At 70.0% G+C, this 57,671-nt stretch carries 42 protein-coding genes, 1 tRNA gene and 1 pseudogene (2 of these 44 cut by a window edge); 21 read left to right on the forward strand and 23 right to left on the reverse strand.

Features of this window, described 5'->3' with window-relative positions:
* On the forward strand, positions 1 to 550 hold the 3' portion of the coding sequence (locus tag ACFY2B_RS27105; RefSeq protein WP_390765675.1) for a Ku protein. 539 nt of this gene lie to the left of the window's left edge; the window shows 550 of its 1,089 coding nt (coding positions 540-1,089); its start codon lies beyond the left edge, outside the window; its stop codon occupies positions 548 to 550.
* Positions 551 to 637: 87 nt separating this feature from the next.
* On the opposite strand, the gene ACFY2B_RS27110 is transcribed toward ACFY2B_RS27105, so the two are convergent.
* The 8 genes from ACFY2B_RS27110 to ACFY2B_RS27145 form a co-directional block, all read right to left on the reverse strand.
* Positions 638 to 2,818, reverse strand: a complete 2,181-nt coding sequence (locus ACFY2B_RS27110; protein ID WP_390765780.1) for a bifunctional serine/threonine-protein kinase/ABC transporter substrate-binding protein — start codon at positions 2,816 to 2,818, stop codon at positions 638 to 640.
* A gap of 28 nt (positions 2,819 to 2,846) precedes the next feature.
* Positions 2,847 to 4,973: a bifunctional serine/threonine-protein kinase/ABC transporter substrate-binding protein gene (locus ACFY2B_RS27115; protein WP_390765781.1), complete on the reverse strand. Its 2,127-nt coding sequence runs from the start codon at positions 4,971 to 4,973 to the stop codon at positions 2,847 to 2,849.
* Positions 4,973 to 5,848, reverse strand: a complete 876-nt coding sequence (locus tag ACFY2B_RS27120) for a hypothetical protein (RefSeq protein ID WP_390765676.1) — start codon at positions 5,846 to 5,848, stop codon at positions 4,973 to 4,975. The genes ACFY2B_RS27115 and ACFY2B_RS27120 overlap by 1 nt, the downstream gene beginning before the upstream one ends.
* 228 nt (positions 5,849 to 6,076) lie before the next feature.
* Positions 6,077 to 6,979, reverse strand: a complete 903-nt coding sequence (locus tag ACFY2B_RS27125; RefSeq protein WP_390765677.1) for a class I SAM-dependent methyltransferase — start codon at positions 6,977 to 6,979, stop codon at positions 6,077 to 6,079.
* Between the two features lie 157 nt (positions 6,980 to 7,136).
* The gene (locus ACFY2B_RS27130; RefSeq protein ID WP_390765678.1) at positions 7,137 to 8,990 is read right to left on the reverse strand and encodes a phospholipase C; all 1,854 of its coding nucleotides are present in this window, start codon (positions 8,988 to 8,990) and stop codon (positions 7,137 to 7,139) included.
* Positions 8,991 to 9,165: 175 nt separating this feature from the next.
* Positions 9,166 to 10,410: an iron uptake transporter deferrochelatase/peroxidase subunit gene (gene efeB, locus ACFY2B_RS27135; RefSeq protein WP_390765679.1), complete on the reverse strand. Its 1,245-nt coding sequence runs from the start codon at positions 10,408 to 10,410 to the stop codon at positions 9,166 to 9,168.
* On the reverse strand, positions 10,407 to 11,603 hold the full coding sequence (locus tag ACFY2B_RS27140) for an EfeM/EfeO family lipoprotein (protein WP_390765680.1): 1,197 nt from the start codon (positions 11,601 to 11,603) through the stop codon (positions 10,407 to 10,409). The genes efeB and ACFY2B_RS27140 overlap by 4 nt, the downstream gene beginning before the upstream one ends.
* A gap of 284 nt (positions 11,604 to 11,887) precedes the next feature.
* Positions 11,888 to 12,898, reverse strand: a complete 1,011-nt coding sequence (locus ACFY2B_RS27145; RefSeq protein ID WP_390765681.1) for a LysR family transcriptional regulator — start codon at positions 12,896 to 12,898, stop codon at positions 11,888 to 11,890.
* A 150-nt stretch (positions 12,899 to 13,048) separates the two neighbouring features.
* Between ACFY2B_RS27145 and ACFY2B_RS27150 the strand changes: the two genes are divergently transcribed.
* From ACFY2B_RS27150 to ACFY2B_RS27170, 5 genes are all read left to right on the forward strand, one after another.
* Positions 13,049 to 14,002 (forward strand): NADP-dependent oxidoreductase, encoded by a 954-nt coding sequence (locus tag ACFY2B_RS27150; protein WP_390765682.1) that lies wholly within the window; start codon positions 13,049 to 13,051, stop codon positions 14,000 to 14,002.
* A gap of 44 nt (positions 14,003 to 14,046) precedes the next feature.
* Positions 14,047 to 15,096, forward strand: a complete 1,050-nt coding sequence (locus ACFY2B_RS27155) for an aldo/keto reductase (protein WP_390765683.1) — start codon at positions 14,047 to 14,049, stop codon at positions 15,094 to 15,096.
* Between the two features lie 346 nt (positions 15,097 to 15,442).
* Positions 15,443 to 16,096 (forward strand): TOPRIM nucleotidyl transferase/hydrolase domain-containing protein, encoded by a 654-nt coding sequence (locus ACFY2B_RS27160; protein ID WP_390765684.1) that lies wholly within the window; start codon positions 15,443 to 15,445, stop codon positions 16,094 to 16,096.
* A 137-nt stretch (positions 16,097 to 16,233) separates the two neighbouring features.
* Positions 16,234 to 16,626 carry a BlaI/MecI/CopY family transcriptional regulator gene (locus ACFY2B_RS27165; RefSeq protein WP_390765685.1) on the forward strand — a complete coding sequence of 131 codons (393 nt, stop codon included), beginning with the start codon at positions 16,234 to 16,236 and terminating at the stop codon, positions 16,624 to 16,626.
* A 4-nt stretch (positions 16,627 to 16,630) separates the two neighbouring features.
* The gene (locus ACFY2B_RS27170; RefSeq protein ID WP_390765686.1) at positions 16,631 to 17,566 is read left to right on the forward strand and encodes a M56 family metallopeptidase; all 936 of its coding nucleotides are present in this window, start codon (positions 16,631 to 16,633) and stop codon (positions 17,564 to 17,566) included.
* A 130-nt stretch (positions 17,567 to 17,696) separates the two neighbouring features.
* Here the strand turns inward: ACFY2B_RS27170 and ACFY2B_RS27175 are convergent, their stop codons facing one another.
* Positions 17,697 to 18,371, reverse strand: coding sequence for a DedA family protein (locus ACFY2B_RS27175; RefSeq protein ID WP_390765687.1), 675 nt, complete (start codon positions 18,369 to 18,371; stop codon positions 17,697 to 17,699).
* A gap of 479 nt (positions 18,372 to 18,850) precedes the next feature.
* Here ACFY2B_RS27175 and ACFY2B_RS27180 point away from each other — a divergent pair, with 479 nt between their 5' ends.
* A complete protein-coding gene (locus tag ACFY2B_RS27180) occupies positions 18,851 to 20,338 on the forward strand; it encodes a glycosyltransferase (protein WP_390765688.1) in 1,488 nt (495 codons plus the stop codon).
* On the forward strand, positions 20,335 to 21,123 hold the full coding sequence (locus ACFY2B_RS27185; protein WP_390765689.1) for a polysaccharide deacetylase family protein: 789 nt from the start codon (positions 20,335 to 20,337) through the stop codon (positions 21,121 to 21,123). Before ACFY2B_RS27180 ends, ACFY2B_RS27185 begins: the two co-directional genes overlap by 4 nt.
* Positions 21,124 to 21,187: 64 nt before the next feature.
* Here ACFY2B_RS27185 and ACFY2B_RS27190 read toward each other — a convergent pair whose 3' ends face one another.
* From ACFY2B_RS27190 to ACFY2B_RS27215, 6 genes are all read right to left on the reverse strand, one after another.
* The gene (locus tag ACFY2B_RS27190; RefSeq protein ID WP_390765690.1) at positions 21,188 to 22,057 is read right to left on the reverse strand and encodes a YoaK family protein; all 870 of its coding nucleotides are present in this window, start codon (positions 22,055 to 22,057) and stop codon (positions 21,188 to 21,190) included.
* A gap of 445 nt (positions 22,058 to 22,502) precedes the next feature.
* Positions 22,503 to 22,811 (reverse strand): hypothetical protein, encoded by a 309-nt coding sequence (locus tag ACFY2B_RS27195; protein ID WP_390765691.1) that lies wholly within the window; start codon positions 22,809 to 22,811, stop codon positions 22,503 to 22,505.
* Positions 22,808 to 24,043, reverse strand: a complete 1,236-nt coding sequence (locus tag ACFY2B_RS27200) for a hypothetical protein (protein WP_390765692.1) — start codon at positions 24,041 to 24,043, stop codon at positions 22,808 to 22,810. The genes ACFY2B_RS27195 and ACFY2B_RS27200 overlap by 4 nt, the downstream gene beginning before the upstream one ends.
* A 12-nt stretch (positions 24,044 to 24,055) precedes the next feature.
* On the reverse strand, positions 24,056 to 24,721 hold the full coding sequence (locus tag ACFY2B_RS27205; protein WP_390765693.1) for a hypothetical protein: 666 nt from the start codon (positions 24,719 to 24,721) through the stop codon (positions 24,056 to 24,058).
* A gap of 229 nt (positions 24,722 to 24,950) precedes the next feature.
* Positions 24,951 to 26,018, reverse strand: a complete 1,068-nt coding sequence (locus ACFY2B_RS27210) for a hypothetical protein (RefSeq protein WP_390765694.1) — start codon at positions 26,016 to 26,018, stop codon at positions 24,951 to 24,953.
* On the reverse strand, positions 26,006 to 26,671 hold the full coding sequence (locus ACFY2B_RS27215; protein ID WP_390765695.1) for a hypothetical protein: 666 nt from the start codon (positions 26,669 to 26,671) through the stop codon (positions 26,006 to 26,008). Before ACFY2B_RS27215 ends, ACFY2B_RS27210 begins: the two co-directional genes overlap by 13 nt.
* Before the next feature lie 516 nt (positions 26,672 to 27,187).
* Here ACFY2B_RS27215 and ACFY2B_RS27220 point away from each other — a divergent pair.
* From ACFY2B_RS27220 to ACFY2B_RS27240, 5 genes are all read left to right on the forward strand, one after another.
* Positions 27,188 to 27,499: a hypothetical protein gene (locus ACFY2B_RS27220; RefSeq protein ID WP_390765696.1), complete on the forward strand. Its 312-nt coding sequence runs from the start codon at positions 27,188 to 27,190 to the stop codon at positions 27,497 to 27,499.
* 7 nt (positions 27,500 to 27,506) lie between these two features.
* Positions 27,507 to 31,967 (forward strand): RHS repeat-associated core domain-containing protein, encoded by a 4,461-nt coding sequence (locus ACFY2B_RS27225; protein WP_390765697.1) that lies wholly within the window; start codon positions 27,507 to 27,509, stop codon positions 31,965 to 31,967.
* A complete protein-coding gene (locus ACFY2B_RS27230) occupies positions 31,960 to 32,283 on the forward strand; it encodes a hypothetical protein (protein WP_390765698.1) in 324 nt (107 codons plus the stop codon). The genes ACFY2B_RS27225 and ACFY2B_RS27230 overlap by 8 nt, the downstream gene beginning before the upstream one ends.
* A gap of 507 nt (positions 32,284 to 32,790) precedes the next feature.
* Positions 32,791 to 34,155 carry a hypothetical protein gene (locus ACFY2B_RS27235; protein ID WP_390765699.1) on the forward strand — a complete coding sequence of 455 codons (1,365 nt, stop codon included), beginning with the start codon at positions 32,791 to 32,793 and terminating at the stop codon, positions 34,153 to 34,155.
* 68 nt (positions 34,156 to 34,223) lie between these two features.
* Entirely contained in the window at positions 34,224 to 36,299 is a 2,076-nt protein-coding gene (locus ACFY2B_RS27240) for an AIPR family protein (RefSeq protein ID WP_390765700.1), read from the forward strand.
* Between the two features lie 27 nt (positions 36,300 to 36,326).
* Here ACFY2B_RS27240 and ACFY2B_RS27245 read toward each other — a convergent pair whose 3' ends face one another.
* The 3 genes and pseudogenes from ACFY2B_RS27245 to ACFY2B_RS27255 form a co-directional block, all read right to left on the reverse strand.
* Entirely contained in the window at positions 36,327 to 37,943 is a 1,617-nt protein-coding gene (locus ACFY2B_RS27245) for a protein kinase (RefSeq protein ID WP_390765701.1), read from the reverse strand.
* Between the two features lie 82 nt (positions 37,944 to 38,025).
* Positions 38,026 to 38,217, reverse strand: coding sequence for a hypothetical protein (locus ACFY2B_RS27250; protein WP_390765702.1), 192 nt, complete (start codon positions 38,215 to 38,217; stop codon positions 38,026 to 38,028).
* Between the two features lie 11 nt (positions 38,218 to 38,228).
* A pseudogene (locus ACFY2B_RS27255) lies at positions 38,229 to 39,080 on the reverse strand (helix-turn-helix domain-containing protein).
* A 241-nt stretch (positions 39,081 to 39,321) separates the two neighbouring features.
* On the opposite strand from ACFY2B_RS27255, the gene ACFY2B_RS27260 reads away from it, so the two are divergent.
* Positions 39,322 to 39,732: an ATP-binding protein gene (locus ACFY2B_RS27260; protein WP_390765703.1), complete on the forward strand. Its 411-nt coding sequence runs from the start codon at positions 39,322 to 39,324 to the stop codon at positions 39,730 to 39,732.
* A 51-nt stretch (positions 39,733 to 39,783) separates the two neighbouring features.
* Here ACFY2B_RS27260 and ACFY2B_RS27265 read toward each other — a convergent pair whose 3' ends face one another.
* From ACFY2B_RS27265 to ACFY2B_RS27280, 4 genes are all read right to left on the reverse strand, one after another.
* Positions 39,784 to 42,984 carry a type I restriction endonuclease subunit R gene (locus tag ACFY2B_RS27265; protein ID WP_390765704.1) on the reverse strand — a complete coding sequence of 1,067 codons (3,201 nt, stop codon included), beginning with the start codon at positions 42,982 to 42,984 and terminating at the stop codon, positions 39,784 to 39,786.
* 113 nt (positions 42,985 to 43,097) lie between these two features.
* Positions 43,098 to 44,360 (reverse strand): restriction endonuclease subunit S, encoded by a 1,263-nt coding sequence (locus ACFY2B_RS27270; protein ID WP_390765705.1) that lies wholly within the window; start codon positions 44,358 to 44,360, stop codon positions 43,098 to 43,100.
* Positions 44,361 to 44,365: 5 nt separating this feature from the next.
* Positions 44,366 to 46,432 carry an N-6 DNA methylase gene (locus tag ACFY2B_RS27275; RefSeq protein ID WP_390765706.1) on the reverse strand — a complete coding sequence of 689 codons (2,067 nt, stop codon included), beginning with the start codon at positions 46,430 to 46,432 and terminating at the stop codon, positions 44,366 to 44,368.
* A gap of 78 nt (positions 46,433 to 46,510) precedes the next feature.
* A complete protein-coding gene (locus ACFY2B_RS27280; protein WP_390765707.1) occupies positions 46,511 to 48,637 on the reverse strand; it encodes an N-6 DNA methylase in 2,127 nt (708 codons plus the stop codon).
* A 205-nt stretch (positions 48,638 to 48,842) separates the two neighbouring features.
* Here ACFY2B_RS27280 and ACFY2B_RS27285 point away from each other — a divergent pair, with 205 nt between their 5' ends.
* Positions 48,843 to 50,537 (forward strand): TIGR04141 family sporadically distributed protein, encoded by a 1,695-nt coding sequence (locus ACFY2B_RS27285; RefSeq protein ID WP_390765708.1) that lies wholly within the window; start codon positions 48,843 to 48,845, stop codon positions 50,535 to 50,537.
* Between the two features lie 186 nt (positions 50,538 to 50,723).
* Here the strand turns inward: ACFY2B_RS27285 and ACFY2B_RS27290 are convergent.
* Positions 50,724 to 50,795: transfer RNA gene (locus ACFY2B_RS27290), tRNA-Arg, on the reverse strand.
* Between the two features lie 167 nt (positions 50,796 to 50,962).
* Between ACFY2B_RS27290 and ACFY2B_RS27295 the strand changes: the two genes are divergently transcribed.
* The 6 genes from ACFY2B_RS27295 to thrB all read left to right on the forward strand — a co-directional run.
* Positions 50,963 to 51,538, forward strand: a complete 576-nt coding sequence (locus ACFY2B_RS27295) for a response regulator (protein WP_390765709.1) — start codon at positions 50,963 to 50,965, stop codon at positions 51,536 to 51,538.
* 195 nt (positions 51,539 to 51,733) lie between these two features.
* Positions 51,734 to 52,828 carry an ArgS-related anticodon-binding protein NrtL gene (nrtL, locus tag ACFY2B_RS27300; RefSeq protein WP_390765710.1) on the forward strand — a complete coding sequence of 365 codons (1,095 nt, stop codon included), beginning with the start codon at positions 51,734 to 51,736 and terminating at the stop codon, positions 52,826 to 52,828.
* Positions 52,829 to 52,897: 69 nt separating this feature from the next.
* Positions 52,898 to 54,289 carry a diaminopimelate decarboxylase gene (lysA, locus tag ACFY2B_RS27305; RefSeq protein ID WP_376530392.1) on the forward strand — a complete coding sequence of 464 codons (1,392 nt, stop codon included), beginning with the start codon at positions 52,898 to 52,900 and terminating at the stop codon, positions 54,287 to 54,289.
* Positions 54,290 to 54,641: 352 nt separating this feature from the next.
* Complete coding sequence (locus tag ACFY2B_RS27310; RefSeq protein WP_390765711.1) at positions 54,642 to 55,988, forward strand: homoserine dehydrogenase; 1,347 nt, start codon at positions 54,642 to 54,644, stop codon at positions 55,986 to 55,988.
* Positions 55,989 to 55,994: 6 nt separating this feature from the next.
* Complete coding sequence (thrC, locus tag ACFY2B_RS27315; protein WP_376530387.1) at positions 55,995 to 57,053, forward strand: threonine synthase; 1,059 nt, start codon at positions 55,995 to 55,997, stop codon at positions 57,051 to 57,053.
* 456 nt (positions 57,054 to 57,509) lie between these two features.
* A protein-coding gene (gene thrB / locus ACFY2B_RS27320; protein ID WP_390765712.1) for a homoserine kinase crosses the window boundary here: on the forward strand, positions 57,510 to 57,671 show its beginning. Its footprint extends 756 nt past the window's final position; the window shows 162 of its 918 coding nt (coding positions 1-162); it begins with the start codon at positions 57,510 to 57,512; its stop codon lies off the right edge, out of view.

Consider the following 57,671-nt stretch of genomic DNA (forward strand, 5'->3'; position numbering starts at 1 on the left):
GGACGTCACGGTCCGCGACAAGGAACTCGACCTCGCGGACGCCCTGATGGACACCCTCGGTGAGGTCGACCTGGCCGATCTCCACGACGAGTACCGGGAGGCCCTGGAGGAGGTCGTCGCCGCGAAGGCGGCCGGTGAATCACCCCCCGAGACGCCCGTTCCGGCCACCGGCGGCAAGGTGCTCGACCTGATGGCCGCGCTGGAGAACAGCGTCCGGGCGGCCAAGGAGTCGCGGGGCGAGGAGGCGGCGGAGCCGGCGGCGCGGGCGGCGGCCGGCGGGCCGGAGGAGCACGCCGAGGTCACCTCGCTGCCACGGCGCCGCACCGGCCGCGCGGCCCCGAAGGAGACGGGCGCCCGGAAGACGACGGCCGCCGCGAAGAAGACGGCGGCGAAGAAGACCGCCTCCGCCGGGAAGAAAACGGCGGCCAAGTCCGCCCGGACCAAGAAGACGACGGAGAAGGCGACCGCCAAGACCGCGTCCGCGGACGCGACGGCGGGCAAGAAGACGGCGGCGAAGAAGACCGCCGCGACCCGCAGGCGCACCGCCTGAGCCGGGCCGCGACCCGCGGGCACGTCCTCCGAGCCGCCCCGTGCCCGGAGTCCCTGCCGGTGCGCCTCTCGGGCCGGACGCCCGCCGTCAGGACCCGTCCCCCGTGTCCGCCTGCACCTCCTCGTACTGCCCGAGGAACCGCGGCGCGCCGTTCGTCACCCGCCACAGGAACAGGCCCGGGGTCACCTGCACCGCGCCGGTGTCCGAGCTGAAGGCGAAGGCCCTGGTGACGCCGTGGTATTTCAGCGCGCGCAGCCGGTGGGCCAGGCTGCCGGTGTCCAGCTGACCCGTGCCCATCGCGGTCAGCGCCGCCACGAGGAGACCGGCCACGTCGTACGCCTCCGCTGCGCCCCGCCCGACCTCCTGGACGCCGTACCGCCGCCGGAACGAACTGACGAAACCTGCCGCTGACTTCATCCGCGCCGGGTCCACGAACGTCGTGGCGACGACCCAGCCCTCCGCCGCCGCGCCCGCCGCGTCCAGGAAGCCGGGGTCGCCGGCGCCGAGGACCGGTTCGGTCGCCGCGGGCGTGCCGGTGAACCCGGCCGCCCGCAGCGCGCGGGCGCAGGTGGCGGCCCGCCGCGGCGAACTGCCGCAGTAGACGACGGCCTGCGACCGGGCCGCCTGGGCGGCCACCGGACCGAAGTCGTCGGTGTCCGCGGCCACCGGATACGTGCTGACCGAACCGGCGGACGACAGCGGCGGCGTCAGTGCCTGGACGATCTGCCAGCTGTACTCGGCCGTGGCCCGGTCGTCGATCAGCGCGGTACGGGTGGCCCGGCTGACGGTGCTGAGGTAGTGGACGAGCGGGGGGCCCATCGCGTAGTCGGGCGCCCTGACCTGGAACACGGCCGGCTCGGTGACCGAGTTCATGCCGTACAGGGTGTAGGCGCCCGCCCACGCGGTCAGCATCGGCACGAGGGCGCCGTTGTAGGTGTCCCGGACCGCGAGCGCGGTGGCGTCGGACGTCGGCCCGACCACCGCGCCCGTCTCGCCCGCCGCGACCAGCCGCTTGGCCAGCTCCTTGGCCCGGTCCGTCTCGCCGCGGTCGTCGAGGGCGGTGACGGCCAGGTCGTAGCGGCGGTCCGCGCGTGCGTTGTGCTGCTCGGCGGCGAGCCGCACACCCCGCTCGACCGCGCTGCCGAGCGCCTTGCCGGGGCCCGTCAGGTCGGCGTGCACGGCGACGGTGCGGGTGGGCCGGGGACCGTCCGCGCCCGCCCCGGCCCGCCGGCCGGCCAGCCAGGCGGCGCCGCCGCCCACGGCCAGCACACCCGCCGTCGAGGCGCCCAGCAGCAGGAGACGCCGCCGTCCGCAGGCGGGTCGCTCCTGAGCTGCGGGCTCCCGCGGTGCGACCTCCGGTGGTGCGGGCCGCTCCGGCTCCGGCAGGTTCAGGACCTGCGCCGAACGTTCGGCGATCACCGCGGGCAGACCGGGCGGCAGCCAGTCGTCGGCGTCGGACCCGGACCCGCCCAGGTCCGCGCGCAGCCGAGGCACCGTCGGCCGGTCGGCCGGGGCCTTGGCGAGGCAGCGGGCGATCAGCGTGCGCAGCGCGTCGTCCGGGACGTCGTCGAGATCGGGTGGCTCGTGGATGGTGCGGTACAGCGCGCCCGCCGCGCCGCCACCGCCGAACGGCGGCCGCCCGCTCGCCGCGTAGGCGAGCAGGCAGCCCAGCGAGAACACGTCGCTGGGCGCGCCCACCTCCTCCTCGCGGGCCCGGGCCTGCTCGGGCGAGAGATAGCCGGGGGTGCCGACGATCACGTCCGACGCGGTCAGCGCGGTGGCGCCGCTCGCCCGGGCGATGCCGAAGTCGATCAGGCGGGGGCCGTCGAGGGCGAGCAGGACGTTCCCGGGTTTGACGTCACGGTGCACGAGCCCGGCCGCGTGCACGGCGGCGAGCGCGTCCGCGAGCCGGGCACCGAGTGCCCGCACGGTGTCCGGGGGCAGCGGCCCGTACCCGCCGACCGTCTCGGCGAGCGAGGGCCCGGGGACGAAGGCGGTGGCGATCCAGGGCGCGGGGGCCTCCGGGTCGGCGGCCGTGACGGGCGTCGTCCAGCGGTCGTCGACCCGGGCGGCGGCAGCGGCCTCGCGGCGGAACCGGGCCCGGAAGCCGGGGTCGGCGGCGTGCTCGGCGCGGATCACCTTGACGGCGGCCAGCGCGCCGCCGGCGGAACGGCCGAGGTAGACGACGCCCATGCCGCCCATTCCGATCCGGGCCAGCAGGCGGTACCCGCCGACCGACTCCGGGTCGGCGGCGGTCAGCGGCCGCATCGCCACCGGGCCCCCGCCCGCGACGCCGTCACGCCGTCCTCGGCTGTGGTGCCTGGTCCGGGGCCGGGCCCAGATAGTGGAAGGTGCCGTCGAGGACCTGGTGCACGAAGCTGGCCGGCGTCTTCAGCGTCGGCGGGCTCCCGTCCGCGGCGGCGAACGCGAAGTCGCGGGTGATGCCCTGGTACTGGGCCTTCCCCAGCGGGCCGATGAGCGCCTTGCGGGCAGGGCGCTTGCCCGCCGTCGCGGTGAGCTGCCGGATCAGCAGGTTCGCCGCGTCGTAGCCCTCGGCGGCCCAGAAGCCGGGGCCGCGTCCGTACCGTTCGCGGAAGGTCTGGGCGAAGGAGCGGACGTCCGTCGCGCCCGGCCCGATCGCGCTCGCCACCACCGTCCACCCGGCGGCGGCCGGTTCGGCGGCGAACCGGGCGTCGAGGGCGGGTTCGGCCGCGTACTTCGGCCCGTCGAACCCGGCCATGCCCCGCGCCGCCCGGATCGCCCCGTCGACCGGACCCGCGTACACGAACGCCTCGATGCCCGCGGACCGCATGTCGGCCAGTACGCCGGTGAGATCGGTGGTGCCGGCCGGCACCACCCGCGGATACGTCGTGCCGCGGTACTGCCGGACGAGGAAGTTGACCATCTGGATGGTCATCCAGGAGACGTCGGCGCCGCCGCGGTCCAGCAGCACACCGACCGGACTGGCCGCGCTGGTCGTCTCCAGGTGGAAGGCGAGCTTCATGGCGACCACGCTGTGCAGCGGCCGGCCGCGCACGAAGGAACGGATGTTCTGTACGAGGTTCAGTCCGGCGGACATGCCGAGCACGGGCAGCAGGGCCGCGTCGTAGACGGGCAGGGCGGCCTGGGTGGTCGCGTCGGTGCCCGACCCGATCACCGCCAGGACGTCGGTGTCGTCGACGAGCCGCTGGGCCGCCGCCGCGGCACGATCGGCCCGGCCCTCGTCGTCGGACGACGTCAACCGCAGGGTGAACGGCCGGTCGGCGCGGGCGTTGAACTCCTCCACCGCGATCCGGGCGCCCTCCTGCTGTGCCTGCCCGGCCGCCTTGCCGGGGCCGCTGAGGTCGGCCTGCATCCCGATCGCCCAGCCGGGCCCGGCCGCCGCCTGCCGCCCGCCGCCGCGCAGCGCGGCCCAGGCCGCGGCACCGCCGCCGAGCGCGAGGACGGCCACGCCCCCGGAGACGACGGCGAGGAACCGGCGCCGGGACGGGTCGCCCTCGCGCACCGGTCCCTCGATGATCGTGGCCCCGATCTCGGGCAGCGACAGCATCTCCGCGGACCGGTCGGCGACCATGCGGACGACGCCGGCCGGCAGCCAGTCCGCGGTCCCGGACGGCACGTCCTCCACCAGGGCGGCGTCGAGACCGTCCGGCGTGGGCCGCTCGGCCGGGTCCTTGGCGAGGCAGCGCCGCAGGACGGCGGCCAACTCCTCGTCCAGGCCCTCGAGATCGGGCTCGTCGTGGACGGTCCGGTAGAGCAGCGCGTCCACCGCGCCGGCGCCGAACGGCGGCCGGCCCGTCGCCGCGTACGCCAGCACACAGCCCAGCGAGAACACGTCGCTCGCCGGACCGAGCCGGTCGCCGCCCGCGGCCTGCTCGGGGGAGAGGAAGCCCGGGGTGCCGACGATCACGTCCGACGCGGTCAGCGCGGTCGCGTCGCTCGCCCGCGCGATGCCGAAGTCGATCAGTCGCGGGCCGTCGGCGGCGAGCAGGATGTTGCCCGGCTTCACGTCCCGGTGGACCAGCCCGGCCTCGTGCACGGCGGCCAGCGCGCGGGCCAGCGCCTTCCCCAGGACCCGCACCGCCCGCGCGGGCAGCGGCCCGTGCCGGCCGACGGCCTCGGCGAGCGACGGGCCGGGCTCGAAGACCGTCGCCAGCCAGGGCTGTGCGGCGTCCGGATCGGCGCCGGTGACCTTGACCACCCACGGGGAGTCCACCCGCCGGGCGGCGTCCGCCTCGCGGCGGAACCGGGCCCGGAAGTCGTCGTCGTGCGCGTACTCGGCCTGGATCACCTTGACGGCGGCGAGCGCCCCCGAGCCGGCGCGGCCGAGGTAGACGACGCCCATGCCGCCCTCGCCGAGCCGGGCCAGCAGCCGGTGCCCGCCCAGGAACGAGGGGTCACCCGGGCGCAGGGAACGGTCGATCACTTGGGGTCCCCCAGTTCGCCGCGCACCGCGGTCTCCATGGCGGCGACGGCCCGCGCCTGCGCGGTCAGCAGGTCGCCCTGCGCGTACCCCGTGCCGCCCTGGACGGCGACGGCTATGGTCACCGGTCCGAGCCGGACCTGGTCCCAGAAGTAGTTCATGTCCCCCTTGCCGATCTCGGGATTGCGGTACTGGCCCACCTCCAGCAGGACGTCGTCGGCCGAGGTGTTCCCGTTCGTTCCGTAGCCGGAGCCGATCGAGGTGAGACCGATGATCCGTTCGTCGGCGCGCAACTGCTGGTCGGGACAGCGCAGCGCCTCCTCAAGGGTCTCGGACATCTCCAGGTCGGCCTGGGCGGTGGTGCGGTGCACGGTGACGGTCGCGGCGGTGCGCACCTCGCCCTTGCCGCCGGCGGCCGGGAGCCGGGCGTAGCGGGTGAGGCTGCCGAGCACGTCGGCGGGGAGCGTCCGCCGCTGCCAGACGCAGTCGGTGGCGAGGACCGGCCAGTCGGCCGGATCGCTCTCGTACGGGGTGCGCCGCTCGTAGCCGGGCCCGTAGCTGTCGGGGCCCGCGGTGACGGCGCGCAGCAGTCGCACGGCCTGCGACCGGTTCGCGGGCAGCAGCGCCGGATCGGCCTTGAAGCGCGCGTCCCCGGCGGCCTGCTGCCCGGATCCGGCACCGCTCCCGGACCCCGCGGAGGCCGCCCCGGACCCGGCCGTCGTGCCGTCGGTCGCGGCCGAGGTGGCGGCACGGGGAGTGGTCCGCGGTCCGGCCGCGTCGTTCCCGCCGCCCGAGCACCCCACCAGCAGCGCCGCGCAGACGATCACCACGGCGGACCCCTGTCTTCCGCGCCCGAGCGCTCCTGCGTACGTCACGATCCTCCGTCCCACGCCGTCCTCCCGCCCGCACCGGACACCGGTACGCGGCGGCGGACATCGATCAACTCATCTTTGCGCATGGGGAGATGGAGATGCGACGGGCCGCCCGAGTCGGCCCTCTCACACCGCTGGGAACCGGCCCGTCCGGTCAGCACCGTTCTGCGGGGATCCGGGGCTGCGGAGATCCGGGCTGCGGAGACCAGGAGGTCAGTGAAGTCAGGCGGCTCAGGGCCGGGCGGCGTGGTCCTCCGGAGCGGGCGGCGTCGCGGCGCCGTGTGCCGGTTTGCGCCAGGTTCTGATCTCGGTCGCCGGCAGGCACTCGGTGAAAAGGCCGCCGGGTGACGCCTGCCGCAGCACCGCCCGGAGGTCCCGCTCGAACTCCGCCAGCCGGCCCTCGAAGAGGTGCGGTGCGGCGGAGGACCGGGAGAACACCCACGCCACGATGTCGTCCGCGGTGCGCTCGACCACCGCTCCGCCCGGGACGACGTGCCGGGCGGGCGCCTCGAACCCGGCCCGCGCGAGCACCAGGTCCTCGCGTCCCGGAGTGCCGTCCGGCAGCGTCCCCCGGCCCGCCCGGCGCACCGGCCCCAGATACCGCCGCACCAGCGCGTGGATCTCCGCGGCGGGTGGGGCGGGATGCGCGGGCGACGGCGGCCGTGGCGGTGGAACCGACTCCCCGGACGCGTCCTTGAGGTCGCTCACGACGACGAACGCGCCGCCCGGCTCCAGCATCCCGAAGACGGCTTCGGCGACCCGGTCCCGGTCGGTCCAGTGGAAGGACTGCGCGAACACGGCGGCGCGGAAACCGCCGAGGCCGGCCGGCAGATCCTCGGCCCGGACGGCCACCCACCGCGCGTTGGCCACCCCGCGGTGTTCGGCCGCGCGCCGCGCCTCGGCCAGCATGTCCGCGTCGGGGTCGACGCCGACGGCCTCCTCGACGAACGGCGCCACGGCCAGCAGCACCGTGCCCGGCCCGCAGCCCACGTCGAGCAGCCGGCCCCGCCCGTCCAGACCGAGGGCGGCGGCCAGGGCCGCGGCGAAGCCCGGGGCGTACGGCAGCCGGCCGCGCTCGTAGAAGGCCGCACTGCCGCGGAACAGCGTGCTGTCCCACTGCCATCCCTCGGGCATCCCCGTTCCCTTTCCGTCCTTGTGCCGAAGCAGGCGAAGCATACGGAAAGGCACCGCCCGGCAGCCGACCTTTTCCCCCAGGAAGGGCCGAGGCATCGGCCAGGGGGCGTCGGGCTGCCGGGCGGTGCCGACCGCGTCCGTCACCGGACGCTCGTCGTCAGGCGATCACGCGGTGCTTGCGGCGGAGCGTGAAGTACGTGCCCGTGGCGCCGGCGGCCAGCAGCCCGCCCACACCGAGGTACACCGGAAGGGTGGCACCGGAGGTGCCGGTGGTCGCGGCCGTGTTCTGCATCGGGCCCGCGTCGATGCTCGTGGCGACCGGGGCGACGGCGCGGATGGGGCCGACGGACTTGACGGAGCCGTCCGAGTTCAGCAGCACCTGCTTGTCGTTGGAGTGCCGGAAGTCGAACATGCCGTTCAGGGAGCCGGCGGTGGCGTCGAACGAGTGGTCGCCGATCCGGCCCGTGCTCCAGTTGTCCTCGATGAAGCGGGTGATGGAGGACTGGTCGGTCAGGGTGTGGTCGACCTTGTTGACCTTGCTGTACGGGGAGATCACGAGCAGCGGCTGACGGGTGCCGGGACCGCAGCGGTCGGCGTAGCCGCCGGACGCCTTCGGGCCGTTCTGGCACGCCTTGCTGTCGGTGGACTGGCCGTTGGAGCCCAGCGAGGTGTCCGTGGAACCGTTGCGCGGAGCGACGTAGGCGTGGTCGTACCAGCCGTCGGAGTCGTCGTAGGCGACGACGATCGCGGTGGACTTCCACTGCGGCGAGCTCTGGATGGTGTTGATCTCGTTGACCAGGAAGTGCTGCTCGTCGGTCGGGTCCGAGTAGCCGGCGTGGCCGTCCTGGTACTCACCGGCCTTGAGGAAGCTGACGGCCGGGAGCTTGCCCGCCTTCGCGACCGCGTCGAAGTCGCTCAGGTCGTAGTTGTGGTTGGCCTGACCGCTGTGGCCGATCTCGTCCACGTTCTTCGGCGGCAGGTGGTGCGGGTTGGCCGTCGACTTGTAGTACGAGAAGGGGTTGTGGTGCGGGCTGTAGTCGGCCACGGACGCGCCACCGAGGTTGGTGTGCGTGGTGTCGCACTTGGCGTAGTCGGTGCCCTTGCCGTCCCAGGCCGTGGACGGGCGGAAGCCGCCCTGGAACCAGCCCCAGCTGACGTCCTTCTTGTTCAGCAGGTCACCGATGTTCTGGCCCTGCATCGAGGCCAGCGCGCTGGTGGACTTGTGGTCGCTGTCGGAGCAGTCGTCGTAGGCCGGGTCCGGGTCGTTGATGACCGTGCCGACACCCTTCGCGTCGGGCGACTTGACCGCGTACGAGTCCGGCGTCGAGGTCTGCTTGGGGTTCTCGGTGCCGGTGGACGGGTCCATGGAGACCACGCCGTGCGTCTGGCCCGAGACCAGGTTCAGCGCGCCGGGCGTGGAGGGGCCGTAGACCGAGCTGTAGGAGCGGTCGTTCAGCGTGTACTGCTGGGCGTAGTTCCACAGCGCGGTGACGGTGTTGCCGTCGTAGTAGTCCATCACCAGGCCGGGCTCACCGAACAGGCCGCCGCTGCACTTGTCGACCTCGGTGTTCTCCACGTACTTGTCGGCCTTGCCGCCGTCGGCGGCCAGCTGCTCGGCACCGTAGGAGTGGTTCTGGTCGCAGGTCATGGCCTGGGACGGGGAGAGCCGCTTGGGCGCGTACTGGTTCGGGTTCTTCGTCAGCAGCCCGGCGTGCGCCAGGGTGTCGATGTCCTTCGGGGTCTTCTTCGCCGCCGTGAACTTCGTGCCGTCGGTGTTGGCGGCCTTCGGGTACGTGGCGAAGTAGTGGTCGAAGGAGACGTTCTCGTCGAAGAGCACGACCACGTGCTTGATCGGGGTGGTCGTCGAGGAGTGGTCCTGGTGGTTGCCGTGGCCGTGGCCGGCCGGCACCGCGGCCCAGGTGGGCGCGGTTCCGCCGAGGACGGCGAGAGCGGCGGCTCCCACCAGCGCCCCCAGACTCCTGATCGTTGTTCTGCTTGCCTTGCTGGCCATGCTCGTTCACCCTCCGGGCGAATATTCAGTGAGCTGTACGGCCACGCATGTTTCGCCGCCCGGACGGCATGTCGGCGGAAGCGTGGTGGCGGCCGGGTGAACAAGGGGTCAGGGAAAATGGGCCGAACTTTGACCGCTTATTGACTGGTCGAGCGTCGAAGTTGTCTGCATCGAGTCAGGTGAGCAGGGCGCGTCCGTACCAGTCCGCCGCGTCCCGCACACCGGGCAGCGCATAGAAATAGCCACCGCCGAACGGTGAGATGTAGTCGGTGAGGGGTTCGCCCGCCAGCCGCTTCTGCACGGTCTCGAACTGCCGGACGACGTCCTGCTGGTAGCAGCAGAACAGCAGGCCCATGTCGAGGTTGCCGTTGCTGTCCGTGCCCAGGTCGTAGTTGTACGGGCGGCGCAGGATCCGCTGGTCGGTGGTGGCCGCGGTACGGGGGTTGGCGAGCCGTATGTGCGCGTCGAGGGGGATGACGTCGCCCTTGGGGTCGGCCGCGAAGTCGGGGGTGTCGTGCTCCGCTTCGCCGTCCAGGGGAGCGCCGGACTCGCGGGACCGGCCGAACATCCGCTCCTGCTCGCTCAGCGAGACCCGGTCCCAGAACTCCACCAGCATGCGGATGAGCCGCACCACCTGGTAGCTGCCGCCGACCGCCCAGTCGGGTTCGCCCGCGCCCTTGCCGACCCACACCAGGCCGTCCATCTCCCGGGCGGTGGTCCCCGGGTTGGCCGTGCCGTCCTTGAAACCCAGCAGGTTGCGCGGGGTGCCGGAGGGGCGGGGCGGGCTGCTGAAGCCGTCCAGGCGCCAGCGGACCTGCATGCCGCCGCGGGTGTGCCGGGCGATGTCGCGCAGGGCGTGCAGCACGGTGTCGCTGTCGTCGGCGTGCAGATGCAGGCTGAGGTCGCCGTGGCACCATTCGGGGCGCAGGTCGTCGTCCGGGAAGGCGGGCATGGCGGTCAGCCGGCGCGGCTTCTGTTTCGTCAGCCCGAACCGGTCGTCGAACAGCGAGGCGCCGACGCCGACGGTCACCGCCAGCGCGCCGGACGGCAGCCGCTCGCCGAGGATGCCCGAGTCGCTGGGCGGGGCGGTGATGCCCACCGGCGCGGGGGTGCCGCCGGAGGTCAGGAACCGGGCCCGGTCGGTGAGGGTGCGCAGCACGTCGGTCAGCTCGGACCGGCTCTGCGCGGTCAGGTCGAAGGAGACGAACACGCTGGTCCGGCGCGGCGGCGCGATCACGGACTGCTGGTGGACGCCGTGGAACGCGACGACGGGGGACGCCCCGGTCCCGGCGGTGGCGTCGGACGCGGTCGCCGGGACGGCCGCGGCGGCGCCCCCCGCGGCCAGCCCCGCACCCGCGAGCGCCGCCCCGCGCAGGAACCGGCGCCGGCCGACTCCGTCCGTACCCTCGGCCGTACTCACACCGTCCTCCGCGGATCGCACAGGGTCGCCACCGACGCCAGCCGCTCCACCAGGTCGCCCAGGACCGCGTCGACGTCCTCGCGCTGCGTACGGCTCAGCCGGTCCAGCGGGGTCCACTCGCCGCCGTGCCGGAAACCGTCCAGGGTGTGCCCGGCACGGTCCAGCTCACTGTCCAGACCGGACAGATCGGCGTACCGGGTGGTGAGCAGGGGGCGCAGCCGGGACAGGACCTGACGGGTGCCGTCCAGGTTGGCACCGGCGGTGGCCAGATTGCTGCCGCTGCCGTAGTCGGTGCGGCCGGTCAGCTCGAACTGCACGGTGTTCTCCAGGATCTCGTGCGCCCGCAGGCCCAGCTGGGCCGGGTCCATCCGGGCCTGCGCCCAGCTGTCCCGCAGCCCCGCGACCGCCTTCACCAGAGCGGCGGCCGGAGCGCGCAGCCCGGCGGCGGACTCGCCGTGCCACAGGCCGTACTCGATGCGGTGGAAGCCGGCGAAGTCCTTGTCGTGCACCCCATCGGGCAGCCCCGCGTCGGTGCCGTTGATCTGCGCGTCCGCGTCACCGAAGGCGTCGTACGCCGCGCCCAGCCGCTCGTACTCCAGGTGCGCGGGCAGCCAGGCCGTCCGTGCCGCGGACAGGTCCCCCCGGTCGATGGCGTCCTGGAGCCTCGTCGTCAGCCGCACCACGTCGGCGAGCCCGCTGCCCACCCACTTCTGGTAGGCGAGCGCCGGCGGAATCAGATCGTGCTCGGTGACCGGGGCCGCCGACGGGCCGCCGCGGCCCGCGGCGATGCGGACGGTCGGCCCGGTCACGGCGTCGGCGTCGTCGGGGATGCACTTGAAGGCGTACGCACCCTTGCCGACCCGGACGGTCAGCTCCCGTGTCGTTCCGGGGCCGATGTCCTCCACCTCGCCGTAGACGGCCTGGCTCTGCGGATCCTCCAGGAACACCTCGGCGGAGCCCCCGGTCGTGTTGTGCAGGTCGAACACCTGGACACCGGGCGCGGGCGCGTCCCAGCCACGGCCGCAGTCGCCCGACGACACCTCGACGGTGGTGTGCGGCAGACCGCCGGAGTCCGCGTGGGCCGGCCGTGATCCGTGCGTGACGGCCAGCACCCCGGCCACCAGGCACACCAGGACGACACCCGCGACGCCCCACACACGCCACGACCTCCACCTGAGGCCGGACAACACCATCCGGAGCCTCCCGGGGTCGTACCGTACGTCGATCACGTCATGCTAGGCAGCGGATCGCACGCGAACGGCCGTCCAAAGAATCCCATGACCAAGAGTTCCCTCCTGATTCACCGGACGTCCAGTGACCGGGACCACAGGGCGCGGCCGCTGGTGGGCGGGGGTGCGGTGGCCCGGTGGCCCGGTGGCCCGGTGGCCCGGTGGCCCGGTGGCCCGGTGGTGAGGTGGCCCGGTGGCCCTGTGGTGCGGTGGCCCCGTGGCGCCGGCTGCCGGTTCCTGACTGTCCGTCAGTATCGGGAGAACCGGCGGGCCGCTTCCGGTTCGTCCTCGTACGTGGACTCTCCCGCCTCGGCACGGGCGGCTGCCGCGGCCGTGGCGGCCGCCCGGACGAAGGCGGCGACCGCCGGTGCGTGGGCGTCCTGCGGCCAGGCCATGGCCAGCACGGCGGGCTCCTGGTCGACCACCGGCCGGAAGGCGATCTCGGGCCGTGGGTAGCGCCGGGCGACCGAGGCGGGGACGAAGCAGACGATGCTGCCGAGTTCGACGAGCCGGAAGATCTGCGGCAGGTCCGAGACGCTGTGCGCGCTGTCGGTGGTGTCCGTGGTGTGCGCGGTGCTCGTGGTGGAGATGCCGGGCCCGGGTGCGTCGGGCTGCTGGTGGGTCGCGGCCCAGTCGTGCGCGTCGAGGACCGGGCCCTGGTCGGCGGGGTACCCGCCGGGCAGGCTCCGGCCCGCCAACTCGGCCAGCCGCAGGGACGGCCGGGCGGCGAGCGGGTCGGTGGCCGCCAGGGCGATCACGAAGGGCTCGGTGAGCAGTGGCTCGGAGTCCAGGCCGCGGTCGTCGAAGGGGGCGAGCATCAGTGCGGTGTCGGCGCGGCCGTCGCGCAGCGCCTGTGCCTGTTCGCCGATGCGGCCGAGGACCAGGGTGACCGGAAGGGCCTCCGCCGCCGTGGCGTACGCCTCAAGGATCCGGTGCAGCAGACCGCCGTCGATGTCGGCCTTGAGCGCGAGACGCAGCTGGGGTGCGGGCTCGCCGGCGTGCCGGGCCCGGCGGCCGGCGGCGCTGACCGCTTCGAGCGCGGTCCTGGCCTCCCGCAGCAGGACCTCTCCGGCCGGTGTGAGCGCGACCTGGCGGGTGCTGCGGGTGAGCAGGTGCACACCGAGTCCGCGCTCCAGCTCCCGTATCGCACGGGACAGCGGCGGCTGCGCCATGCCGAGCCGGTCGGCCGCGCGCCCGAAGTGCAGTTCTTCGGCGACCGCGACGAAATACCGGAGCTGCCGCGTCTCCAACTCACTCATACCCACAGGGTATCAACGGTGCTCGGATCGGTCCTTAAGATCCACCGCCAGGCCGGGTTGACTGGCCGCGATCCGCCGCCCGCGGACGTCCGGCACATCGGCGCCACCGGGGCGGCACGGGGGACCGGCTGACTTACAGGAGATGAAGCCATGCGCGCAGTCGCGGTACGGAAGACCGGCGACACGCCCGGACTGATGGAACTCCCCGTTCCCCGCCCGGCGCCGGGAGAAGTCCTGGTCGAACTGGCGGCGGCGTCGGTGAACCCGATCGACGTGGGCATCGCCGGGGGATACTTCGAGGGCCAGATGCCCCATGTGTACCCGCTCGTCCTGGGGGTGGACGGCGCGGGCCGCGTGGTGCAGGCCGGGGAAGCGGTGCGCGGGCTGGAACCCGGCGACATCGTGCACGGCCAGTTCCTCCGCGCGCCCCTGGGCCACGGCACGTTCGCCGAGTACGCGGTGGTCCCGGAGCACCCGGAACAGGGGGCGCTGCTGCGGATCCCGGACGGCATGCCCGCCGACATCGCGGCGGCGCTGCCGACCGCGGGCATGACCGCGCTCGGCGTCCTCGAAGCCATCGGCCCGCGGCCCGGCGGCTCGGTCCTGATCACCGGTGCCACCGGCGGGGTGGGTGTCCTCGCCGTCCAACTGGCCGCCGCCCGCGGCATGGAGGTCATCGCGACCGCCCGGCCCGACGCCGACGGGTGGATCCGGGGGCTCGGCGCCGCCCGCACCGTCGACCACACGGCCGGCGACGTCGCCGGGCAGGTCCGCCGGACCCATCCCGACGGGATAGACGCCTTCCTCGACCTCACCCGCGACCAGGCCGGCTTCGGTGACTTCGCCGGACTCGTCCGCGACGGCGGCGCGGCCGCGTCCGTGACCTTCACCGCGCCACCGGAACTGCTCGGTTCGGAACGGATCGCCGTGAGCAACTACGCGATGCAGGACAAGCCCGATCTGCTCGCCCGGATCACCGAGGAAGTCGCGTCGGGCAGGATCACGGTCCCCGTCCAGCGGACCGTCTCGCTGGCCGAGGCCCCCGAAGCGCTGACACGGAACGCCGCGGGCGGCGCCCGGGGCAAGACGACGGTACGCATCTGATCCCGCAAGGCCCGCAAGGCCCGCAAGCAAGGAGAGAAGTCCCCATGGACTACGTCAAGCTCGGCACCACCGGCCTCGACGTCTCACCGATCGCGATCGGTGCGATGACCTACGGCGAGCCCGGCCGCGGCCACCCGGTCTGGTCACTCGGCGAGGAGGACAGCCGCCCGCTCGTCAAGCACGCCCTGGAGCAGGGAATCAACTTCTTCGACACGGCCAACGTGTACTCGCAGGGCTCCAGCGAGGAGATCCTCGGCCGTGCGCTGCGGGACTTCGCCGACCGCGACGCCGTCGTGATCGCGACCAAGCTGCGGAACCCGACGCGCTCGGGCCCGAACGGCAAGGGCCTGAGCCGCAAGGCGATCATGACCGAGGTCGACCACTCGCTGCGGCGCCTCGGCACGGACCACATCGACCTGTACCAGGTCCACCGCAACGACCACTCGACCCCGCTGGAGGAGACCCTCGAAGCGCTGCACGACCTGGTCAGGTCCGGCAAGGTCCGCTACCTGGGCGCCTCGTCCATGCCGGCCTGGGAGTTCGCGAAGGCGCTGCACCTCCAGCGCGCGCACGGCTGGGCCCGCTTCGTGTCGATGCAGGACCACTACAACCTGCTCGCCCGCGAGGAGGAGCGGGAGATGATCCCGCTCTGCCTCGACGAGGGCGTCGGCACGGTCGTCTGGAGCCCGCTGGCCCGGGGCCGCCTCGCCCGCGCGTGGACGGACGCGAGGGCGACCGCCCGCGGCGGCGACGACGGGTTCGCCGACATGCTGTACACGCCGGTGACCGAGGAGGCGGACCGCGCCGTCCTCGACGCCGTCGGCCGCATCGCGGACGCGCGGGGGGCCGGGCGCGCGCAGATCGCCCTCGCCTGGCTGCACGGCAAGCCGGTCGTCACCGCCCCGCTGGTCGGGGCCAGTACGACGCGGCAGATCGACGACGCGGTCGCCTCACTGGCGATCGAGCTGAGCGACGAGGAGATCAGCGCGCTCGAAGCGCCCTACACGCCCCGCCACGACTTCCAGGGTGTCTCCGACGACGCCGAACTCCAGGCCATCATGGCGCGCCTGCCCCAGTTCACGCCCGCGAGCTGAACGCCCCGCGCCGTCGGCCGGGCCGTACGCCGTACGCGGTACTTGAACTGTCGCGCGCCGTGCATGCCCGCCCGTCCCGCTGCGAGTCACCCCGCTGCGAGACGCCCGCTGCGAGACGCCCCGCAGCGGGCCGAGCCGCACGCCGACGCGCACGACGAGCCGCACGACCGCTGGTGACGGATCTACCGGTGCGCGACTCTTCCGGTGCGCGACGCCGCTGCCGGGTGCCGGCGGTTCACCGCGGTGCGGGCGCGGCGGATCCGGCCTCCTGAGCCGTCGCCATCGGAAAACGTACGTGCGTACGGGATCGCGGCCGTGCCACGATGGCGTCGGGAAGCGAGGTCTCGTGGACGAGTTGAGGCGATTCCGCCTGGCGCTGGTCGCCTGGGCCGCGGGCGGAGCGGCGGCGAGCGCGTCCGCCGCGGTGGCGCGGGAACTGGCCGGCGGTGTGCGGACGGCCGTGCTCGTCGAGGGAGACAGCGACCGGACCGCGCTCGAATCGCTGGCCACGCGCCACGGCCGTGACCTCGCGGCGGAGGGCGTCGCGGTGGTACCGCTCGGCGGCGCGACGAACATCGGACGCTTCCTGAACGTATGCGGTCCTCCGGGCCTCGGTCTCCCGCTGGCCGGGCTCTGCGACATCGGTGAGGAGCGGCATTTCCGGCGCCATCTGGAGCGGGTCGGGATCGGGTCCGGTCTCACACGTGCCGACCTGGAGGCACTGGGGTTCCAGGTGTGCGTCGCCGACCTGGAGGACGAACTGATCCGCGCTCTCGGGCCGGAGAGCGTGCGGCAGGTGATCGAGGCCCAGGGCGAGACCCGCCCCTTCCACACCTTCCAGGGCCAGCCGGCCCAGCGGGAACGGCCGGTGGAGCACCAACTGCGGCGCTTCATGGGCACGCACAGCGGCCGCAAGGCCCTCTACGCGCAGGCGCTGGTCGCCCACCTCGACCTCGAACGCGTACCCCGCCCGCTGGAGCGCCTGCTCACACACGTCTGACCCGGCCCCTGCGCACAGTGGCTCGCCGCTCGCCGCTCGCCGCTCGCCGCTCGCCGTGAGTACGTTTCTACGTCACGTAGTAGCTTGAGCGGGAGGGCGGACGGCCCTGTCGGTGCGGAAGGACTGGGAGGTGCCGGGTGACGGGCGGCAAGGACGGCCGGGGGGAGGCCCGGCGGCGTGCGCGGGGTGAACTGGAAGGGGAGGTGCTGGCGGCCTTGTGGGCGGCCGGCGGCCCGGTGTCGGCGGCGGTGGTCCAGGAGCAGGTGACCGGAGCCGCGTACACCACGGTGCTGACGATTCTGACCCGGTTGTGCGACAAGGGCCTGGTGACCCGGCGGCGGGAGGGCCGCGGCCATGCGTATGCGCCGGTCGACGACCAGGCCGGACTGGCGGCGGCGGGGATGCATTCCCTGCTGGACGAGGGCGGGGACCGCGCGGCGGTGCTGGCCCGGTTCGTGTCGGAACTGTCGGCGGAGGACGAGCAACTGCTGGAACACCTGCTGCACGGGGATCTCCGCGACCGGGGGTGAGCCTGTGTTCTGGCCGGTTCCGATGTATCTGCCGCTGCTGGTGAGCGCGCTGCTGGCGCTGGCGGCACCCTGGGTAGGGCGCCGCATGCCGCCCCGTGCGGGGGCGTGGGCGATGGTGAGCGCGGCGGTCGTGGCAGCCGGCACGTGGGTGACCGAGCTGGCGATACTGGCGTTCACCGCGGTGGGCCAGGTGCCGCTGGTGGCGGCACAGGGACCCTGGTCGGTGAGTGTGCTCGCGGCGGAGGACCCGGTGAGCCGAGAGGTCGCCGCGGCGTGTGCCGGCGCGGTGCTGGTCCTCCTGGTCAGCGTGAGCATGGCGTCCTGGCGCCGGGGGCGGGCACTGCTCGGCGTCTGGCGGGAGTGCCGGGAACTGGCGGTGGGCGGTGACCTGACCGTCGTCGACGATCCGGTGCCGACCGCGTACGCCGTGCTCGGCATGCCGGGGCGGGTGGTGGTCTCCTCCGGGATGCTGCGGCTGCTGGACGCCCAGGAACGGCAGGCCGTACTCGCCCATGAACGGGCGCATCTGCGCCACCGCCACCACCTGTTCTCGCTGGTGCTGCATCTGGCGGCGGTGGTGGATCCCCTGCTGCGGCCGTTGGAACGGGCGGGGGCGTTCGCCGTGGAGCGGTGGGCGGACGAGGAGGCCGCGGCCGTGGTGGCGGACCGCCCCCTGGTCGCCCGGACGATCGCCCGCGCGGCCCTGGCCGCCAACCGGGCCGGACGGGCCGCGCTGTCCGCGACCGGCGGACCGGTGCCGCAGCGGGTACGGGCACTGCTGGCCCCGCCGATGCCGCGCCACAACACCGCTGTGGTGGCGTTCGCGCTGCTGATGGCGGGGTGTTGCGGGAGTCTCGCGGTCACGGCACATGACACTGAACGATTGTTCGAGGCGGCGATGCACGCCCAGTCCGCCGCGGCCCGCCCGCACATGCATTGACCGTGTCGCCGCGAGCCGCCCGTACACGTGATGACGGGGGCGTCGCGACCCGCCTGCACACGCGAATGACCAGGCCGGCGCGGACGTACCAGGCGCGCCCGGTGCCCGGATGCTGATCAACGGACGCCGATCAACGGGCCGAGGTGGTGTCCTGCTCGTCCCGTGCGGGCGAGGGCGGCGACGCCGCGGCGGCCCGGCGGCGGATCAGGTGGCGCGTCACCAGGACCACCAGGACGACGGCCAGCGCGGCCAGCACGAACAACTCGTACCGCTGGATGGTCGGATACAGGGTGTCGATGTGGTTGCCGGCCAGGTAGCCGAGGGTCACCCAGGTGCCCACCCACAGCACCGCGCCGAGCGTGTTGAAGAGGAGGAACCGGCGCCAGGGCATCCCACTGAGCCCGGCGATGATGCCGTTGGCCTGGCGCAGGCCCTCGATGAAGCGGGCGACGGTGATGACCTTGCCGCCGTGCCGGGTGAAGAACTCCTCGGCCTTGGCGACGCGCGCGGGGGTGAGCAGTACGTAGCGGCCGTACCGGTTCACGAGGCGTTGGCCGCCGTAACGGCCGATGGCATAGCTGACGTTGTCGCCGAGTATGGCCGCGACCACCGCGATCACGGCGACCGTGACCACGTTCAGTCTGCCCGCCCCGGCGTACACGGCGGCCGCGATCAGCACGGTCTCCCCGGGGACCGGCACACCGAAGTCCTCAAGGAAGATCAGGGCGCCGACCGCCGCATAGCCCCAGTGGTCGAGGAGCGGGGCCAGGTCGGCGAGTATGCCCGGCAGCGGGGGCGCGGTCATCGCGGATCACCCATGCACACCGAGCGTACTGGGACCGGCCGCGCTTCGCCGGTTCGGCGTCCGCCGGCGTCCACCGGCGGGCCCACGACGCTCACGACGCCGCCGCGCAGGGGGTCGGCCCCCTCGCCCCACGGTGCGTTCCCGCTGCTCAACCCAATATTCTACAACTCGTAGTAGATTCGCCCGTACCTGCACCCGTACCTGCGCCACTCGCCACCGATCAGCCTCGCCGCCGATCCATCGGATCCCGATCCATCGGTCCCAAACCCTCGGATCCCGAACTCATCCGATCTCCTTACCTGGCGGCGGTTCCTCAACTTCTACAACATGTAGTAGCTTCGGCCTCGGTACGCCGCCATCGCGTCGTGTCCCGAGGCCGCCGCCCGTGGACCTGGCTCCGGGCCGCCCATGACGCCGCCCTGGCCCGGGGACGTCCGGCCGTGCCCGTGTCCCGTTCCCCGTCAGGAGGCTGATCGACCGTGCCCGACCGCCACGACCCGCTGCCGGGCTCGGTGCCGTCGCCGTCCGCCGCGCCACCGCAGCGGCTGACGGCCTCGACCCCCCGGCGGATCGTCGTCATCTCCGCCGGCGTCGGCGCCGGACACGACGGAGCGGCCGCGGGACTGGCCGACCGGCTCACCGCGCACGGATTCCTGGTCGACCGCCACGACTTCCTCGACCTGCTGCCCGCGCCGGCGGGCCGACTGCTGCGCGGCACCTACCGCCGCCTGCTGACCTGGGCGCCGACGGGCTACCAGCGCCTGTACGCGGCAACCGAACACGCCGCGCGCCCCGGCCTGGTGTGGCGGGCACTGCTGCGCAGTGCCGAGCGCCGCACGCTGCGGACGCTGACACCGGACACCTGGGCGGTCGTCTCGACCTACCCGGGGGCCAGTCAGGTCCTCGGCGCGCTGCGGCGGCGCGGCCTGCTGACGGTGCCGGCCTGCACCTACCTGACCGACTTCTCCGTACACGCCCTGTGGGTCGCCCCCGGCGTGGACGCACACCTGGCCGTGCACGCCATACCCGCGCTCCAGGCCCACGCCCGGGGCGCGGCGGGTGTCACGGTCGCCGGCCCCGTGACCGACCCGCGCTTCACCCCCGCCGACGGGCGGCGGCCCGCCGCTCGCGCCCGGCACGGCCTGCCCGAGCACGCGTCCCTGGCCCTGCTGGTGGCGGGCTCGTGGGGAGTCGGCGCGGTCCGGCGGGCCGCCGCCGAGATACGGGACGCGCAGGTCGCGGTGCCAGTGGTGGTCTGCGGACGCAACCAGGCCCTCGTCGAGCAGCTGCGCCGGGACGGCATCGAGTACGCCTTCGGCTGGGTGGACGACATGCCGGGCCTGATGCACGCCTGCGACGTGCTGGTCCAGAACGCCGGGGGACTGACCTCGCTGGAGGCGTTCGCCGCCGGGCTGCCCGTGGCCAGTTACCGCTGCATCCCAGGTCACGGCCGTACCAACGCCGAGGCGCTGGAGGAGGCGGGGCTGGCCGCCTGGATCCGGCGGCCGGAGGACCTGGGCCCCGTGCTCGGCGAACTCCTGCACGGACCGCGCGGCCGGGCCCAGCGCACGGCGGGGCTGGCCCTGCACCGGTCCGGCCCCGGCCCGGTGCCCGCCATCGCCGCACGCTTCGGACGGACGCCGGCACCGGCAGCACCGCTGCCCACAGCGGGCCACCCGGTCGGCGCACGGTCGTCCCGCACATGGCGCGGCCCCGGCGACGCACCGTCCCGTACGCCGCGCCGCGCGGGCGATGCCCCGTCCTCCGGGACCAAGGTGCGCCGACCGGGCGATGCCCCGTCCGGGACCACGGTGCGCCGACCGGGCCGACGCCGGTTCGCCCTGGCCGCCACCGTCGCGGTGGCCACCTTCTCCCTGGGCGTCGCCGCCCCGTTGGCCTACGCCTACGCCGAAGCCCCCGCCCGGTTCACCGCGGTCGCCCACTACCTGGACGGAGACAGGCGATGACCCCGGCCCGCTCCACGCTGCTCGCCTCGGCCGCGGTCCTGCCCGCGCTCGCCGCGGTGCACGCCGCACCCGCGCTCTCCACGTTCGGGCCGCTGCGCAACACGGTCATGCCGCGCCTGGCCGGGCAGGGGCGCCCGGATCACGTCGCCCTCACCTTCGACGACGGTCCCGACCCGCTGTCCACCCCGTACTTCCTCGGTCTCCTCGCGGCGCGCGGGGCCCGTGCCACCTTCTTCCTGCTCGGCTCGATGCTGGCCCGCTCGCCGGGACTGGCGAGGGAGATGGCCGCCGCCGGGCACGAGATCGCCGTCCACGGCTGGCATCACCGCCCCCTGCTGGTGCGCGGCCCGCGCGCCACCTACGACGACCTCGCCCGCGCCCGTGACGCCGTGGCCGACGTGACCGGCAGGCCACCACTGCTCTTCCGGCCCCCGTACGGGGTGATGACCACCGCGGCCCATCTGGCCTGCCGCCGCCTCGGCCTGACCCCGGTGCTGTGGACCTGCTGGGGCGAGGACTGGCGCAGAAGGGCCACTCCGCGAACCGTCCAGGACACCGTCCTGCGGGACCTGCGCGGCGGCGGCACCATCCTGCTGCACGACTCCGACTGCACCTCGGCCCCCGGCTCCTGGCGCACCACGCTGCGGGCACTGCCCCGCATCCTCGACGCCTGTCAGGCGCGGAACTGGCAGACCGGCCCCCTGCACGAACACGGCGTACCCGGCCTGCCCGGACTGCCCGGCGTACCCGGCCTGCGGGGGTGCGGCGCCGGGCGGGGCGTCTGACGGGAAGCCGCCGGCGGGCCGGGCAGACATCCGCTTCCCCCGGCCAACGACCGAACCGAACCCGCTACTGGGCGCGATGGTCGGCCGGCGCCACGGTCAGCCGGGCCGCCCCCGAGCGCGAGTGCCGTTCGCTGAGGACCGCCTTGGCGATGACGATGACCAGAGCGATGACGACGACCGGCACCGTGGCGGCGTACGCGTGGGCGTGGTGGAGCAGCCAGGCGGCCAGGAAGGCGCCCGCGCTCATGGCCGCGACGTTGCCGACCCAGCGGCGTACCTGGCTGCGGTTGAGGGTCCCGCCGGCGAGGCCGGTGAAGATGTTGATGAAGGTGGCGGTCGCGGCCGTGGTGGAGACCCCGGGGACATGCATGGAACGGATCGCATTCATCTGCAGACCCATGCCGAAGGCGTTGATTCCGACGAGGACCGTCATCATGGTGCCGGAGAGAGCCGTGGGGTGGGTCAGCCACAGCCCGAGGAAGACGAATTGCACGGCGAGCACACCGACGAGAACATCCGTCACGCGCCGCGGCCACACCACGGACACCTGGTCGTCGTCGATCTCTTCCTCGCCGTCGAAAGCCTTGAGGATCCGGACGGCTGCCATCGCGCCGACCGCGAACGCGGCCAGCGAAACACAGACGCGGACCGGGTCGGGACCGTAGGGCGGACGTATCCCGTCGAGACCGGCTCCCAGGAAGACGATGTTCCCGGTCTGGAAAGCGGAGAACACCTTCCCGAAGCTGAAGAACATGATCGCGTCGTACATGCCGGTGGAGAAGGCCAAGGCCACGAGCAGCCAGTCACGCAGCGCGATGAGCGATGCGGGGGCGTGGTGGGCCGCCCAGTCCGTGACCCTGTCCGGACGAGGGCCGATGGCCTCGGACGGGGACTCCGACGGCGCGGGGATACGGATCGCACCCTGCCCGTCCACGGATTCGCCCCCCGGGCCCCCGGCCGTTCTCTTGGACGTCTGAGCGTCACCCGGATCGCTGCCATCGCCCGTGGGCGGTTCGAAGGCTGTCCTGTGCATGCCTTCCCTCCAAACGCCATTGTTCGTGGTGGTGCTGTTATGCAATTCCCGCCCGGGTGAAAAAACCAGCCTCAGCAGGGCCTCAATGAAAGTCACGCGGGAACCTCACCAAGGTAAAATCCCCTGGTGGGACACTGGATCGGTGCAGCCCGACGGCAGATCGATTCTGTCAATCAACCAATTTGCGGGGTGTATGGAAACCGGGCCGGCACGTACTTCTTCCACTCCCACGTCGGCATCCGACTCGACCAGGCCCTGTCCGCGCCGCTGTCACCACGGATCCCGCAGAACCCCTGTCGTACGACGACGAATGGGCCGAGGGACGGTGAGGCGTGGGGTACGCGGCTCAGGATGCCCAGTGCCGGTATGCCTCCACCCAGGCCCACCCCTCAGGCGCGGGTTCGGGCAGCGGTAGGTCGAGAAGGCCGATCGCCTGACGGTGTCGACCGCGTCTGCACAGGGCAACGATGCCGCTGCCGGACCGGAGCCGGACGGCGGTGACGGCTACGGTGACGCCGAGCACGGCTGTGTCGAACGGGAGGGCGAGGCGGTCCTCGATGACTGCCTGGAGAGCGGCGAGTTGTTCGTACTCGCCGTAGGCATCGACGATCGCCTCCGCGACCATGGCGTCGAGTGCGGCGGTGGCGGGCCTCATCGTCCGCGGTGCCTATCCGCGCGCAGGAGTTCCGCGAGGCGGGCGCCGACAGGCGTGATACTTGGCAGGGGCTCCTGAGCGTAGTGACTCTTCTTGCGACGGCGCAGCAGTTCCTCCCCATCCCGCTCCCAGGTGAACGCGGGCTTGCGCAGGAGTGCGCGGAACACGGCGTCGGCGCTCTCGGGGTGCCGCTGGACCAGGCGGCGGATGACCATGGGGGAGACGGAGTCGTCGTTCAGGTACTCCCGGAGCCGCGTCAGGTAGGTGCGGTCACGGGCCAGAGCGGGATCGGCGAACAGTGCGTCGAGGCGGCCGAAGTCGGCGTAATAGCAGATGCCTTCGGTCTCGTCACAGATCACAGCGACGTCGTCCGCGTCGAGAAGCTCTTCGGGCAGGCTGCTGAGTTCGTCAAGCGAGGGCCCGCTGCTCCTTGCCTGCGCGGCGGCCTCGTCGTCGAGTTCGGCGAGGACCTTTTCCTGCCGGTGACGGTGGTACTTCCGCAACCGGACACGCGCCTCCGCCGGGTCCAGGACGAGCAGGTCGGTGCCGAACAGCCCGACGAAGTCGGCACGGGCTTCGGCCTGCATCTCCCAGGCCGTGCGCAGCATCTCGGGATTGCGGCGCAGCAGCTGCGGATGGACAGCCAGGGTCTCGACGGCGACCTGCGCCAACTCCGAACCGTCGTCGGGCGGGTAGGTGGTGAGGTTGCCGCTGACCACCCAGGCGTCGGTGTCGGGGTGGACGGGCACGATGCGCGCGGCTACGAACATCCCCTCGCGCAGGTTCCCCAGAGCACGCCGCCCCAGGTTGGAGTGGACCCGGTAGACGAGGTCGTCCAGCAGGTTGTGCAGGATGGCGGCGCCTCGATCGAGGCCCTGTACCTCGAAGAGCCCCTCGACCACGTCGCGCCAGCCGAGCAGCATCGCACGCTCGTGCTGCGACAGCGGCGGCCGGCGCTTGGCCACGAACTGCTCGACGACTGTGGAGCCGTCGGCCAGCCGGTACTGCAACGCGAAGTGATCGATCGTCTGGATGGCGGTTGCCTCGTCCAGGAAGCCGAGTCGGTCCTCGGCCTCGTCGAGCCGGGCATCCAGTCGCCGAGCGAAGCGCGGACCCTGCGCGAACGCCACCAGCTCGCTCTTGAGATCTCCGCCCCGTGCCACCAGCCTTCCGACCGGGGGGAGCGCCGTGGGAGAACCGCTCTGGTCCACTTCTTCCTGCCTGCTCTTCAAGTTTCTGCCTTACTAAAGTTCGGTCGGCGGCATCAGCACCTCGCCGTCCTCCCGCATCGCCGCCCCTGCTTCGGCCGCCTCCGGCGTCAGCAGCGCCAGCTTGTCGACCATCGTGCCGCCGACCTCGCTGATCCGCGCCATCAGCGGGTGCGGGACGGGACCGTCGTACGCGACGAACAGCACCCGCTCGCTGTCCCACACATCCACCGCGTGCCGGGCCCGCACCGCGTGCCGGGCCCGCACCGCGTGCCGGGCCCGCACCGCGTGCCGGGCCCGTACCGGGCGGTGCGGCGCGGCCGTCTGCCAGGCGGGCAGCGGCTGCGACCCGGCGAGGATCGCCGACGTCTCGCCGAGCACGGAGCGGCCGTCGGGCGGACCGACCCGCTCCAGCGCGGCCACGGCGGCAAGGCCATGCGGGGACGGTGTCGTCGAAACCCGGCCCACCACCTCAAGACACAGCGTCCGCTCCGGCTCGCGCTCCACCATCCCGGCGGCCAACCACGCCTCGCCCGGACACCCGCTCGCCCACGCCTCCACCACGAGGACATTCCTGTCTTCCAGGCACTGCGTCAGGGCCTCCCGCAGGACACGATCCGACAGTCGCAGGGGATGCGGCGAAGGGCGTACGGGCTTCTTGCCGCCGCCCCCCGGCTTGCGGCGGCCACGGCTCTTCGGCATGCCAACGAGTCTGGCAGAGCAGGGCGGGTCGCGGACCGGATGGTCGAGGACAGCCCTCGCTGGGTGACTGCACGGGTACGCCGACGCGGTTCCAACCGCCGCCGTGGCCGGAATGGCCCTCTTTCGTCATGAAAGCTCTCCCCGCACCCTTCGATCAGGCGCGATACGCCCATGCTGCGGGACCGACGGGGGTGGGAGCCGCGATGGCTCGTTTCCCGTGTTCCACTCGTCAGCGGTTGACGGCCTGGATTTCCTGGACCACGACGTCCTGTCCGGCGCCGAAGGTGCCGTTCGGCAGGCCACCGCCCTGGCCTGTGGTGCTCGTCCAGCTGATCTTCCAAGTGATGGTCGCCTGGAGTTTGTACGAGCTGTCGCCGGAGGACCGCAGGTACTTCACTCCGCACGGCGGGGTCTGGTCCGCGTTGCCCTGGCGGTAGGGCTGACCGATGTGCCCGTCCAGGTTCTCGCACTCTCCGGAGGCGGGGTAGGTCACCGCGTCATCTGTGCCCGGGGCGATTTTCACCGAGAGCGGTTCGGCGGTGGTCGTTGCGCTTAGTCCGAGTATGGGGACGGAAGCCGTGACGGAGACCGGCTTGAACTTCGTTGTGTCCAGCCAGGCCCAGGTCGGGAGGTTCACCTTGGTGGTGCCCTCGGGAGCGAGTTCGACCTTGGTCGACGGGACGCGGATCTCGGCGTAGGCGAGCTGGGCGAGCATCTCAGGTGTGATCGCCTGGGGGACGTCTGCCGGCGGTGCGTCTCGCTTGCCGACCCAGAAGGACTGCTCCCTGTCGCAGTCCTGAGCGGCGGGATCCGCCTCGCGACCCTCGGTGACGTACGAGTCCCACCAGTAGCCCTCGTCGGCCTTGTCCTTGTTGAAGTCCTTGTAGGGGTCTCCGTTCACGTAGTAATTCTGGGAGGCCAGAATCCACTCGTGGCTGGGCGCACTGCTCGACCACGCTTGCTTCATCTGCGCCTCAAGTTCTTTGGGTGTGTACTTCGGCGCGTAGTAACAGGCGGGGGGAGTCCAGGACGTGGTCGAGGTGAGGGCCCCGGTCGATTCACCGTTGCCGTTGTCCGAGCGGTCGAAGACGATCGCACCGGAGACGCTTGCGGAGAGCTTGCCGCCGTCGGCCGCGGCAGATGCGCTGGTGTCCGTCTCCGAACCGCTTCCTCCACCGAGCGCACCCGCTCCGGGATTGGTTTTGTCCGCGAAAGCGCTGGGAGCGGAGCACAGCGAGATCAAACCCGCGGTAACGGTGACTGCAGCCAGGCGAAGCGGCCTGCTCACGGCTGGCACCCGGCCGCCCCCCGGGTTGACGTGATCTTCATGAGTTCCCAGACACCCTGCTTGTTCTTGGTGACCTGAACGCTGTAGGCGACGTAGCTGTCCTTGGTCACCTCGGTACCCTTCAGCTCGCCGGTCTTGATGACTTTGCTGAATGCCTTGCTCTCATCGGCGCAGTAGCCGATCGTCGCGCTGGTCGTGGACTTCACCTCCACAACACGATTGAAGTAATGCGTGGTACCTGTTACCGTCCAGCCCGCATCCTTGAATCCCTGGACCCATTTCTGGGCGGCGACGGCACCCTCGCCCTCCGTGTAGAACTCCATGGCAGGAAGCCGGGGGTTCTGGGCGACGATCGCTGCATCGATCGCGCGGATCAGTTCCGCGTTGTCCCGCAGAATTGCGTCCTTGGCCGAGTCGCCGGTCTCTTCGGGGGTGAAGACGTCCTTGACGTCTGACGGAAGGGCGATCTTTGGGCGTCCGGCGGCGTTCGAGACGCTCGCACTCGGTGAAGCCGGGGTCGCCGAGCCACTCCCCGTGTCCGCCCCCGCGATCGCGTCGCCGTCTTTGGAACCGTCATCGCCGCTCCCGCAGGCGGACAGCGACAGGGCCGCGACGGCGGTCAGCGCGGCGGCTGTGAGCAGGGGAGGGCGGCGGCGCTTCACGGATGGCTCCCGGTGGGGCGAGGGTAGACATGAGTATGCCAACGCTATCGACGGGATCTGGGTGACACCAGCTGGGTTTACGTCAAGTCCGATCTTCCAACTGACGGAGGTACGCGTCGCCGTACTCGCGGCGGTGCAGTGGTTACCGAACAGGGACAGGGCTGCCCCTGGTTCAGTCGTACGTGGCAATGACCTTGTACGCGGTGAGAGGGTGCCGATCCCACCCGACTCCGGTACCCACGATGCGGCCACGGGGCCGGCGGTCTCGCCGGCGGCCCGGCGGCGGCACACCTCACGCATCGGTGATCGGTTGACGCCGACGACGCCACGCTCCCTGCTCCCGGTCACGAAGCACTTCAAGGGCAGTGCCTCGTAAAGGAGTTAAAGGACCGAGTGACGGTCCCGCCGCCGCATTGCTTTACTTATTCTTGAATCCAGTCTTGCCTGTTCAAGGGCCGGTCTGGCTAGGGTCACCGGGTTGGCGTGTGCACAGAGTGAAGTACGGGGGCGGGTCACGTGGCCGACCTGGGCAAGGAAGCGGCGTCGATGCACAAGGCAGCCTCGGCGCTGCGGTCGGTGGAGCATCACTCGGCGAAGCCGTTGCGGGAATTCGAGGCGGCCTCGCACGACTTGGACGCGCTCGGCGCGCTCGGCTCCCTTCTCGGTGCGAAGAGCGAGATCGAGGAGGGCATGACCATCCTTGGCAAGCTCGGCAAGCAACTGGATGAGGAGTGGGAAGCGGAGGCCAAGCTCATCGGCGAGGTTTCCGACGCCTTCGACCTGCTCGACGTCCTGCTGGCGATCGCGGCCCGGGCGAAGAAGGGCTGAGCGGTTCATGGTCGATCTCAACCCGCTGCACTACGTCAACAAGTTCAACCACATGTTCGGCGACTCGGTCGCCAGCGGCCTGGAGTTTCTGGGCATCTCGGATCCGGCGGTGGACCCGGACGGGGTGCGGGAGATCGCCAAAAAGTGGCGGCACCTGGCCAACGGTCTGGACGACGTCGCCGAGGCCGCCCGCAGCGCGTTGGCGGACGTGGTGTGGGAGGGCCAGGCGGCCAAGGCGTTCAACAAGCGCTCCAAGGTGGCCCGCAAAAGCGCCACGGAGATGGCCCACTCGCTGCGCGAGGGCGCCCAAGCGCTGGACGATTTCGCTGACAAGGCCCACGAGTTGCTGTCCGAGATCGGCGTCATTTTGGCGGAGATCGCCGAGTTCGAGATTGCGGGCCTGGCGCTGTCCATCCTCACCGCGGGCGCCTCGGAGGTGGCCTCTACCCTGATGGCCGGCGAGCGGGCGCTGAAGGTCGTCGCGCTGATCGGCCGGATCGAGGAGGAGGGCACCGCCCTGGGCTCCGCTGTGCGCGGGGTCATGGAGGTCATCCGGGGAGTGGAGCGGGCACTCAAGGCGCTGAGGGAGATCCGCGGCGTCGCCGAGGTGGCCAAGATGGCCAAGGAAGGGGCGAACTTCTCCGCGTTCACCGCGCTGCTGGAGGACCCCGGAGCATTCAAGGACCCGGAGAAGCTGGCCGGCATCCTCACCGAGGGCGCCTTGATGGGCGTCGGCTTCGGTGTCCTCGGCAAGGCCCTGGGCAAGGGCCTCAAGGCCCTGGAACCTGCGGTCTTGGCCAAGCTCAGCAAGGGTCTGAAGCTGAGCTGCGCCACCTTCGAGCGGCTGAAGCTGAACCCGGGGTTCAACAAGTTGCCCGCCTCGGTGCGCAACATGATCAAAAAGTTCGTGCGGGACCCGATCGACGTCGCCACCGGAGACATGGCTCTGCCGCGTACCGACGTGCAACTCCCGGGCGTACTCCCTCTGATCCTGGAACGCACGCACATCTCCTCATACCGCTGGGGTGGATGGTTCGGCCCGTCCTGGGTTTCAACGCTCGATCAGCGGATCCAAGCGGATGGCGAGGGCTTCGTGTACGCGGCGGCGGACGGTGCTCGCCTGTGCTTCCCGCTCCCGGAGGCGGAGACCAACGCCCCCGTCCTCCCGGAGACGCCCGGCTGCCGCCTGTTGCTGTCCTGGGACCACGAAACAGACGGCGCGATGCGCATCACCGACCCCGACACCGGCCTGGTACACGTCTTCCACAGCCCAGTGTCTGCGGCCGACGGCACCGCCGTCGACCTCCCCCTGCAACACATCCAGGACCGCAACGGCAACCGCATCACCGTCGTCTACGCCGACGGCGGCGACATCCCCACCGCGGTGATCCACTCCGGCGGCTACCACATCGCCCTCGACCACCACCCCAGCCTGTCCCGCATCACGGGCCTGCGCCTGCTCGACCCCGCTCGCCCGGACCGCCCCGGTACCACCCTGCTCAGTCTCGCCTACGACGAGGCCGGCCATCTGACCGAGGAGACCAACTCCTCCGGCCTGCCGATGCGCTACACCTACGACACCGACGGCCGTATCACCTCCTGGACCGACCGTAACAACACCACCTACTGGTACACCTACGACAACCGTGGGCGCGTCACCGCCACTGGCGGCACCGGCAACGCCCTCGCGTCCACCCTCACCTACGACGAGGCCGCCCGCACCACCTGCGTGACGGACTCCCTTGGCCGCACCCGCGTCTACGAACACAACGAGGCGCTGCGCCTCGTCCGCGAGACGGACCCGCTCGGCCACATCACGCGTCAGGAGTGGGACGAGAACCTGCAACTCGTCGCGAAGACAGACCCGCGCGGCCACACCACTCGATACGCATACGACGAGAACGGAAGGACGGTGTCGGTCACCCGCCCGGACGACCGGGGGATCCGCGTTGCGTACAACGGGCTCGGACTGCCCACATCGATCACGGAGACGGACGGGACCGAGTGGCACCAGGAGTACGACGAACGCGGCAATCTCACCGCCGTCACGGACCCGACCGGAGCCGTGACCAGGTCCGCATACGACGCGGTCGGCCGTCTCGTCCGGCTCGTCGACGCACTCGGCCACACCACCCGGATCCGCAGCAACCCGGCCGGACTCCCCGAGCACATCACCGATCCGCTCGGGGCGACGACTCGCTACGAACGGGACGCATTCGGACGCCCTGTCGCGTTCACCGATCCGCTGGGCAGAACGACGCGGTTGGAGCGGAACGCCGAGGGCAGGCTGGTGCGCCGCACCACTCCGGACGGGAGTACCGATTCGTGGGTATATGACGGCGAGGGCAACTGCGTCAGCCACACCGATGCGATGGGAGCCGTCTCCCGCTTCGAGTACACGTGCTTCGACCTGTTGTCGGCCCGCACGGGTCCGGATGGTGTCCGGCACGAGTTCGCCTACGACACTGAGCTGCGCGTTACGAAGGCCACCAACCCGCAGGGCCTGACGTGGACGTACGAGTACGACGCCGTCGGCAACCTGGTCTGCGAGACGGACTTCGACGGCCGTACGCGCACCTATGAGTACGACGCGGCGGGCCTTCTGGAGCGCCGCACCGACGGCCTCGGCCAGACGGTCGGCTTCGAGCGCGATGCGCTGGGCCAAGTGGTGCGGAAGAACGCGGCCGGACAGGTCACGACGTACACGTACGACCCAACGGGTCAATTGACCCAAGCCACGGGGCTGGACACGACCCTCACCCTCGTCCGCGACCGCCTGGGTCGCGTCCGTTCGGAGACGGTCAACGGCCGAACGGTGACGTATGTGTACGACGGACTGGGCCGTCGCATCAGCCGCACCACGCCCAGTGGCGCGCAGAGCACCTGGACGTACGACGCGGCCGGCAACCGCACCCACATGGCGGCAGCCGGCCGGGACATCGACTTCGTCTATGACCAGGCAGGACATGAACTGGCATGCCACATCGGTGGGGCGCTCGACCTGACGCACACCTATGATCTCCTGGGCCGTCGGACCGGTCAGTCGATGACAGCCGTGGGCAGCCGAGTGGTTCAGCACCGGGCGTACACGTACCGTTCCGACGGCAACCTGGTGGAGATCGGCGACCAGTTCTCCGGGACGCGCCGCTTCGACCTGGACGCGGCAGGCCGGGTCACCGCGGTGCACGCAGCCACCTGGTCGGAGACATACGCCTACGACGAGGCGGGCAACCAGACCAATGCATCCTGGCCAGCAGCTCACCCTGGCCAGTACGCGACGGGCGAGCGCACGTACGAGGGCACGCGGATCATCCGCGCAGGCAATTTCCGCTACGCACACGACGCTCTCGGGCGTGTGGTCCTGCGCCAGAAGATCCGTCTGTCCCGCAAGCCGGACACCTGGCGCTACGCGTGGGACGCCGAGGACAGGCTCACCCATGTGACCACGCCCGACGGCACCCGGTGGCGCTACGTGTACGACCCCCTGGGCCGCCGCACGGCAAAACTGCGCTTGGCCGACGACGGTGAAACGGTCGTCGAACGCATCGAGTTCACCTGGGACGGCACAACGCTGTGCGAGCAGACCACCACGTCTCCGAACCAGCCGAACCAGGTAACGCTGACCTGGGACCACCACGGTTCTCGCCCCATAGCCCAGACCGAGCGCATCACGGCGGTGGACGCTCCGCAGGACGAGATCGACTCCCGCTTCTTCGCCATCATCACCGACCTGGTCGGTACCCCCAGCGAACTCGTCGACGAGCAAGGGAATATCGCCTGGCGGGCCCGCAGCACTCTGTGGGGCACGACGGCTTGGACGGCGGACAGCACGGCATACACGCCCTTGCGCTTTCCGGGCCAGTACTACGACCCCGAGACCGGGCTCCACTTCAACCATTTCCGGTACTACGACCCAGAAGTCGCCCGATACCTCACGACGGATCCCCTTGGACTGGCGCTGGCTCCGAACCCGGCCGGCTACGTGAAGAATCCCCACACGTGGGCTGACCCACTGGGACTGGCTCCTGAAGCGTGTACCGAAGGGGAACATTTGTTCCGGGGTACTACCCGGGGCTTTGATGCGAGCAGCGGTACCCAGAGCAGTGGATTCACTCCGACGTCAACAGATCCGGGCGTGGCGACAACTTTCGCGAGACACTCGGAGCAGTTCGGTGAAGCCGTGGTTCAGGTGATTCCTCGGAGCGCTCTTGAAGGTGTAGCCCTTGAAAGAGGATATATCGCCGCCGAAGCGGAGGTCGCCGTCGGTCTCCCTGCCTCGGAACTTACTCGAAGGGCCAGTGTTCAGCTCCCCGTGGACACCGCCAGAGGAATCCTCGCCGACATGGGAATCCATGTACCGAAGGTGACATCATACGAGGGGATCAGTGATGCTCTGGAGTGGGATGTATCCAAGCTCTCACCCGAGCAAATAAAGAAATTCGTCACGGAGGCTTACAAACATGGATGATCGCAATCTGGATAAGCTCCAGATCTATGCGGTGGAAGAGGCGGATCACCAGTCGGCCACCTGCATCGTTCGCTGTGTTGGTGGAATTGTGCGCCCCGGTCAGCGATTCGATGTGGGGTCTCCGTCGGCTGACCATTCAAATGAGCGCTCTCAAATTGTACTCGACTGGATTGACCGCTATGGAAACCGGGTGGACTTCGTCGACCCGCCTCATAATGCAAAGGTTCACTTCTCTGGGAGTGGTGTCTCGCTGCTGGAGAAAGGTGTAACGATCACTTCCGTCGGGGAAGCCGAGACAGCGCTGAGGCGCGGGTAGTCCACTCAAGTTGACCACCGGCTTTTGTGACGCTCCAGCGGCGGCGGATAGCGCAGGCCATCAAGAACACACGCAGGACGGCGGTCCTGCCCTACGGTTCCTGGTAGTCGAGAAGGCTGTACGGACAGGAGGCACGTCGCCGACGCTTTCCCACTGCTGTCCACTGCCCACAGACCGGTCGACGTGATATTCCGACTGCGCTTCTGGCACCGTGCTCGCGCCGGGCGGCCGGATCGTCGTAGCGCCGTACGCCAGCACGTCACCTGGTGGGTCCACCAGCCCGAGGAGATGGACCCTGGCCTGGCGCAGCCTCTATGGGAGCTCCACGACACTTACCGCTGGGCGGGGCCCTGGGGGCGGGGAGGGCTGTCAACCGTAGGGGCTGAGCTCGTGATCTGTGAGACGCTGCCCCTCCGGTAAGCAGCTCTGGCCACAGACGAGTTCGCGTCGCAGTACGATTCCCCTGAACACGACGCGGTGTGTCGGCAGGCGGTTCGGGGGAAGCTGATGGCGTTCGCACGATCACGGCAGGCAGAGTCTTCGTCTCCAGCGCGATCGCCGCGGCTCGCGATTCTGCGCCCTGACAATGACTTCCTTCGTCTGCTCGATGACGATCGAACCAAGGAAAGGTCATACTCTCAACCCTGTCGTGACTGGCCCGAGGCCAAGTCCCACCTGGCGATCCTTATTGCTCCTGCCGGCCAGCAGGATGACGAAGGCGGCCGGGAGCAACCGGCGGTGATCTGGGGGCTGGGCATCGTGCGCCCTGCTCGCGAGACCGACCGGGACCGGAAGGTCGTGGTCACCCGTGCGCGGAAGATTCCAGGATCGGTGCCTTTCTCGGGACTCTGGTGCGTCGACGGCGAGCGGGTCGGCGCGCTCGCCAGGTCGTTGCCGGAAAGCGGTCCTGTTACGGTCGGTGCGGATATTGTGCTCGCCAATCTCCAGCGCATTTCCACCGATATCGAGAGGGAAGTCCAGAGGCTGTTGCCGATACTCGACGACGGCGAAGGCTGGACCGAGCAAGAGCTTTGCTGGCGCGATGAGCGCGACGCTCTGCTGCTCTTCGCCAAGATGGCCGGGTTGACCCCGAATGACTTCGCGCCGGTGCACGGCTGGGACAGGACAATCGCCCGGACGAGTTTCCTGAGCGGGCTCACCGGGACTCCGGTTCAGCCGAAGCTCAGCGACATTCGCGGGCAGGTCGCGGAGAGGTTCACAGGCGTTGGTGAGACTGTCCTCCAGGCGTTCGTGAGTGGTAGAGGCCGCCAAAGCTATGACGTCGAGGCCACGTCGATCATCGACCGACGGGTGGTCGACTGCGGGGAGGGTTCCCTCGACGCCTACTATTACCACTTCGACACCCAGACGCTCGTCGTACTGCGCTATCTGTCTCCTGGACCGAACGGGCTTCTGTCGTCCGGTGCCCGACACAACCTGGCCGAATTCCTCGTCCGTGTGCGCCGTCTGCCGCGCCCCACCCGACACGGCGTCGGCGACTACGGCCTGCTGAACGACCCCCTCTTTTTCCGCATTCACGAGCCAGTGCCCTTTACTCCCGCTCTGCACCGGACGAGCTCCGGCGCGATCTACCCCTACGGCCAGATCGCCGCGGCGATCTCGGCCACGGGCGCCCAGGGTCTCCGACCTGTCTCCACCGACATGCTCACCCGCCACCTGGTGCCGACCGACTTCGCCCGTTTGGTGCGCGACGGCTGGCTCGGTGCACGCGAGGTGTCCTTCGACACGGTTCTGGACTGGGTGGGGGCCACTGTGGAAACGGTCGGCGTCGCTCTGGTGTTCGTCGACTTCAGCAGTAGGCCGCGTGGCAACGGTTCAGGGATCGGGACAGGAAAACAGGGCATCGCATGACACCACCAGTGGAAAGGCAACCATCTATGGGTACCCCGGGGGCGGACACACCTCGCCAAGTCACCCAGGTGCGTGAGCAGCTGCGCGAGACATTTGACGGGGTGATAGACGACGGCGACATCGCCCACTTCCGAGGGGGCAACTACGAACAGCGCTTCCTCTCCAGGGCCCTGGCAGCTCTCGCGGTACGACGCGTGGCCAAATGCAGTGTGGCCGAGGCGGCCCGGTTCGTCACGGATGGCATCGCGGACCAGGGATTGGACGCCATCGCTCCTTTGCCGGACAGTAAGCGGGCCCTGCTCGTCCAGGCGAAGTGGAGCGACAAGGGTACGGCAACCTTCGACGTGGACGCCGCCAAGGCGATGGTGGACGGCCTGAACCGGATCGAGAACGAGCTGTACGACCAGTTCAACCAGCGTGCTGGCGCCCTCGCGCTGGAGGCCAGGCCGTTCATCGTCAACGGCAGAGCCACTCTGGTTATTGCTTTGATGGGCACTGTGGAGCCCTCGCCGCCCGCACGCGAGGTCCTTGAGAATGCTCTCAACGAGTTCAACAGGCACGGCGCCCGCTTGAACGTCGAGGTGCTGTATGCCGCAGACTTCCATGACCAGATCCATGCGGAGCTTCGGCCGGAGCCGATCTGCCTGGATGTACGGCTTGACGACTGGTATCAGCAGAAGGGACCGCTTGAGGCATATCAGGGCACGGTCTCCGCCGAGAGCGTCGCCGAGTGGTACGAGACACACGGTACCGGCCTGTTCGAGCAGAACCTCCGGGCCCCGCTCGGGCCCACGGTGACCAATGCGGAGATCGGTCAGACCCTTACGTCCGATCCCACCAAATTCTGGCACCTGAACAACGGCATCACCATGATCTGCGACTCGCTCTCGGCGAAGAACGACAGCGCCAAGGCACCGCAGAGCAAGCCGACCACTCTCACGGTGACGGGGGCGAGCATCGTGAACGGTGCTCAGACGGTACGGGCTGTCGCCAGGGCCATGCACGACGACGGTGAGGCCGCGGCCAATGCCACCCTGAGTATCAAGGTCATCAACACGCATGAAGACCGGAAATTCGGCGTCCAGGTCTCGCAGGCGGCGAACCGGCAGAATGCCATCGAGCAGCGCGATCACATCGCGCTGGAACCCGTGCACCAGGCGATCAAGGCCAACTTGCGCGCCGAACTGCGCAAGCAGTACGTGATCAAGCGCGGTGAGCCGGTCGCCGCGCCTGAGACCGGTTGTTCACTGGACGAACTCGCTCTCGCCCTTGCCTGCCTTCACCCGGACGCGGAACAGACCGCCCGGGTCGCCAGTTCCACGGAGAACCTCTGGGAGCAGGGTCCCCAGGGCAGCCACACCGTGCTGTTCAAACGTGAGCCCTCTCCGCAGAAGGTGTGGCGTTCCGTGCTCACGCTGCGCGCGGTACGGAGCGCGGTCTACGAACTGGGCAGTGGGCAGAACAGCCGCGAGGCCGCGACCACGGAGCACGGTGGCTTCCTCGTCACTCATCTGATCTTCCAGCATCTCGGCGCCACGAGTATCGATGACCCCGACTTCGACTGGGACAGCGAGGTCCTGGAGAAGATCCCTGCCCTCGTACCGGAGCTGGTGCGTCGGCTGACTCATCAGATCGTGACGCGCTACGGCCCGCGCCCCCAGATCAGGTCTGCCTTCCAGACCGCGAAGACATGCCAGGAGCTGGCGAAGTATGTCCTCGGAGACCTGGCCGATGGCATCGCGGTTCCCGCACCTCCGGCGAAGGAGCGCAAGCAGCGTCGCCCCAACACCGCCCCTCTCCTGGTCGACCGCCGTGTCATCAAGGACGGAGCACCCCTCCGGTACGAAGGCCAGAACGAGCCAGAACGCGACGCCATCGAGGAGTGGCTTGTCGAAGACGAAAGGCGACGTCAGGCGACCTGGGTCAATCACCGGACCAAACCCATCCTGTGGGCGTACGACGAGCAGCAGTACTCGCCGTCCGGACTGGTGTCGAAGATGTGGGCGGACGCCGGCTGGGACGATCGCCCCGTGGCAAATCAGGGAACTGTTCGCTGGTTCCGGTCCGATGGCCTGAGCCTGTGGGATCTCGCTCAGCGCATCCACAGCGAAGAGGCCGAGAGCGAGGGCGAGGGCGAAGCCTGACGGCCTGCGCACTGCACCAGCAGACCGTCAGTAAGGGCGTGGCCCCTCCGGGGCGCGCAGTCGGGCGAGGAGATCGGCGATCTCGCGGGTCTCCTCGTGGTCCTCGCCGAGGAGCACGCACATATCGTCGTGGAGGGCGTCGAGGACGCCCTCGGCCTCGGCGCGGCGGCTCTCGGAGAAGAGGAGGACGCCGATACTGCGGCGCAGATCGAGAGCGGTCTCGGAGGCGTCCCCGTCCCCGTCGGAAACGATCTCCAGGACCTCCTGGAACTCGCGCAGGGCGGCCGTGGCCTGGCCCAGGTTGGCCCGGCAGTGCGCGGCGTGCCGACGACACTCCAGCGTGTTCTCGTTCGCCGGTCCCACCGTACGGGCGTAGACGGTGGCCAACGCGTCGAGCTCCGGCAAGGCACGCCGGAAGTCCCCGCCGGCCATGAGGACCGCTGCGCGTTGCCGTCGCAGACCGAGCACCCGGGGGTTGTACGCGCCGAGGGCCGTGGCCGCCGTGGCGATCACTGCCTTGAGGACGTCCGCGGCCTGGGTGAACCGCCCCTTCTCGGCAAGGTCCGCGGACCGGGCGTAGGCGTCGCGGATCGCATCCCGCAGTACGGTGTCGGCGCGCGCCGGGACCGGCACCGGAACCGCCGGCTCCACTGAGGGTGTGGGAGCGACGGTCCGTCGCATGGGTGCGTTCGGCTGCCGGTAGACCAGCGTCGGGTCGGGCACCCCGGAAGGCGAGCCGCCGTCGACGAGAGCCGACGGGTCGGCCACCGAACCCGGTTGCGGCAGGTGCGGCGACAGGCGCTCGTACACCGTGTACGCGTCGGCCGGACGTTGCTCGGGCGCCTTGGCCAGCAGGTCCAGGGTCAGCGCCTCCAGGTCCGACGGCACCTCGGGCCGCAGGGTGCGCAGGGGGGTCGGCTTTACATCCATGTGTTGGTGCAGGAGCTGGTAGTCACTGTCGCCGCTGAAGACGGGCTGTCCGGCGAGGAGTTCGTGCAGCACGCAGCCGAGCGCGTAGAGGTCGCTCAGCGGTGTGATCTGAGCGCAGTCGATCTGCTCGGGTGGCATGTAGCGGCTGGTGCCGATCCGGCTGCCGGTGGCCGTGAGCCGGGTGACGTCCGTGCGCAGCAGCTTCGCGATGCCGAAGTCCAGCACCTTCACCGTGCCGTCCGTGGTGATCAGGACGTTGTCCGGCTTCAGGTCGCGGTGCACGACCGGGATCGCGTGGGCGTACGACAGGACCGTGCAGATCTGCGCGGCGATCGACGCGGCCCAGCTCACCGGGAGCCGCACCGCCGCTCCGTCCTCCGCAGCCGTGAGCACACTGCGCAGGGAGATCCCGCGCACGTACTCCATCACGAGGTACAGCCGGTCGTACGACGCCTCGTCCAATACGGCGTCGAACACCTGCGGCACCCCGTGATGCCCGATCCGTGCGGTGACGCGCGCCTCGCGCTCGAAGCGGCGGGTGAACTCCTTGGCCTGCGCGGGTGTCGCGACGGCGTCGGGCCGGATGAGCTTGACCGCGATCTCCCGGTCGAGAACGGCGTCGTAGCCGCGCCAGACCGTGCCCATGCCGCCGGACTCGATCTCCTCGATCAGTTCATAGCGGCCCTGCTCGCCGATTCTCCTGGCCTGCGCCACGCGTTGCGCCCCCGTTGCCCTGATGCCTCGTCAGTCGGTCGCCGTACACGCTACCGACTGGCGGCGGCGCGCGCTGTGGGGCCTACAGCAGATGGTCGGCCTTGCCGGCCTTGATGTCGGTGATGAGGGTGCGCAGGGCTTCGAGGGAGTCGGTGAGGTAGTGGTCCTCTTGGCCGTTGACGGCTATGTAGCCGTTGCCTTCGGGGTCGGTGCCGAGGCGGAAGCAATTGCTTGCGTCCTGGCAAAAGGGTGCTTCCCAGGTAATGTCAGGCACGGTGAACTCTCCTAAAGGCTACGTGAAATGGTGCGCATGAGATCGAGGGTCTTCTTGGGTGGAAGCGCGATTCTCTGCATCTCGTCAAGTTGCAGCCGGTACTTGCACAAGTGAGCTCCGGAATGGAGAAATTCTCCCGCCGTCGTGCGATCCAGCTGCACGGTGTCCAGCGGGGGCACCTGGCCGAGGGTGTACAGGATTGCCTGGCCCGAACCTGGGAACACGCCGGCCGAGAACGGGATGGCCTGGATCGTGACATTGTCGCGGTCTGCGGCTGCTATGAGGTGACCGAGCTGGTCTCATAGCACCCTGCGTCCGCCGACTTCGATCCGCAGGGCGGCTTCGTGGATGATCACGACGTAGGCCGGAGCCCCGGGCCTGTCGATGGCGCGGTGCCGTTGCACGCGGTGGGCCACTCTGCCCTCGAACTCCTCGGCGGGCAGAGCTGGGATAGCAGCCTCGAAGAGTGCGCGCGCGTATGCCTCGGTCTGCAGCTGTCCCGGCATGTGCGTCATCGTGCTGACACGCAAACCCTGGGCGTGCCACTCCAACTCGGCAATGTCCAAGAATGTCGCGGGAAGGAGGTCGCGATACCCCTCCCACCAGCCGATCGTGCGGTCGCCGCACATTGCGACCAGTGCATCCACCAGGGCCTGGTCCGTGCACTCGTACCGGAACGCAATGCGCCGGACACGCTCCGGGCTTACGCCGTGGCGTCCCGCCTCGGTACTGGTGATTACGGTCCGCTTCGTGTCCAGCAGCACAGCGGCCTGTTCGGTGGACAGTCCCGCCCCTTCCCGTAGCTTGCGAAGCTCTGCGCCCAGGCGCTGCTGGCGTGCGGTCGGATTGCTCCTCGGCGGCATGTGTTCCCTCTCGTCGCGTGCGGCTCAGTTTGCCGCGAAGCGAAGTGCGTCCAACGAGTCTCCGAGACTCGGTAGCACATGTACCCCCGTTGCCCTACTGTGAGTATCGCGCACGCTACACACTGCATTGCCGGAAGCGCGCCGCGCGAGCCTGCCCGCCTGCCCTGGGACGGGTGCGCTCGCGGCCAGGGCGGTAGGCCACCGGCGACCCCAAATCCCTCATACAGCCGTGGAGTTCGCCATGCCCGAGATCCCCCTCCTACCTGTCCACTGGCGCTTCCCCGCCCATCCCGCCTCCGTACGGCGGGCCCGGTACGCCGTCGCCGAATCGCTGCCGCAGGCGCTCCGTCCTCTGGGGGACGACCTTGGGCTGCTGACCTCCGAGCTGGTCACCAACGCCATCCGCCACGGTGCCAGCCGGGAAGAGGAAGACCTCGTAGAACTCGTCCTGTGGCCCGCCGACGGACACTACTGGCTCGCCGTTTCCGACCAGGGTCCGGTCAAGCCGACATTGACCCACCCGGACTTGGACTCAGAGAGCGGTCGGGGTCTGCTCCTCGTCGACCACCTCGCCACCGCCTGGACCGTCCGGCCCCGCCCCACGCGCGGAACATCGGTGATCGCGGGTATCCCTTTCCGCCAGGGCGGTTGAGGGGGCGGAGCCGACCGCCGGGAGGGGCCGGAGACCGGGCGGCAGGGTTGGTCAGGCCGCTTCGTCGTCAATGTTCTCCTCCCGGCGGATCATCCGCCAAGCCGCCCGTCGCGCACTCTGGTTGAGCGACTGCTTGAAGCTGTCGTCGTGGCTGAAGTACTGGCGCCCCATGTCGGCGATGGTGTCGATGTGCTCGGCCATCTTGTCCTCGAAGACCTCGTCGAAGACGAGCCCGAAGTTCTCCTCGTCGTTGACTGCGGCGGCGCGGACCTTCGGGTCCGCCTTTGCCTCATCGAACGGCGTGAGCACGTCCTGCTCCGTGAAGTCGGTGCCGAACTTGTCGTTGAACTTCTCGATCAGCTCCGACAGCAGCGACTTCTCTTGCTCCTTGGTACCGCCCGCACCCTCGCCGAAGCCGCGCAGCTCCGCCGGTCCCTCGGCGGTCAGTGAAAGATCGTGCTCGCCCGTCCTCTGCACCCGCAGGTGGCTGAGGTCTACGTCCCCTATGTCCACACCGCCGTCACCGCGTCGCGGTAGACGGTTGAGCAGGTGACGGCCGTAGAGGTAGAGACATTCGAGGTCGGCGTCGCGGTAGGGCACGATCTGCGAGAGGAAGCCGTACTTTCGCACGTAGTCGTTGAGATCGGCGCGGAACTGCTCAGCGGCCTCGGCGGTCTCCTCGTCGGGGTCGCCCGCCTCGTCCCTGCGGTCCAGCAGCTCGGTGAACCGCTCGACGGCGGGGCCGAGAAGCCGGTACAGCTCGGCGTGCAGCTTCTCCCAGCGGGCCACCGAGCCCGCCGCCTTCTCCTCGGCCGCCAGATACGCGTCGGCGAACTCCCGCATCTCGTCCTCCACGAGGATGTCGGGCTGCATGACCCGGCTCTGTGCCGTGTAGAGGAGGTTGGGATCGGAGGGGAGAGTGTTCGCCTCCTCGAAGTACGGGCGGAAGGACTCCTTGATGTCCTCGGCGTCGTTGACGAAGTCCAGTACGGCCAGGTCCGCCTGCGACTTGCGGTCGGCGGTGCGGTTCAGGCGGGAGAGCGTCTGGACGGCGCTGATGCCGGCGAGCTTCTTGTTCACGTACATAGTGGTGAGCAGCGGCTGGTCGAAGCCGGTCTGGTACTTCTCGGCGACGACCAGGATGCGGTACTCGCGCTGCGTCGCCCTCCTGCCGGTGCGCACGGCCTTGTCGTCCTTGCGCGTGTACGCGAACGCCTTCGGCAGCGCGGACTCGGCGAGGCCGCCGTTCTCCTTCGGCTCGGTGGTCTCCTTGCCGTCGTACGTCAGGCTGCCGGAGAACGCGACCAGGACGCCGGGGTCGGCGTACCCGCGATCGTCGATGTACTTCCTGATCGCACGGGCCATCTGCACGGCGCTGTGTCGGGAGGCCGTCACCACCATGGCCTTGGCACGCCCGCCGAGTCGGCCGGCGGTGTGCATGCGGAAGTGCTCGACGATCACCTGCGCCTGCTGCGTCACGGTGGAGTCGTGCGTGAGCGCGTACCGGGCGAGCAGCGGATTCGCCTTGGCCGGGTCCACCTCCCGCTCGTCGGGGTTCTTGTTCACCAGCTTCCAGTACGTGTCGTACGTGACGTAGGTGCGCAGGGGGTCGAGGATGAAGCCTTCCTCGATGGCCTGACGCATCGAGTACGTGTGGAAGGGGACGTACGTCGGCTTGCCGTTGACACTCTCCAGAGTGCCGAAGAGTTCGAGTGTCTTGGCCTTGGGCGTGGCCGTGAACGCGAAGTAGGACAGGTTCGCGGCCTTGCTGCGCTGGATGGCCTTCCGGCGGAGCTTGGCATCGGTGGTGGCCCCCGCTGCCTGTTCGGTGGCCCCGGAGTCGTCGGAGTCCGAGTCCAGGCCCATGTCGCGCAGGGCCGCTCGTACGTCGGTGGCCGCGCCGCCGGACTGGGAGGAGTGCGCCTCGTCAACGACGATCGCGAAGTTGTGGCCCTGTATCTCGGTCGGATTGCGGCGCAAGTAGTCGATGAGGGCGGGGAAGGTGTGCAGCGTGACGGTGATGATCTTCCCGGTCTCCCGGGACAGTGCCTTGGCGAGCTGGTCCGACTTCGCACCGTGCTTCTCGTCGATCTTCACCACCAGACCAGCGGTCTTCTCGAAACTCCCGACGGTCTCGCGGAGCTGGGCGTCGAGATTGCGGCGGTCGGTGATGATCACGACCTTGTCGAAGACGGGCGCGCCCGGCTTGAGCCCGGCGGCCAGGGCCTCGGGGTCGATCTCGGCCGGATCGGTGGGCGTGTGCAGTGACGACAGGCGATGCGCCAGCCATCCGATGGTGTTCGACTTGCCGGAGCCGGCGGAGGCCATACCGAGGTAGTTGTGACCGGCGCCGTGGCGGGCCGCGTGGTCGGCGAGCTTCCTGACGATGTCCCACTGGTGGTAGCGCGGGAAGATCAGCTTCTTCCGCGTCCGCCCGTCCGGGCCTTTCTCCTTGCTGAGGTGTACGAACCGTTCGATCAGGTCCAGCCAGGTGTCCCGCTCCCAGATCTGCTCCCAGAGGTACGAGGTCGCGTACGTCCCGGGGACGGTGGGCGCCGGATTTCCCGCACCGCCGGGCTTCCCCGGGCCCTCCGACCCAGTGTTGAACGGCAGGAACCGCGTCGGCTTGCCCCGCAGCTCCGGCGCGACGAACACCAGGTCGGTGTCGATGGCGAAGTTGGCGATCACGCGCCGCGTGAAGATCAGCTCGGTGGGGTCGCGGTCCGTGCGGTACTGCTCCTTGGCGGCTTCCACACCCTGACGCGTGAGGGCGTTCTTCAACTCTGCAGTTGCCAGCGGGATCCCGTTGAGGAAGAGGGTGAGGTCGAGGCGCTTGCCTTTGTCCGCCTGCTTGGCGGCGTACTCCAGCTCCTTGACGAAGGTCAGCCGGTTCGCCCGGTAGTCGTCCAGGACCGCGTCCGAGGCGACGAGAGACGGCTTGAAATAGGCGAGCCTGATCAGGACGCCGTGGTCCTTCACGCCGTTGCGGAGTACCTCCAGCACACCGTCGGTCGCGATCGCCTGGTCCACACGCTTGGCGAACCCGGCCTGGGCGGTGTCGGGATCCCCGCCGTAGAGGGCGATCAGCTCTGCCCAGTCCTCGGCCTGGGTCTTGCCGACGAACTCGAAGAGCTGGGCGGTGTCCAGGCCGAGGTGGGATTGGTAGTGCGACCGGTTTCCTTCACACCAACCGCGCTCCAGTAGGGCGGCGACTATGGCGTTCCCGAAGGCTGCTTCGTCGTGGACGGACATGAGCGGCTTTTCCCTCCCCTTTTTTCGGTGATCAGATACGTGATGGCGCGGCAGAGCGGACACGGGTGATGAACGGCAGTGGGCGGCGAGGCGCGGCCGGACTCACGGCGCGATCATTCCTCGATCCCCCGTCCGCTGGCGGTGGACACGTCGATCTGGCCGGTGACGGCGGCGGTGATCAGGGCTTGGCGGCGCTCGGTGAGGAGAGCGGAGTGTCGTGCAACTCTTGACCGGAGCGCCTCATGCGTACCCAGTGATTGGCTGACGGAAGCAGCAACGGAAGTTTGCTCTGCCAAGCTGGGGGTCGGTACCAGAACGTGCTTCAGATCCCAAATATTGATGCCCTTGATTGTTGCCCCAGTGACTCGTTGCTGAATTTGATGAACCATTGCGGGGGATTCCAGGACGAGGCGCAGCCAATCGGCGGAGACTCCGGAAGAAACGGAAATCCGAGCAGCATCCTGTGTCAGGTTTGCGCCAGTCAATTCCTCCGGCACTACAGCAATTTCGCCGACGCTGCCACGGATGGCAATGACCAAGTCGCCACCCTTGACGCGAGAGCGAGCGTAGGCCGACTCAATCTCCCGAGTGGTGCGATTCAAAGTGCCTAGCGACAGCCTGTTGGCTGCTACGTCACCGCCCTTGATGATGGGAACACCCTCTGCCACATTGGGGCCAGGCAATACGATGCCGTACATAATTTGCCGAAATTGATCCGTCAGGTACCCCAAGGGCGTCCACTTCCAGCCAGTAGGGAGGCTGTCACCTGGCTTCTCGGCTCCCGGGTGGAGCATCTGCGCCAGTACGGCCTGCTCTCTTTCATGGACGGCCCCATCAAACTGTGCCAACGAATAACGCAGCCTGTCCATGCGAGCAGTCTCGGCGTCGAGGAAGTCGGCGATGCGGCGCTGTTCTTCCAGCGGTGGCACACTGATCGGGAGGGCACGCACCCGCTCAGCGCTGAGGTGGTAGATGTTCGCGCCCGATGCAATCGATGCAAACACCCCTGACCCGAACGCTGAGCGAGCCCACCACTCCAAGTACCGGCCATCAATGCCAGCCCGCGGGCGAAGGCGCAACAGGGTGTTTTGGAAACAGACCATTTCGTCCAACTCGCCGCGCCAAACCGCTGAGGCTCCTACGCTGCTGAGACTCCCGCTACCTTCACTTACGAGTACATCGCCAGGTCGTAGCGCGAAGTTGCGCTGTTCGGCTGGAGTGAAGTTCATGGACTGAACGTCGGTGAGGTCGAGCGTGCCATCTTTCACGTTTGCCGCTCTTAGATAACGCACCATGTCCGGGCCGTCAGCGTTCTGAGGCGCTCGTTGCCTTCCCAGAGCGACTTCTGCCGCGGACCTGAGCGTCGTCGTGCTCACCCGGCTCACTTCGTCACCTCACCCAGCAGCGCCTGAATCTCAGCCTCCAGCGCCTTCAACTCCCCATCGATCTCCGCCAACGCCCGCGGCGGCTTGTACACATAGAAATGCCGCGTGAACGGAATCTCGTACCCCACCTTCGTCTTGCTGCGGTCGATCCACGCGTCCGGGACATGCGGCAGAACCTCCCGCCGCAGGTACTCCTCCACGTCCTCCTCCAGCGGCACGTTCTCGTAGTCCCGCAGCTCCGGATCCGGTTCCGTCTCGCCCTTGACGCGCTGGACCTCGCCCTCCGGATCCCGGACGCCGACCGCCTCCCGCAGCGCCTTGCCGAAGGGCGCGCCCGTCGGCCACAACAGGCCGGCCGCGACGATCGCGTCTTTCAGGTCGATCCAGGCGTCTGACTTCGTCGCCCAGGACTTGCCGACCAGCGGACGCAGCGCCGCCGCGAACTCCTCGACGTTCGTGGCCCGTGTGATCGGCTTGGACGCGGCGATGGCCGTCAGCGTCTCCTCCGTCACCTCGAAGCGGAGCTTCAGCGGCCGTTCGACGGTGATCCGGTGATACCCGAAGTCCTCGTTACGGAAGACCTTGATCTTCCCGGCCCGGTCGGCGAGGTCGTGCCCGCCGCCCTTCTCCGCCGCGTCGACGACCGCCAGCGCCTCCGTGTAGAGCCGAGTGATCTCGGAGATGTGCTGCTCGCCCAGTTCCTTGCGCTTGTCGCCCAGCGACTTCCGCATCTTGCGCCAGTAGTCACGCGCGTCCAGCAGGACGACCTTGCCGCGCCGGTCCCTGGCCTTGCGGTTGCTGAGCACCCAGAAGTACGTGGAGATGCCGGTGTTGTAGAAGAGCTGGTCGGGCAGGGCGATGATGCCCTCCAGCCAGTCGTGCTCCAGGATCCACTGCCGGATCCTGGACTCACCCGACTCCGCCGCGCCCGTGAACAGCGGGGAACCGTTGAAGACGATCGCGATCCGGCTGCCGCCGGACCCCGACGCGTCCACCGGCTTCATCTTCGAGATCATGTGCTGGAGGAAGAGCAGCGAGCCGTCGTTGATACGCGGCAGGCCGGCGCCGAATCTCCCGCTCTCACCCAGGCGTTCGTGCTCGTCCTCGACCGCGTCCTTGACCTTCTTCCACTCCACGCCGAACGGCGGGTTGGCCAGCAGATAGTCGAAGGTGGCGCCGGTGTGGCCGTCGTCGCTGAAGGAGTTGCCGAACTTGATGTTCTCCGGGTCCTGGCCTTTGATCATCATGTCTGACCGGCAGATGGCCCAGGACTCTGGGTTGAGTTCCTGGCCGAAGACCTTGACCGTGGCGTCCGGGTTGTGGGCGGTGATGTGCTCCTCGGCCGCACTGAGCATGCCGCCGGTGCCGCAGGCCGGGTCCATGACCGTGCGGACGGTGCCCGGCAGGGCCAGCGCGTCACTGTCCGGCGCGATGAGCAGGTTGACCATCAACCGGATGACTTCCCGCGGCGTGAAGTGCTCACCAGCCGTCTCGTTGGACTGCTCGGAGAAGCGCCGGATCAGCTCCTCGAAGGTATAGCCCATCTGGTGGTTGGAGACGATCTCGACCGGATTGCCGTCCTCGTCGAGCACGACATCGCCGTCGGCGTCCCTCTCCACAGGCCGAAGGTCGAGATCAGCGAACCGCCCGACCACCTGGTACAGCAGGTCCGCCGCGTCCAGCCGCTTGATCTGCTGGGCGAAGTCGTACCGCTCCAGGACTTCCCGTGCGTTGGGTGAGAAGGCGCCGTAATACTCGTTGAGGTACTTCGCCGCGTGAGTGGAGTCGCCCGCGATGGCCTTCAGCGTGTAGGAGCTTGTGTTGTAGAAGCTGTGGCCGGACGCCTTGCGAAGGAAGCGGTCGGGGTTGATGTCCTGATCCTGGTAGCGGGCGGCGACCTCCAGGACCTTGTCCTTGGTCGGAGCGAGGACACACTCCAGGCGCCGCAGCACAGTGAACGGGAGAATCACCTTGCCGTAGTCGGACTGCTTGTAGTCGCCGCGCAGGAGGTCGGCGACCGACCACGCATGGTTCGCCAGTTCCGTGTGCTTACTGCTGTTCAACAGAGTCCTTCCGGTGTTCGCCGTCCCAGCGGGACAGAGACGTCAAGTGTGGTCGTTCGCGGTGCTGCGGCGCACGTTTCACGCCGATCCATGGCCGTGCGGCAACAGCGCGCCGCCAGTGAGACCGGTGCCGAGGAGACGTGTGACTTCCTCGGCGGCCCGGTCGGCCCGGCGGGCGGCGGTGCGTAGTTCGTGCAGGCGGCGGAAGGCGGCGCCGTAGCGCTGCTGCTCGGCGAGCGGGAGCAAGGGAACGCGCAGGCGTCGCGGGTCCACCCGGATGATGGATGTGCCGGTGGCTGCGGCGTTGACGTTCCGCTCCGCTGCGAGGAACCCGGCGAGGAACCATGGGTCGAGCCGACGCCGATCCGGGCGGAACAGCAGCAGGTGGGGGCCGAGGAAGCTGCCCGTCTCTCCCGGCTCGACGACCCGGGCCACGGCCGTGCGTCCCACGCGGAGGATCTCTGTGAGAAGCACGTCACTCGCCTGGACCAAGGGGAGGGTGACGCCGGTGGGAAGGTCCGCTTCCGTTCCGGAGGCGGGCCGGTTCTCGAAGACATCGGAAGCCGTGAGCGCCGGTCGTGCGCCAGGTTCTGCTTCGGGTCGAGGCTGTGATTCGCCGCTACGGGTCCGGCGGCCCGGGGGCGTGGTGTGGAGCAGACTGAGAGCGCCGCCACGCAGAAGGTCCGCAACCGTTGCGGTGCGCCAGTCGCGGGGCCGGTCGTCGGCAGGCGGCCAGTCGTCGTCGGTGCTGAGGCCGAGCAGGTCTGTCGCCCCTTGACGCAGTTGGTCGTACAGCTCCGTTGCCTGCCGGGCCAGCAAGGCGGGGCGGAGCGCTTGCCGGGAAGCCGTCCGGATGCGGCGGGCCGGGGTCAGGTCCACGCCTTCGTCCAGGAGGTCGGTGACCGGCAGGGCGGCGGCGATCCCCGGGGCTCCCGTGAAGGCGTCCTCGTCATCAAGGTAGGGCCGCCACGCCGAAAGCACGGTGTCGTTGACGGCGTCCCAGTCGAGCTCTCGGATCTCGGCGGCGGCATCGACGAGCAGGACCGTACCCGGGGCTTCAGCCTGCGGATCGGGCCGTTCGAGCACCCACAGGTGCAGGCCGATGTGGAGCGGGGTGGCCGCGCCCTGGGGAAGCGAGACGACCGCGCGGAGGGCTCCGTCGCGTACGAGCTGAGCCCGGATACGCCGGCCGGCGGTGCGTTCCGCGACGGCGGGCGGCATGAGCAGTACGGCACGGCCGCAGGGGGTGAGGTGGGCCAGGCAGTGCTGGACCCAGGCCAGCTCGGGCTCGCCCTTGGGTGGCACGCCGTAGGCCCAGCGTGGGTCGTACGCCAGGTCGTCGTGCCCCCAATCACGGACTCCGTACGGAGGATTGCACAGGACGGCGTCCGCGGTGAGGTCCTCGAAGGCGTCGGAGCGCAGGCTGTCTCCCGTACGTACGGTGACGGCCGCCTCGGGGGCGCTCAGCCGGAGCCGCACGGCGGCCTGAGCGGCCTGGCCGTACAGGACGTCCTGGCCGTACAGTGCGGTCGCGCCGACGGACGCCGCGGCGGCGAGCAGCGATCCGGTGCCGCACGCGGGGTCGAGAACGCTCGCCCGGGCGGGGAAAGCGCCCGCGCTGTCGGCCAGGAGCCGGGCCATGAGGTCGGCCAAGGGGCGGGGCGTGCGGTAGGTGCCGGTACCCCCCGTGTCCTCCAGCAGCCGTTCGGCCAGGACATCTGTCGCGGCTTCGGCGCCATCCGTGGCGACGAACCGCAAAAAGGCCCTCAGCGGCCCGGCCGCCTCGGGGGCGTAGGTGGCGTCCTCGGCTCCCGGGACGTCCCGGGCTTCGTCGCCCGCGGCTGACCGGACCCACCGCAGCAGCGCGTCGTCACGCAATTCCGGAAGGGCGTCGCGTTCTCGCCGGTCCAGCCGGGCAGCCGCGAGCGCCACGGGTAGCAGGTACAGGGCCAGTTCGGCTTCGCCGGGGTGGGTACGCAGTGCGGTGCGAAGCTGATCCGCCGGTGTGTCCTCGGGGAGTTGGCCGCGGGCGGAGAGCCAGGCGCGTACGGCATCGAGGTCGTAGGTCGGGCTGGTGTCCGTGCCTCCCGCAGGGGCCGGAAAGTCCGGATGCCGACGACGCCAGTTGCTCACCGTGGCGCGGGTGACTCCAGCGAGCCGGGAGATCCCGGCGGCGGTCACGAGGGCACTGGCCTGCTGGTTCATGGGCTCCTGCCGGGTGACGTGGGGGGCGGGCGTACTGGACGGCTTCACTCTATACCGACACCCAACCAATGTGGAGTGTTTGACAGTGCTTTCAGTTGGCGCTCTACTGGTTGTGCTTTCACTCGGCTTCCCGGCTCGTTCGGGTGTCCCACGTCTCCCGGGTTTCCCCCTGCCCACAACACGTCGATTCGAATGGAGCGGCATCATGGCCACCAGCACTTCCGGCACGTCCAAGCGCACCCTGTACCGACTCACTGGTGTCGCTCCCACGGTCGACGCGATGTTCGACGTCCTCGACCCGGCTCGGCTCGAAGCCGTTGACGCGGAACTGCACTTCCCGCAGGAGTGGTTGGGCGTTCCGTCGCTGTTGGTCACCGGCAGCTTCGAGCAGCCGGTCGCGAGCTGGTGCGGCGAGATCAATCGCACGACTGGATGCGAGGTGTCGCGGCCGGTGAACCGGTCCGCCGGGCTGCTGATGCTCGTGGTCGACGGCGAGGTGTACGCCATCGGCTACGACCAGGGCTTCCGCCTGGTGCCCGACCGGGTCAAGGACCGGCGGTTCGGGTTGAGTTTCGTGATCCGCAGGGTGGACCCCGCCCAGATCCGGGACATGGTCTCCCATACGCCGGGCGGCGGCCGGACCGACATCACCCTTGTGCCCGGTGGCGCTCCGGTCTGGAGCCTCGGTGTCCAGGAGCACGCGCAGATCGTGCGGCGGTTGGGCGGTCGACTGGACGGGATCCAGCTGACCCTCGCTCAGGACGACCGGACCAAGATCTCCAGCGTCGAGGGCGGTACCGGGCTGCGGATGCGCCTCGGCATCGATGCCGCGGACCTGGTCGCGGACATCCGGGCCATCGCCCGTGTCCTCCGGGACGAGGCCCCGGCCCCGGAACTGGAGTTCGTCGAGCACATCGTCTCGGTCAAGGACGCCGACCTCCTCACGCGGCTGGAGGAGCGGCTCGACGGCATGCTGGGCGAGGTAACGGACGGACGTATCGCGGTCGCCGTCCCGGCCGATCACTGGGACGACTACGGCGGCGCCCAGGCATTCGCCATCAAGGTGCACAGCCTGGAGGGGCACCTCACTGACGACTTCAGCCTGGAGTACGTCCTCAACCGGGCCCGCGTGCAGAGGGCGGGAACGCGCTTCGCCGCGCTCCGGGACGGCACTGTCACCCTCTACGCGCACACCCGGGCGGAGAGGGATGACGTCATCTGGACGTCGAGCGTGTTGCGGTGGATCGAGGCCGAGGTGGCGCTCGATGCCCGCCGGTTCTTCCTGTTGGACGGGCAGTGGTACGAGATCGGTGAGGCGTACCTGGAGACGATCCGTTCGCAGGTGGAGCGGCTCATCACCGACACGCCCTCGATCGACCTTCCGGCCTGGGTGCTCGGGGACAAGGAGCGGGACTACAACGAGTCGGTGCCCGACTTGCGGCCCGGGTACCTCTGCTTCGACCGTGACAACGTTCGGACCGCGCTGCACCGGGGCAACGGCGTGGAAATCTGCGATCTGCTGAGCCCGGACGACGTCCTGGTCATGGTGAAGCGGGCCAAGGGCTCCGACGCGCTGAGCCATCTGTTCAGTCAGGCCGTGGTCGCCGTTCAGACCCTGTTGCACTCGCCGGAGGCCATGGACGGGTTCGCTCGAAAGGTGGCCGCGGCCCGGCCCGGCCGGGCCTTGCCGGACGGCTTCCGGCCGTCGAAGGTCGTATTTGCGATCCTGCTGAAGAGCGGAACCGGCCTCACCGCCGACACGCTTTTCCCGTTCTCCCAGGTCACCCTCGTGCAGACGGCCAACATGCTTGAAGCATGGGGCGTGGCTGTTGAGGTCGTCGGGATCCAGGCCATGGCAGTGCCTCCGAGCCGGGCGGGAATCTGCCACCTGGCCGCGTAGCCGAGGGCACCTCAGTTTGTGGGGGCTGCGATTTGGCACGAGGTCGACGCGCTGCCGGTCACCTCTACCGACGGGACGTCGGGTGACTCCGGGATTGCGTGGGTTCTTGCCGCGGCGTACCTCGTTTTGACATGCATAAGAATGGCGCTGAACGGCATTTCTGCTGTTCAGCGCCTTGTTCCGGAGTGCCCCCGGCAGGATTCGAACCTGCGCACACGGCTCCGGAGGCCGTTGCTCTATCCCCTGAGCTACGGGGGCGTGTCGGTTGTGGAGCTGTTGCTCGCTGCGACGAGTAGAACACTAGCAGGTCTTCCGAGGTGATCAGGAACGGGTTTGCCGTGGGTGGGGGCGGTGGAGGCTCGCTCGCGCGGGTGGAAGTGGGGAAAAGCCGGACGCGGTGGCCGGTCCGGACCTACTCTCAAGGTGTGCCAGGCGCTTCGGGACGGGTGCTTGTTGTGGACGACAACAAGGTCATCCGACAGCTGATCAGGGTCAATCTCGAACTGGAGGGTATCGAGGTCGTGACCGCGGCCGACGGTGCCGAGTGTCTGGATGTCATTCATCAGGTGCGGCCCGATGCCGTGACCCTCGACGTCGTGATGCCCCGGTTGGACGGTGTGCGTACCGCCGCGCGGCTGCGAGCCGATCCCCGGACCCGTGATCTTCCCCTTGCCATCGTCAGCGCCTGTACCGAGCAGGAGGTCGACGGCGGGCTCGACGCTGGTGTCGACGCCTTCCTCGCCAAGCCCTTCGAGCCCGCCGAACTCGTACGGCTCGTACAGCACTTGCTTGAGCTGGGGCGGGGGAGAGGGCGGGGGCCCGCGAGTGGGGGCGAGGGGGCAGGGGGAGCGCTGGGGCGTGCGGGGCGCGGTTCCCTCGGTGACGATCTCGGGGGCGGCCCCGGGGCCGGCTCCGGTGGTGTCGTGGGGGATGAGCGTCTGGGCGGGAGCCTTGATGCCGGGGACGGGGCGCGTACCGCCGATGCGGAGTTCTCCGGGTAGGTGGGGAGGGGGAGTTCTCCGGATGGCCGTGGTGTCGGACGGCCGTGGTGCCGCGTAGGTGTGGTGCTGGGTGGGGGTGGCGTCGCGTAGCAGTCGCGCCGGGTGGCGTGGTCGCCGTGGCGTGGGTTTCTCCGGGGGGCGGTCCGCTTCGAACCGGCTCGGCAAGTCCTCAGGTTCCTCCCCTACCCTTGTCCCGTGACCCCCGTCGAACTCTCCCGTACCGTGTTGCACGCGGTGCGTCGTGCTGTGGACGTGGGGGAACTGAGTGTGACCGTGCCTGAGCGGGTCGTGGTGACCGTGCCGGGGCCGGGAGGGTGCGGGGACTACGCCACCAGCGTCGCCCTGCAACTCGCCCGGTCGGCCGGGAAGCCCGCTCGGCGGGTTGCCGAGATCCTGCGGCCGCATCTCGTCGATGCCCATGGGGTCGGGGACGTGGTCGTCACCGGGCCGGGGTTCATCAACATCAGCCTCGTGCCGGGCGCCGCGGCGGACGGCGCGCTCGTGCGTGAGATCCGGGACCGGGGGACCGGCTACGGTCACAGTGACGCCCTCGCCGGGCAGGTCGTGGAGCTTCGTGTGCCGTACGAGGCGCGGGCCGAGGCCGTCGCCGACGCGCTGGTGCGGATCGTCGCCACCCAGGGCGGCCGGGCCGAGGTCGAGCACGGCGAACCGGTGAACCTGCGTCCCGTGCCGGTCCCGGAGGACCCCGCTCCGCTCGGTCCCGACGCCGCCCGCTGGGCTCTGCTGCACCCCGCCCCGCACGACCGGCCCCGGATCACCGCCGACCATCTGGTCCAGCGCGAGGGCAATCCCCTCTTCCGGATCAGGTACGCACACGCCCGTACCCGGGCCCTCACCCGCAACGCCGCTCGTCTCGGGTTCAGCGCCGAGCCCGGTGACCTGGTGGCTCCGGCCCCCACCACGGCCGATTTCACGACGGTGGCGACAACGGCCCGTCTCGCGGTCGGGGGGACGAAGACGCCACCGGCAGGCTTCGCCTTCGCCGTGCCGCCGCGTCCGGCAGCCGCCGTACGCCCCCTCCTCACCGCCCTGGCGGACTACCCGCGGATCCTGCACGCGGCCGCCGTCCACCGTTCGCCGGACCGGGTCGCGCGGCACCTCGTCGTCGTCGCCGACGTCGCGCTGCCGTTCCTGCTCACCGTCCTGCCGCACGGCGAGGAGAAACCCTCGGCCGCCCACCGCGCCCGGCTCGCGCTCGCCGAAGCCACCGGGACGGTGCTGGCCGGCGGCCTGTCCCTGCTCGGCATCGACGCCCCCGACCATCTCTGAGCGCTTCCGGCGAGAGCCCCGTGGAGCAGCGGAGAAAGTCTTGAGCCTGAAAGACAGAAAGTCACCGTCATGAGTCGTTCCGCACATCCCGCCGGGCCCCGGCACGCCGACGTCCTGCCGGAGGGGCACTACTCGGCCCCTCCCACCGATCTCAACTCGCTCGACCCCAAGGTGTGGGCCCACACGGTACGGCGCGACGCGGACGGCGCGGTCACGGTCGGCGGTATCGACGTCAAGCGGCTCGCCGAGGAGTTCGGCACGCCCGCGTACATCCTCGACGAGGCCGACTTCCGGGCCAGGGCCCGGGCCTGGCGCACCGCCTTCGGGCACGACGCCGACGTCTTCTACGCCGGGAAGGCGTTCCTGTCGCGCGCCGTGGTGCGCTGGCTGCACGAGGAAGGACTCAACCTGGACGTGTGCTCCGGGGGCGAGCTGGCCACCGCGCTGTCCGCGGGCATGCCGCCCGAGCGGATCGCCTTCCACGGCAACAACAAGTCCGCCGGCGAGATCGAGCGGGCCGTGCGCGCCGGCGTCGGCCGCGTCGTCCTCGACTCGTTCCAGGAGATCGTGCGGGTCGCGCACATCGCACAGTCCCTGGGCAAGCGGCAGAAGGTCCAGATCCGGGTGACCGTCGGCGTCGAGGCCCACACGCACGAGTTCATCGCCACCGCCCACGAGGACCAGAAGTTCGGCATTCCGCTGGCCGGCGGGCAGGCCGCCGAGGCGGTGCGGCGGGCGCTGCAACTGGACGGGCTGGAGGTCATCGGCGTCCACAGCCACATCGGGTCGCAGATCTTCGACATGTCGGGCTTCGAGGTCGCCGCCCGCCGGGTGGTCGGGCTGCTCAAGGAGATCCGGGACGAGCACGGTGTCGAACTGCCCGAGATCGACCTGGGCGGCGGCCTCGGGATCGCGTACACCAGCGACGACGACCCGCGTGAGCCGCACGAGATCGCCAAGGCGCTCACCGAGATCGTCTCCGGTGCCTGCGACGCCGCACGGCTGCGTACCCCGCGCATCTCGGTCGAGCCGGGCCGCGCCATCGTCGGGCCCACCGCGTTCACGCTCTACGAGGTCGGCACCATCAAGCCGCTCGACGGGCTGCGGACGTACGTCTCCGTCGACGGCGGGATGTCCGACAACATCCGGACCGCGCTCTACGACGCCGAGTACAGCGTGGCCCTCGTCTCCCGGGAGTCCGCCGCCGAGCCGATGCTGTGCCGGGTGGTCGGCAAGCACTGCGAGAGCGGGGACATCGTGGTCAAGGACGCCTTCCTGCCCGCCGACCTGGCACCGGGTGACCTCATCGCGGTCCCGGCGACCGGCGCCTACTGCCGGTCCATGGCCAGCAACTACAACCATGCGCTCAGGCCGCCGGTGGTCGCGGTGCTCGACGGCGAGGCCCGGGTGATCGTCCGGCGCGAGACCGAGGAGGACCTGCTGCGGCTCGACGTCGGGTGACGGTCGGGTGACACCGGAGGTCGTGTCCTGGTCAGGTCCTACGTCGTGACCCGCCGCGTCCCACGCCGTGCCTTTGCGCCGTGCTCCACGTCGTGCCCCCGCCGCCCCCGAGTTTCTGCCACCGGAGACCAACAGCTGCGCGGCAGACGGCGGTCGGCGGCCGGTGCCGGAGGCCGGCGTCAGGGGCCGGCGGGCGTGACGTGCGTGACACAGGCGGTGCGGGCCGGAAGATCTCCCGTTTCCCGTCCCGCGAAAATGAAATAGATGTCTCACAATCCGGACCAAGGGTAGAAAGTCCCGTCCGGTGAGTGAGACTGGTCCAACCGTAGACGGTATGAGGAAACGAGGTCGGATGATGCGTACGCGTCCGCTGAAAGTGGCGCTGCTGGGCTGTGGGGTAGTCGGCTCAGAGGTGGCGCGCATCATGACGACGCACGCCGACGACCTCGCCGCCCGCATCGGAGCCCCGGTGGAGCTGGCGGGTGTGGCCGTACGCCGGGCCGACCGGGTGCGCGAGGGCATCGACCCGGCCCTCGTCACCACCGACGCCATGGCCCTGGTCAAACGGGGCGACATCGACGTCGTGGTCGAGGTGATCGGGGGCATCGAGCCCGCCCGCACCCTGATCACCACGGCCTTCGAGCACGGGGCGTCCGTCGTCTCCGCCAACAAGGCGCTGCTCGCCCAGGACGGCGCCGCGCTGCACGCCGCCGCCGAGGACAACGGCGAGGACCTCTACTACGAGGCCGCCGTCGCCGGTGCCATCCCGCTGATCCGACCGCTGCGCGAGTCCCTCGCCGGGGACAAGGTCAACCGGGTGCTCGGCATCGTCAACGGCACGACCAACTTCATCCTCGACAAGATGGACTCCACGGGCGCCGGTTACCAGGAGGCCCTGGACGAGGCCACCGCCCTCGGGTATGCGGAGGCGGACCCCACCGCCGACGTCGAGGGCTTCGACGCCGCGGCGAAGGCCGCCATCCTCGCCGGGATCGCCTTCCACACGCGCGTACGCATCGACGACGTCCACCGCGAGGGCATGACCGAGGTCACCGCCGCCGACTTCGCCTCGGCCACCCGGATGGGCTGCACCATCAAACTGCTCGCGATCTGCGAGCGGGCCCAGGACGGCGGGTCGGTCACCGCGCGCGTGCACCCCGCGATGATTCCGCTGAACCACCCGCTCGCCTCCGTGCGCGGCGCGTACAACGCCGTGTTCGTCGAGTCGGACGCCGCCGGGCGGCTCATGTTCTACGGCGCCGGCGCGGGCGGCGCCCCCACCGCCTCCGCGGTCCTCGGCGACCTGGTAGCCGTCTGCCGCAACCGGCTGGGCGGGGCCACGGGACCCGGCGAGTCGGCGTACGCGGCACTGCCCGTCTCGCCCATGGGCGACGTCGTCACGCGCTACCACATCAGCCTCGACGTCGCCGACAAGCCGGGTGTTCTCGCTCAGGTCGCCACCGTGTTCGCGGAGCACGGTGTCTCGATCGACACGGTTCGGCAGCAGGGCCGCAACCAGGGCGGTGGCGACGGAGCCGCCGCCGAACAGGGTGGTGGGCGTCGGGAGGACGGCGAAGCCTCCCTCGTCGTCGTCACCCATCGCGCGTCCGACGCCTCCCTGTCCGGGACCGTCGAGGCGCTGCGCAAGCTCGACACCGTGCGGGGTGTCGCCAGCATCATGCGGGTTGAAGGGGAGTAACCAGCAATGACCCACCAGTGGCGCGGAATCATCGAGGAGTACCGGGACCGGCTGCCGGTCTCCGACACCACGCCGGTCGTGACGCTCCGCGAGGGCGGCACGCCGCTCGTCCCCGCGCGGGTGCTCTCCGAGCGCACGGGCTGTGACGTCCACCTGAAGGTGGAGGGTGCCAACCCGACGGGGTCCTTCAAGGACCGCGGCATGACGATGGCCATCAGCAAGGCCAAGGAGGAGGGGGCCCAGGCGGTCATCTGTGCCTCCACCGGCAACACCTCCGCCTCCGCGGCGGCGTACGCGGTGCGCGCCGGGATGGTCTCCGCCGTGCTCGTCCCGCAGGGGAAGATCGCGCTCGGCAAGATGGGCCAGGCCCTGGTGCACGGCGCGAAGATCCTCCAGGTCGACGGCAATTTCGACGACTGTCTGACGCTGGCCCGCAAGCTGAGCGACAACTACCCCGTGGCCCTCGTCAATTCGGTCAATCCGGTACGTATCGAAGGGCAGAAGACGGCCGCCTTCGAGATCGTGGACATGCTGGGCGACGCCCCGGACATCCATGTGCTGCCGGTCGGCAACGCGGGCAACATCACCGCGTACTGGAAGGGCTACCAGGAGTACGCCGCCGACGGTGTGTCCGCCAAGACCCCCCGAATGTGGGGTTTCCAGGCGTCGGGCAGTGCTCCGATCGTGCGAGGCGAGATCGTCAAGGACCCGTCGACCATCGCCACCGCGATCCGTATCGGCAACCCCGCGTCGTGGCAGTACGCCCTCCGCGCGCGCGACGAGTCGGGCGGTCTCATCGACGAGGTGACGGACCGTGAAATCCTGCGCGCGTACCGATTGTTGGCCGCACAGGAGGGCGTCTTCGTGGAGCCCGCGTCCGCCGCGTCGGTGGCCGGTCTGCTGAAGGCCGCCGAGCAGGGCCGGGTCGACCCCGGCCAGCGCATCGTCTGTACGGTCACCGGCAACGGCCTCAAGGACCCCGACTGGGCCGTCGCGGGCGCCCCGCAGCCGGTCACCGTGCCGGTCGACGCGGCGGCCGCGGCCCAGCGGCTGGGGCTCGTCTGACAGCGTTCGGCACCCGCCGGACCGGGAAGCGCGCGAACGGCACCGCGGATCCCGTGACGGGACCGCGGATCCCGCGACGGAACCGCGGACCGGCCGTACCGGCCCGGGGGCGGCCCGCGGACCGGCCTGCCGGCCGATCCGCGGTCGGGCCCGCGAACTGTTTCGTGGACGGGTCCGCGGGGCCCGTCCACGGGCCGGCCGGACCGGCCCGCCCGGCGTCCTGACCCGGGGACTCCCTATGAGGGGTGCACAGGGGGCTTGCGACACGCATCGTGCGCCTCCTGTGCGCCCTATGTCGCCAGGGAACCTTCCTTCGATAGGCTGTAGCGAACCCGCCTGCCGCATATGCCTCCGCATAGGGCGGTGCCGCGCCGTCCTCGCGGCCCGAGGGGCCTCACGTACGCACACATCGAATGTCATTCGACAATCACGCAGCTCAAGGAGAGTCATCGAGCGATGGCCGGTCCAGCGTTCCGCGCCGCCGCCGTCCGGGTGCGCGTTCCCGCCACCAGCGCCAATCTCGGTCCGGGCTTCGACGCCCTCGGCCTCGCGCTGGGGCTCTACGACGACGTGGTCGTCCGGGTGGCCGACTCCGGGCTGCACATCGACATCGCCGGT

The sequence above is a fragment of the Streptomyces sp. NPDC001270 genome (assembly GCF_042896695.1).
In the GTDB taxonomy this organism is placed as follows: domain Bacteria; phylum Actinomycetota; class Actinomycetes; order Streptomycetales; family Streptomycetaceae; genus Streptomyces.

Coding starts and splice junctions, on each gene's coding strand:
- ACFY2B_RS27110 (WP_390765780.1), bottom strand. CDS start 2,818: ATGCGGCCGCTGACCGCCGCCGACCCGGAGTCGGTCGGCGGGTACCGC.
- ACFY2B_RS27125 (WP_390765677.1), bottom strand. CDS start 6,979: ATGCCCGAGGGATGGCAGTGGGACAGCACGCTGTTCCGCGGCAGTGCG.
- ACFY2B_RS27130 (WP_390765678.1), bottom strand. CDS start 8,990: ATGGCCAGCAAGGCAAGCAGAACAACGATCAGGAGTCTGGGGGCGCTG.
- ACFY2B_RS27140 (WP_390765680.1), bottom strand. CDS start 11,603: ATGGTGTTGTCCGGCCTCAGGTGGAGGTCGTGGCGTGTGTGGGGCGTC.
- ACFY2B_RS27145 (WP_390765681.1), bottom strand. CDS start 12,898: ATGAGTGAGTTGGAGACGCGGCAGCTCCGGTATTTCGTCGCGGTCGCC.
- ACFY2B_RS27150 (WP_390765682.1), top strand. CDS start 13,049: ATGCGCGCAGTCGCGGTACGGAAGACCGGCGACACGCCCGGACTGATG.
- ACFY2B_RS27155 (WP_390765683.1), top strand. CDS start 14,047: ATGGACTACGTCAAGCTCGGCACCACCGGCCTCGACGTCTCACCGATC.
- ACFY2B_RS27175 (WP_390765687.1), bottom strand. CDS start 18,371: ATGACCGCGCCCCCGCTGCCGGGCATACTCGCCGACCTGGCCCCGCTC.
- ACFY2B_RS27185 (WP_390765689.1), top strand. CDS start 20,335: ATGACCCCGGCCCGCTCCACGCTGCTCGCCTCGGCCGCGGTCCTGCCC.
- ACFY2B_RS27195 (WP_390765691.1), bottom strand. CDS start 22,811: ATGAGGCCCGCCACCGCCGCACTCGACGCCATGGTCGCGGAGGCGATC.
- ACFY2B_RS27205 (WP_390765693.1), bottom strand. CDS start 24,721: ATGCCGAAGAGCCGTGGCCGCCGCAAGCCGGGGGGCGGCGGCAAGAAG.
- ACFY2B_RS27225 (WP_390765697.1), top strand. CDS start 27,507: ATGGTCGATCTCAACCCGCTGCACTACGTCAACAAGTTCAACCACATG.
- ACFY2B_RS27230 (WP_390765698.1), top strand. CDS start 31,960: ATGGATGATCGCAATCTGGATAAGCTCCAGATCTATGCGGTGGAAGAG.
- ACFY2B_RS27235 (WP_390765699.1), top strand. CDS start 32,791: ATGGCGTTCGCACGATCACGGCAGGCAGAGTCTTCGTCTCCAGCGCGA.
- ACFY2B_RS27260 (WP_390765703.1), top strand. CDS start 39,322: ATGCCCGAGATCCCCCTCCTACCTGTCCACTGGCGCTTCCCCGCCCAT.
- ACFY2B_RS27265 (WP_390765704.1), bottom strand. CDS start 42,984: ATGTCCGTCCACGACGAAGCAGCCTTCGGGAACGCCATAGTCGCCGCC.
- ACFY2B_RS27280 (WP_390765707.1), bottom strand. CDS start 48,637: ATGAACCAGCAGGCCAGTGCCCTCGTGACCGCCGCCGGGATCTCCCGG.
- ACFY2B_RS27285 (WP_390765708.1), top strand. CDS start 48,843: ATGGCCACCAGCACTTCCGGCACGTCCAAGCGCACCCTGTACCGACTC.
- lysA (WP_376530392.1), top strand. CDS start 52,898: ATGAGTCGTTCCGCACATCCCGCCGGGCCCCGGCACGCCGACGTCCTG.
- ACFY2B_RS27310 (WP_390765711.1), top strand. CDS start 54,642: ATGATGCGTACGCGTCCGCTGAAAGTGGCGCTGCTGGGCTGTGGGGTA.
- thrC (WP_376530387.1), top strand. CDS start 55,995: ATGACCCACCAGTGGCGCGGAATCATCGAGGAGTACCGGGACCGGCTG.